Raw genomic sequence first — 40,709 nt, forward strand, 5'->3', positions numbered from 1 at the left:
CCCTCGTCAGCTCCGTCTTCGACCGCTCCGACGGCAACGCCTTCTTCGTCGAGGAGCTCGTCGCCTCCCACGCGAGCGGCTGCCGCACCGGACTCACCGAGTCGCTGCGCGACCTGCTGCTCGTCCGCGTCGAGGTACTGCCCGAGGCCGCCCAGCGGGTGGTGCGCATCGTCGCGGAGGGCGGCTCCACCGTCGAGTACGACCTGCTCCTCGCCGTCACCCGGCTCACCGAGGACGAACTGCTCGAAGCACTGCGCGCGGCCGTCAGCGCCAACATCCTCCTCGCCACCCCCGACGGCGACGGCTACCGCTTCCGGCACTCCCTGGTCCGCGAGGCCGTCAGCGACGACCTGCTGCCCGGCGAGCGCTCCCGGGTCAACCGCCGCTACGCGCAGGCCATGGAGGCCGACGACAGCCTCGTCCGCGCCGGGGAGCGGACCATCCGGATCGCCAGCTACTGGTTCTACGCCAACGACGCGGCCAAAGCCCTCCCGGCGGTCCTCGCGGCCTCCGTCGCCGCCCGCCACCGGCACGCCTACTCCGAGCAGCTCAGCCTGCTCGACCGGGCCATCGACCTGTGGGAGAGCGCCCCGGAGGAAGTGCGCCAGGCGCTGCGCCCGGCGGACTACACCGAGGTGTACCCGCCGTGCGGCTGCGATCCCGAAACCACCCCGCTGCGCCGCCTCGACCTGCTGGCCGAGGCCACCGTCGCGGCCCGCTTCGGCGGTGAACGCGAACGAGCCCTGAAGATGACCAAAATGGCGCTGCGGATGCTGGAGGACGAGGAGGACCCGCTGCGCGCCGCCTGGTTCTGGACGGAACGCTCCAAGCTGATCTCCAGCCTGGGCCGCGGCGACGGCTGGACCGAACTCAGCACCGCCCAGGAACTCGTCCAGGGGCTGCCCCCGTCCCACGTGCACGCCGAAGTGCTCTCCCGGGCGGCGGGCTGGGGCATGCTGCACAACCCCGGCCTCGACAACATGGCCGCCGCCGAACGCGCCGTCGAATACGCGCGGATGGTCGGCGCCCAGGAAGTCGAGCTGCACGCGCGGATCACCCTGGGCTCCCTGCTCACCGACGCGGGAGACGTGGAGGGCGGCCTCGCCCTCATGTACGAGGTCAAGGACCGGGCCACCGAACTCGGCCTGGTCATGCTCGCCGGTCGTGCGCATATCAACCTCACCTCTCAACTGGAGAACATGGGCCGCTCACAGGACGCGGTGGAGCTGGCGGAGGAGGGACTCCAACTCGTCGGCGCCTCCCGCCTCCTGGACTCCGAAGCCTGGGTCTGCGGCAACATGGCGGAGAGCCTGTACAGCCTGGGCCGCTGGGAGGAGGCCGCCGCCGCGGCCAAGCGGACCCTGCGCGTCAGCCAGAGCGCCGCTCCCCGCGGCTCCGCCTCGGCACGCCTGTCCTACCTCGCCCTGGCCCGCGGCGAACTGACCGAGGCCGCCCACCAGCTCGCCGCCGCCCACGACCACTTCGGCACCCACGACACCCAGCCCCAGCACCGCATCCCGCTGTACCGCCTGGCGGTCGGCGTGGCCGCGGGGGAGGGCCGGATAGCCGACGTCCGCACGGAGGTCTCCGAGGCGACGGCCCACGGCTTCCCGCTCGGCCACCACCGCTACGCCTGGCCGCTGCTGCTCGCCGCGGCCTCCGCCGAAGCCGACGCCCGCGGCCTCCCGGCCGCCGCCGAGGGCCACGCCGCCGCCGTGGCGGCCCTGCGCACGGCGGCGCTCGCCCTGGCCGCCCCGGTGCCGGTGTGGGCCGCCCACGCCGACTTCGTCCGCGCCGAACTGCTGCGCGCCGAGGACGCCGACACCCCGGCCGGCTGGACCGCGCTGGAGGCCGCGATCCGGCCGCTGGACCGCCCGTACCTGCTGGCCCGGGCCCGCCACCGGCTCGCCGAGTCCCTGCTGGCCACGGGCGGCGACCGGGAACGCGCCGCCACCCTGGTCCGCGCGGCCCACACGACCGCCGAGCGCCTGGGCTCACGCCGACTCCGCGAGGACCTGGCCCTGCTCGCCCGGCGCGGCCGCCTCCAGCTCACCGCCCCCGACGAGGCCGCCGCCCCGGCTCCCGCCGGGCCGGACGCGGACCCGGCGGAGAGCCTGGGCCTGACCAGCCGCGAACGCGACGTACTGCGCCTGGTCGCGGCGGGCCGCACCAACCGTCAGATAGCCGAGGAACTCTTCATCTCCCCGAAGACGGCCAGCGTCCACGTCTCGAACATCCTGGCCAAGCTCGGCGTCGCGGGCCGCGGCGAGGCCGCCGCCCTCGCCCACCGGCTCCGCCTTTTCACCACGCTCCCCTCCTGACCCCTCCTGACCCCTGACCCGTGACCTCCCCCTCTCCACGGAGCGTCCGCCCCGCCGCCCGCCGTCCCGCCCGACAGTGGCGGACCGGCGGGACCGGGTCACCGGACGGTCAGGCGCAGGACCCGGTCGTCCCCGGCCTCCGGCGTCCCCCGTCCGTCCGTCTCGCTCGTGACCAGCAGCAGCTTGTCCCCGCCCAGCGCGATCACCGTCCGCAGCCGCCCGTACGTCCCCTGCAGGAAGGCCTCCGGCTCCGCCAGGGGTTTCGCACCGTCCAGCGGGATCCGCCAGAGCCTGGCCCCCTTCAGCCCGGCCATCCAGATCGACCCCTGGGCGAAGGCGATCCCGCTCGGTGAGGCGTCGTCGGTCTTCCACTGGGCCACCGGATCGATGAACCCGGGCTTGCCCGCCCTGCCCTCGGCCTCCGGCCAGCCGTAGTTCCCGCCGGGCTGGATCAGATTCAGCTCGTCCCAGGTGTCCTGGCCGAACTCCGAGGCCCACAGCCGGTTCTCCTTGTCCCAGGCGAGCCCCTGCACATTGCGGTGGCCGGAGGAGTAGACGACGGAATCCGCCTCGGGATTGCCGTGCACCGGCTGCCCGTCCGGGGTCATCCGCAGGATCTTGCCGCCGAGGGACTTCTTGTCCTGCGCGAGGCCGGTCTCCCCGGTCTCGCCCGTCCCCGCGTAGAGCATCTTGTCCGGGCCGAAGGCGATCCGGCCGCCGTTGTGCACGTGACCCTTCGGGATGCCCCGGAACACCGTGTCCGGGGCTCCCAGTTGCTGACCGGACTGTCTCTGCTCGTCATACCTGAGCCGGGCGATCCGGTTGTCGGACTCCGTCGTGAAGTACACGTAGACCAGCCGGTCCGAGGCGTAGGAGGGGGACAGGGCCAGACCGAGCAGCCCGCCCTCGCCGCCCGGAGCCACCCCGGAGACCTTGCCGATCTCCGTCAGCTCGCCCGTCGTCGCCTTGACCCGGGTGATGGTCCCCTTGTCCCGTGAGGCGACCAGCAGGTCCCCGTCCGGCAGCACGGCCACGCCCCACGGAGACTGGAGCCCCTTGGCCACCTCGCCGGACACCGTCACCGCCCCCTTCGCGGGGGGCAGCGAGGCCGACGCCCCGGGGGCGGGCGACCCTCCCCCCGCCTGGCTCGCCGACCCCTGCCCCGGTGGCGCGGAACCCGCCGACGGCCCTGATCCGGGCCCGCCCGCCGGGCCGCACCCCGCCATCAGGACCGCCCCGCACCCCGCCAGCGCCACGGCCGCCCACACACCCCGCCCGGCCCCTGCCCGCCCGGCCCCCGCACGTACGGCCCCCGCCCGGACCGTTCCTGCCCGGACCGCTTCTGCCCGCACCGCTCCTGCGCCCATCGTCCCGCTCCCTTCCACCGATACCGCGGACCCTGCCGACCCAGCCGGTCCTGTCGATCCTGCCCTTCACAGGTCTCAACAGCCCCGGCCGTTCGCGAAGTTCCGCCCCCTCGTACACCCGATCGAGTGGGGATGAACGGACCCCGGACGGGGAAGGGGGCCGGTTTCAGTCCCAGGCACCCACCGCCACCGGCAGCCCCGCGACCTCCGCCAGGTCCCGAGCCGTCAGCCGCACCTCCGCCGCCCCCGCGTTCTCCGCCGCCCAGCACGCCCGCTCGGCCCCCGGCACCGGCACCACCTGCGGCCCCTGCGCCAGCACCCACGCCAGCGCCACCTGGGCCACCGTCGCCGGGTCCCCGCCCGGCCCCTCGTGCCGCCGCGCTATCCGCCGCAGCCCCGCCAGCAGCACCTGGTTCGCCGCCATCGCGTCCGCCGTGAACCGCGGGTGCCGGGCCCGCGCGTCCGCCTCCTCGAACCCCTGCCCCGGCGTCAGCGTCCCGGTCAGGAACCCGCTGCCCACCGGCATCGCGGCCAGCAGCCCCACCCCCCGGGTCCGGCACCACGGCAGCAGCTGCCAGGCCGCCTGCGGCGACCACATGGACAGCTCCGCCTGCACCGCGCTCACCGGGAACACCTGCTGGGCCCGCTCCAGGTGCCGCAGGGTCACCGTGTACTCCCGGTCCCCGCCCCGCCCCGCCCCGCCCCGGGACCCGCGCCCGCGCCGAGCGCGCAGTACCCCAGGGCGCGCACCTTCCCCGCGCCCACCAGCTCCGCCATCGCCCCCCAGGTCTCCTCCACCGGAACGTCCGGGTCCACCCGGTGCAGCTGGTAGAGGTCTATGACATCGGTCCGCAGCCGCCGCAACGAGGCGTCGCAGGCCCGTCGCACGTACCCCGGCCGCCCGTCGGCCACCACGTGCTGGTCACCCGTCCGCAGCCCGACCTTCGCCGACACGAAAGCATCGGCCCGGCGCTCCCTGAGCACCCGCCCCACCAGCAGCTCGTTGGTGTAGGGCCCGTAGATGTCCGCCGTGTCCAGGAGGTTCGCGCCCAGATCGAGCGCCGTGTGCATCGTCCGCAGGGATTCGGCGCTCTGGCGCCCCGAGGCGGCGTACCCCCAGCTCATCGGCATGCACCCGAGCCCGATGGCGCCCACCGTCAATGCCGACGCCCCGATCGACCTGCGCTCCACTCCCACGTCCCCCTCCCGCTCCGGCACTCAAACTAACGGCTCGCTCCGGATCCCTTCGCATAGCCTCGCGATCATGACTTCAACGAACCCGGACGTCTGGCTGCCCTTCCCCGCCGAAGAGATCGAGGGGCTGCCCGCCTCCCTGCGCTACCGGCACTGGGACGGCGAGGAGGAGTTCCCGGCGGATCCCGCCGACTGCGTCTTCTACGTCACCCCCTACATGAAGTCCCCGGCCGTCACCCTGCGCCCGCTCGCGCACATGCCGCGGCTGCGCGCCGTACAGACCCTGACCGCGGGCATCGACCACGTCCTCGGCGGCCTCGCCGACCTGCCGCCCGGCGTCAGCCTCTGCAACGCGCGGGGCGTCCACGAGACCAGCACCGCCGAACTCGCGCTCACCCTCACCCTCGCCTCCCTGCGCGGGATCCCCGGCATGGTCCGCGGCCAGGACCGGGAGGAATGGCGCTTCGGGTTCTACGACGCCCTCGCCGACAAGTCCGTGCTCATCGTCGGCTACGGGTCCATCGGCGCCGCCATCGAGGACCGGCTCGCGGCCTTCGAGTGCGGCCCCGTCACCCGCGTCGCCCGCTCGGCTCGCACCACCGCGCGCGGCCCCGTGCACGCGCTCGCCGATCTCCCCGGGCTGCTGCCCCGGGCCGACGTGGTGATCCTTTCCACCCCGCTCACCGAGGACACCCGGGGCCTGGCCGGAGCGGAGTTCCTCGCGCGGATGAAGGACGGCGCCCTGCTGGTCAACGTCGCCCGCGGGCCGGTCGTCGACACCAAGTCCCTGCTCGCGGAGGTGGAGTCGGGGCGGCTGCGCGCCGCGCTCGACGTCACCGATCCCGAACCGCTGCCCCAGGGGCATCCGCTCTGGCATGCTCCGAATGTCCTGATCACCCCCCATGTCGGGGGCAGCAGCTCGGCGTTCGAGCCGCGGGCCAAGCGACTTCTGGCCCGCCAGCTCACCGCCTACGCCGCTGGAGAGCCCCTCGCCAATACGGTGTTGGTCACGGACTGAACGCGGCGCGCGCACCGTCCGTAGCCACTCGACCGCACCCCGTGGCGACAACTCCCGCATGGTGACGGAGAGTAGAGAAACTATGTCCCTGAGTGACCAAAGTGGTGTATCGTCCGGACCAAGGGGCTGCGCCGAAAACATCCGGCGCTGGGAGTGATCGGACACTTTGGGGGGCGACGGGCGATGTACGGCCAATGGACGAAGGATCCGGCGCGGCACAGCCGCCGGAAGCGACGACGCTACGCACCGGAACCAGCCACCGAGGCGGACCGGTGAGCGCCCCCGGAGCCCTCCTGGCCCGGACCCCGGCGGCCGGTGGGGGCAAGGGCCTGGCGGCGCAGCTCCTCCTCGCCGTGATCAGCGCCGGTTACGCCGTAGGCGCCGCCGTCGGCTGGGGTTCCAAGGAAGCCGCCGCGTTCATGGGCGACTTCGGCCTCAGCGCCGCCGGATTACTCGCCGCGGTCTCCTGCTACCACTACGCATGGACCATCGGCCGCCGAGAACGGCCCGCCTGGCTGCTGTTCGCGTTCTCCTCGCTCATGGCCGCCGTCGGCAACCTCGTCTGGGGCTGGTACGAGGTTCTCCTCGGCCAGGAGGTCCCGAAGCCCTCCGTCGCCGACTTCGCCTTCCTCTGCTTCGCCCCGTCCGCCATCGTCGGACTCCTCGTCCTCGCCAAGCGCCCCGTCAACCGGGCCGGCTGGGTCTGCCTCGCACTCGACTCCTGGCTCATCGCCGGATCGCTGCTCACCCTCTCGTGGAGCCTGGCCCTCGCGCACGCCGCCCGCACCGCCCAGTCCGGTGCTCCCGGCAGCGTCGCCCGCGCCGCACTGTCCCTGGCCTACCCGCTGCTGGACATCGCGCTCGTCTCGATAGTGCTGGTCCTGCACTTCCGGCGCTCCGTGACCAACCGCTCGGCCGTCAACACCGCCATCGCGGCCCTCGCCCTCACCGTCCTCAGCGACGCCCTCTTCACCTCGCCGCTGCTGAGCGCCCGCTACCAGTCCGGGCAACTGCTCGACGCGGGCTGGTTCGCCGGTTCCCTGCTCCTGGCGTACGCGCCCTGGGGCGCCCGGCGCATCCACCCCGAGCCCGAGCCCCCCCGGCGGGCCCCGGCCGTACGCCGTCCACGCGGCCGGAAGGCGCGCCGCGGGGGCGCCGCCCACCGCGGCACCGTGCGCGGCGGCAGCGAGCTGCTCTCCGCGCACGCGCGCGAGGTCCGGCCCGTCAGCCGCCCCATCACCGGCTCGCTGCCCGCGCTGACCCCGTACCTCGCCGCCGCCGTGTGCACCCTCGGCATCCTCTACAACGTGATCGAGGGCCGGAAGGTCGACCGCATGGTCGTCTTCACCGGATGCACCGTCGTCCTCGCCCTCGTCATCCGCCAGGGCATCATGCTCCTCGACAACATCGCCCTGACCCAGGAACTGGCCCAGAAGGAGAACCACTTCCGCTCCCTGGTCCAGGGCTCCAGCGACGTCATCATGATCGCCGCACCCACCGGCATGCTGCGCTACGTCAGCCCCGCCGCCGCCGGGGTCTACGGCCGCGAGGCCGAGGAGCTGATCGGCACCGAGCTGTCCCACCTGATCCATCCCGAGGACCTCGGCCGGGTGGTCCACGAGGTGCGCCGCTTCCTGGCGGCGCCCTCCGCCGAGGAGCCCACCACCCGCATCGAATGCCGCTTCAAGTCCGGCGGCGGCGAGTGGCTCAACGTGGAGTCCACCGTCAACCGCCACCAGGGCGGACTCATCCTCAACAGCCGGGACGTCACCGAACGGGTCCGTCTCCAGGCCCAGCTCCAGCACAGCGCCGAGCACGACCCGCTGACCGACCTGCCCAACCGGGCCCTGTTCACCCGCCGGGTCCGCCAGGCCCTCACCGGCCGCCGGGCGGGGGACCACAGCACCGCCGTGCTCTTCATCGACCTCGACGGCTTCAAAGCGGTCAACGACACCATCGGCCACCAGGCGGGCGACGAACTCCTCGCCGAGGCCGCCCACCGCCTGCAGGACTCCGTCCGCGCCGGGGACACCGCCGCCCGGCTCGGCGGCGACGAGTTCGCCGCGCTGATCCTCGGCGACGGCAGCCGGGACCGGTCCGCCCGCGAGTACCAGGTGCACGAGATCGCCGACCGGCTGCGCACCACCCTCTCCCAGCCCTACCGGATCGCGGGCACCGAGGTCCGGGTCGCCGCCAGCATCGGGGTGGCCTTCGCCGACCCCGGCATCACCCCTTCGGACCTGATGCGCAACGCGGATCTCGCGATGTACCGGGCCAAGGCGGGCGGCAAGAACCGGGTGGAGCTCTACGCCCCCCAGATGCAGGCCGAAGTGGTCCGCAAGGCCGAGCTGGCCGGTCGGCTGCGCACCGCGCTCCACGAAGGCGAGTTCGCCCTGCTCCACCAGCCCGTGGTGTCCCTGGTGAGCGGCGAGGTCACCGCCATCGCCGCCCAGGCCCGCTGGCGCTCGGCCCAGGGGATCCTCTTCACCCCCGCCGAATTCCTCCGGGTGGCCGAGTGCAGCGAGGGCGCCGCCGGACCGGGCGGACCCGCCGGACCGCCCCCGTCGGCCGTCCCGGACGCCACCCGGACCGCCGAGCTGGGCCGATGGCTGCTGGCGGAGGCGGTGGACCAGGCCGCCGAACGCCACCGGGCCGGACACGCCGTACCGGTGGCCGTGCGGATGACCGCCCAACGGCTGCTGGACAAGTCGATGCCCGGCGGCTCCGTGGAGTCCTCGCTGACCCGGCACGGGCTGCCCCCGGGTGCGCTGGTGATCGAACTGGCGGACAGCGACCCCAGAGTGCCCTTCGACGAGCTGGAGCGGCGCCTGACGGCCTTGCGGCGGCTCGGCGTGCGGATCGCCCTCGACGGTTTCGGCAGCGGTTACGCGGCCATCAGCGCCCTGCGGCGCCTCCCGGTCGACGTACTCAAACTCGACCGGGGCCTCGTCGAAGGCGTCGTCGAGTCACCCAGACTGCACAAGATCACCGCAGGTCTGTTGCGGATCGCAAACGATCTGGGCATGCAGTCGGTGGCCGCCGGGGTGGATCTCCCCGAGCAGGTCATGGCCCTGCGGGCGATGGGCTGCACCCATGGCCAGGGAATGGCCTTCTCGGGACCTCTCGACGAGTACCGGCTGCGCCGCGCGCTCGTGCGCGGTACGTTCCCTGTACCGGGAGGCGCCGCTCTGCCCGCCTTGGCCGGTGGGCCTCCCGGGGTTCCGATGGCCGTTCGTAGGGGCTCACATAATGAGACGCCCGTCCCACCCGCTTGACATCCACCTCCCGCCGGAGGGAGGGTCAGTGTCATGCGCACCCGAATTCTCGTACGTGGAAAGCGCGTCGGCTGAAGCAGGGTCACTCATGTCCCCGCTTACTGCACCCGACGCGCTCCCCTCGCTTGCCTCCCGGCACGAGGGGTTTTTTGTTGCACTGGCACATCCCGAACCCTCGCAAAAACCCTCAGCTTCGAGAAGAGAATGCCGATGACCGAGCAGGCCACCGGGGCCCACCATCCGCAGCCGCGGGCCCGTAACGGCGGATCCCACACCGCCGCAGTTGAGCACGTCACGGGTGCGCAGTCCCTCATCCGCTCTCTCGAAGAGGTGGGGTGCGACACCGTCTTCGGGATCCCGGGCGGCGCCATCCTCCCCGCGTACGACCCGATGATGGACAGCAAGAAGGTCCGTCACATCCTGGTCCGCCACGAGCAGGGCGCCGGGCACGCCGCCACCGGGTACGCGCAGGCCACCGGCAAGGTCGGCGTGTGCATGGCCACCTCCGGCCCGGGCGCCACCAACCTCGTCACCCCGATCGCCGACGCGCACATGGACTCCGTGCCGCTCGTCGCGATCACCGGGCAGGTCTCCTCCAAGGCGATCGGCACCGACGCCTTCCAGGAGGCGGACATCGTCGGCATCACCATGCCGATCACGAAGCACAACTTCCTGGTCACCAGGGCCGAGGACATCCCGCGGACGATCGCCGAGGCGTTCCACATCGCCTCCACCGGCCGCCCCGGCCCGGTCCTGGTCGACATCGCCAAGGACGCCCTCCAGTCGAAGACCACCTTTAGCTGGCCGCCCACCCAGAACCTCCCCGGCTACCGGCCGGTCACCAAGCCGCACGCCAAGCAGATCCGCGAGGCCGCCAAGCTCATCTGCCAGGCCAAGCGCCCGGTCCTGTACGTCGGCGGCGGCATCATGAAGTCCGGCGCGAGCGCCGAGCTGAAGGTCCTCGCCGAGCTGACCGGCGTCCCGGTCACCACCACCCTGATGGCGCTCGGCTCCTTCCCCGACAGCCACCCGCTGCACGTGGGCATGCCCGGTATGCACGGCGCCGTCACCGCGGTCACCGCCCTGCAGAAGTCGGACCTGCTGATCGCCCTCGGCACCCGCTTCGACGACCGCGTCACCGGCAAGCTGGACAGCTTCGCCCCCTTCGCGAAGGTCATCCACGCGGACATCGACCCGGCCGAGATCGGCAAGAACCGCGTCGTCGACGTCCCGATCGTGGGCGACGCCCGCGAGGTCATCGCCGACCTGGTCCAGGCCGTCCAGGCCGAGCACACCGAGGGCCACGCGGGCGACTACAGCGCCTGGTGGAAGGACCTCAACCGCTGGCGCGACACCTACCCGCTGGGCTACGACCTGCCCGAGGACGGCATGCTCTCGCCGCAGCAGGTCATCGAGCGGATCGGTCAGCTGGCGCCCAAGAGCACCATCTACGCCGCGGGCGTGGGCCAGCACCAGATGTGGGCCTCGCACTTCGTCAACTACGAGGAGCCCCGCACCTGGCTGAACTCCGGCGGCGCCGGAACCATGGGCTACGCGGTCCCGGCCGCGATGGGCGCCAAGGTCGGCATGCCGGAGCGCACGGTCTGGGCGATCGACGGCGACGGCTGCTTCCAGATGACCAATCAGGAACTGGTCACCTGCGCGCTGAACAACATCCCGATCAAGGTCGCGATCATCAACAACGGTGCGCTGGGCATGGTCCGCCAGTGGCAGACCCTGTTCTACAACCAGCGGTACTCCAACACCGTCCTGCACGCCGACGAGACCGGCCAGGGCACCGCGGTCGGCTCCCAGCTCGGCGAGTCCAGCGCCCCCCGCAAGGGCACCCGCGTCCCGGACTTCGTCAAGCTGGCCGAGGCCATGGGCTGCGTGGCGCTGCGCTGCGAGGACCCGGCCGACCTGGACAGGGTCATCGCCGAGGCCAACGCGATCAACGACCGTACCGTGGTCGTCGACTTCATCGTCCACGAGGACGCGATGGTGTGGCCCATGGTCGCCGCAGGCACCTCCAACGACGAGGTCCAGGCCGCCCGGGGCGTCCGTCCCGACTTCGGCGACAACGAAGACGACTGAGCGAAGAGCGAAAGAGAGAACGACACACATGTCCAAGCACACGCTCTCCGTCCTGGTCGAGAACACGCCCGGCATCCTCGCCCGGATCGCCGCGCTGTTCTCCCGCCGCGGGTTCAACATCGACTCGCTGGCGGTCGGCGTCACGGAGCACCCCGACATCTCCCGCATCACCATCGTCGTCAACGTCGAGGCCCTGCCGCTCGAACAGGTGACCAAGCAGCTCAACAAGCTGGTCAACGTCCTCAAGATCGTCGAGCTGGAGCAGCACAGCGCCATCGAGCGCGAGCTGGTCCTGGTCAAGGTCCGCGCCGACAACGAGACCCGCTCGCAGATCGTCGAGATCGTCCAGCTGTTCCGTGCCAAGACGGTCGACGTCTCCCCGGACGCCGTCACCGTCGAGGCGACCGGCGGCACCGACAAGCTCGGCGCGATGCTGAAGATGCTGGAACCCTTCGGCATCAAGGAACTCGTGCAGTCCGGCACGATCGCCATAGGGCGCGGCGGCCGGTCCATCACGGACCGCAGCCTGCGCGCACTCGACCGCAGCGCCTGACCCGGCCTCCCGGCCCTCGCCCCGCGCAACGCCCGCGTTCGTATGGCGAGACCAAGAAACTCTGATTCCGTTCCCCGCCGTACGGTGGGTGCAACACCAGCGCACCAAGGAGATATCCCAGTGGCCGAGCTGTTCTACGAGAACGACGCCGACCTGTCCATCATCCAGGGCCGCAAGGTCGCGGTCATTGGCTACGGCAGCCAGGGCCACGCCCACGCGCTGTCCCTGCGCGACTCCGGCGTCGACGTCCGCGTCGGTCTCCAGGAGGGCTCCAAGTCCAAGGCCAAGGCCGAGGAGCAGGGCCTGAAGGTCGTCTCCGTTGCCGAGGCCTCGGCCTGGGCCGACGTCATCATGATCCTCACCCCGGACCCGATCCAGGCCGAGGTGTACGAGGCGTCCATCAAGGACAACCTCAAGGCCGGTGACGCGCTCTTCTTCGGCCACGGCTTCAACATCCGCTACGGCTTCATCCAGCCGCCCGCGGACGTCGACGTCGCCCTGGTCGCCCCGAAGGGCCCGGGCCACCTGGTCCGCCGCCAGTACGAAGAGGGCCGCGGGGTTCCGTGTATCGCGGCGGTCGAGCAGGACGCGACCGGCAAGGCCTTCGAGCTGGCCCTGTCCTACGCGGCCGGCATCGGCGGCACCCGCGCCGGCGTCATCAAGACCACCTTCACCGAGGAGACCGAGACCGACCTGTTCGGTGAGCAGGCCGTTCTCTGCGGTGGCGCCTCCGCCCTGGTCAAGGCCGGTTTCGAGACCCTGACCGAGGCCGGTTACCAGCCCGAGATCGCGTACTTCGAGTGCCTCCACGAGCTGAAGCTCATCGTGGACCTCATGTACGAGGGCGGCCTGGAGAAGATGCGCTGGTCGGTCTCCGAGACCGCCGAGTGGGGTGACTACATCACCGGCCCGCGCATCATCACCGACGCCACCAAGGCCGAGATGAAGAAGGTCCTCGCCGAGATCCAGGACGGCACCTTCGCCAACAACTGGATGGCGGAGTACAAGGCCGGTCTGCCGAAGTACAACGAGTACAAGAAGGCCGACGAGGAGCACCTCCTCGAGACCACCGGCAAGAAGCTGCGCAAGCTGATGAGCTGGGTCGACGCCGAGGACAAGTAGTCCGCCCGCGGCGGGGCCGGGACGCGCTGTCCCGGCCCCGCCGCACACCCGGGCCCCGTTGGAAGACGGCTTCCTGCACACCGCCTTGTCCACCCCGGCCAACCACGGACGGGTGATCCTTCCGGACAGGCGGATTAGCGGTGCCGCAACGCCACTACACTGCTCAACACAACGCGTCAGGCCCACAGTGTCGTGCGTCTTCCACGCGGCTACCCCCTCCACGCCTGCGGCCGTCGGGACGGCCGTCCGCACTGGACTTGTGAGGACCCACGTGAGCTCGAAACCTGTCGTACTCATCGCCGAAGAGCTGTCGCCTGCCACCGTCGAGGCTCTCGGCCCCGATTTCGAGATCCGGCACTGCAACGGCGCCGACCGCGCGGAGCTGCTGCCCGCCATCGTCGACGCCGACGCGATCCTGGTGCGCTCCGCCACCAAGGTCGACGCCGAGGCCATCGCCGTGGCCAAGAAGCTGCGGGTCGTCGCCCGCGCGGGCGTCGGTCTGGACAACGTCGACGTCTCCGCCGCCACCAAGGCGGGTGTGATGGTCGTCAACGCGCCGACCTCCAACATCGTCACCGCCGCCGAGCTGGCCTGCGGCCTCCTCGTCGCCACGGCGCGCCACATCCCGCAGGCCAACACCGCCCTGAAGAACGGCGAGTGGAAGCGGAACAAGTACACCGGCGTCGAGCTGAGCGAGAAGACCCTCGGTGTCGTCGGCCTCGGCCGCATCGGTGTCCTGGTCGCCCAGCGCATGTCGGCCTTCGGCATGAAGATCGTCGCCTACGACCCCTACGTACAGCCCGCGCGCGCCGCCCAGATGGGCGTCAAGATGCTGGCGCTGGACGAGCTGCTGGAGGTCGCCGACTTCATCACCGTGCACCTGCCCAAGACCCCGGAGACCCTCGGTCTCATCGGGGACGAGGCCCTGCACAAGGTGAAGCCCTCGGTGCGCATCGTCAACGCCGCCCGCGGCGGGATCGTGGACGAGGCCGCGCTGTACTCGGCCATCAAGGAGGGCCGGGTCGCCGGAGCCGGTCTCGACGTGTACGCGAAGGAGCCCTGCACGGACTCCCCGCTCTTCGAGCTGGACCAGGTCGTCTGCACCCCGCACCTCGGCGCGTCCACGGACGAGGCCCAGGAGAAGGCCGGCGTCTCGGTCGCCAAGTCGGTGCGCCTCGCGCTCGCCGGTGAACTCGTCCCCGACGCGGTCAACGTGCAGGGCGGGGTCATCGCCGAGGACGTGCGTCCGGGCCTCCCGCTCGCCGAGAAGCTCGGCCGGATCTTCACGGCCCTCGCGGGCGAGGTCGCGGTCCGCCTCGACGTCGAGGTCTGCGGCGAGATCACCCAGCACGACGTGAAGGTGCTCGAACTCTCCGCGCTCAAGGGTGTGTTCGAGGACGTCGTCGACGAGACGGTCTCCTACGTCAACGCCCCGCTGTTCGCGCAGGAGCGCGGTGTCGAGGTACGTCTGACCACCTCGTCGGAGTCCCCGGACCACCGCAACGTGGTCACGGTGCGCGGCACCCTGTCGGACGGTCAGGAAGTCTCGGTCTCCGGCACCCTCGCCGGTCCCAAGCACCTGCAGAAGATCGTCGGCATCGGCGAGTACGACGTGGACCTGTCGCTCGCCGACCACATGGTCGTCCTGCGCTACACCGACCGCCCGGGCGTGGTCGGCGCGGTCGGCCGACTCCTCGGCGAGGCCGGTCTGAACATCGCGGGCATGCAGGTCGCCCGGGCCGAAGAGGGCGGCGAGGCGCTCGGCGTGCTCACCGTCGACGCCGAGGTCCCGGTGGAGGTCCTCGCGGCCATCGCCGAGGACATCGGCGCGGTCTCGGCCCGCTCGGTCAACCTCGGCTGACCGGCGCTGCCGTACGAGGGGAGGGCCCGGGGGAGTTCCCCCGGGCCCTCCCTGTCTGCCGGGGCGCGTGTGCCCGGACCCCCGCGTACGCCGGGCCCGTGTGCCGGGATCCCCGCGTGCGCGTGGGGCCGTGCCGCTCTCAGGCCCGTAGGCGGGACGCCTTGAGGGCCATGTGGAGCAGCAGCCGGTCCTCGCCCGCGTCCAGGTCCAGGCCGGTCAGTTTCTCCACCCGGGCCAGCCGGTAGTACAGGGTCTGCCGGTGGATGCCCAGGGCCGCCGCCGCCCGGCCGGCCTGGCCCGCGCAGTCCAGGAACACCTCCGCGGTGCGGGCCAGTTCCGCGTGGGCGGGGGTCAGCAGGGCGCGGGCCGCCGGGTCGTCGCGGGCCAGTTCCGGGGCCGCCGCCAGGGCCGCCAGCATCCGGTACGGGCCGATCCCGGACCACTGGGCCACCGGGCCGAGCAGGGGCTGGGCCGCCGCCGCGCGGGCCGCGGCCACCGCCTGCTCCCAGGCCCCCGGCAGCCCGGCCAGCCCGGTGCGGGGGAGCCCGATCCCGGCCGTCGCGCTCCCGGGGGCGGGGGCTGGGGCGGGGGCCGGGGTCGCGCCGGGGGACGCGCTGTCCGGCGTACGGGGCGACGTAGCGGCAGGTCCGGCTCCCGGTCCGGCCAGCAGCCGGGTCGCCGCCGTGACCGCGGGGGCCGCCAGGTCCGCCGACCGCAGCCGCACCAGCACCGCCAGGGAGGCCCCGGGCAGCTCCTCGACCCCCTCGTCCCCGGCGCCGCGGGGCACCACGCACACCGCCGCCGCCCCCGGGACCGAGGGCGGGGCCTGCCCGCTCCAGGGCGTCACGCACACCACCGCGTGCGGCCCGTCCGCGTCCGGCCCCAGGGCCACCCGCAGCGCGGCCACCGCCATGTCCCGCTGCCAGCCCCGCCCGGCGGTGACCACCGCGCGGAACTCGCGGGTCAGGTCGGCCCCCGCCTTCGCCTCCTCCGCCATCAGTACGCCGATCCGCTCGGCTACCTCCATGGCCGCGTCCAGCTGCTCCGGCCCGGGCCCCGGCTCGGCGTCCAGCAGCCACACGTAGCCCTGGGCGATCCCCCGGTAGCGCACGGGCAGGCAGATCCGGCCGCGGAAGACCCCGGCCTCCGGCGCCGCGGGAATCCGTACGGGCCGCGTCGCCCGGGTGATCCCGAACCCCTCGAACCAGGACCGTACGGCCGCCGTCGACTGGCGGGTCAGGATCGAGCGGGTCCGTACGGGGTCCATCGCGAGGTCGTCATCGCTGTCGTGCGCGCCGAAGGCGATGAGGCGGAAGTCCCGGTTCTCCAGCGTCGCCGGAGCGCCGAGCAGCGCCGAGATCTCGTCCACCAGGTCCTGGTAATCGCCCTTCACGCGGACATTCTCCCACTCCCCGAGCTGCCTTTCAGACATATGTATGAGATCGGGGCCACGGATGCGTGACAGCTGTCGATGGCAGAGGATCGAGGCGATCTCTAGGTTTCACGGTGGTCCTACTTGCGACTCTTTGAACTCCCGCCACCCGTTGGAGGTGCCCGTGCTGGGTCCCGCGATCCTTGCCGCTTCGCGCAGCGACAAGATGCGCCGCATCGTTTCCGCCGCCCCGGTGACCAAGCCGGTGGTGAACCGGTTCATCCCGGGCGAGACGGTCGACCAGGTCATCCCGATCGTCGTGGATCTCACGCGGAAGGGCCTTGAGGTCACCCTCGACGTGGTCGGCGAGGACATCACCACCGCCGAGCAGTCGCACGCCGCCCGCGACGCCTACCTCCAGCTGATCGAGCGCCTCGCCGCGCTGGGCCTGGGCGAGTCGGTCGAGATGTCGGTCAAGCTCTCCATGTTCGGGCAGTCGCTGGAGGGCGGCCACGAGCTGGCCCTCGCCAACGTCCGCCCGGTCGTCGAGGCCGCCGCCGCGATCGGCACCACCGTCACGCTCGACGCCGAGGACCACACCACCCTCGACTCGATGTTCGCCATCCACGAGGAGCTGCGCCGCGACTTCCCGCAGACCGGCTGCGTGATCCAGGCGTACCTCTTCCGCACCGAGGCCGACGCCCGCCGTCTGGCCGCCGCCGGCAGCCGCGTCCGGATCGTGAAGGGCGCCTACAAGGAGCCCGCCGAGGTCGCCTACCAGAACAAGGCCGAGACCGACAAGGCGTACGTCCGCGTCCTGAAGACGCTGATGGAGGGCTCCGGCTACCCGATGATCGGGTCCCACGACCCGCGCCTGATCGCCATCGCCCAGGAGCTGGCCCGCCAGGCGGGGCGCAAGCTCGACGAGTACGAGTTCCAGATGCTGTACGGCATCCGCAGCGACGAGCACCTGCGCCTCGCCGCGGAGGGCCACCGGATGCGTGTCTACACCGCGTACGGGACGGACTGGTACGGGTACTTCATGCGCCGCCTCGCGGAGAAGCCCGCCAACCTCCTCTTCTTCGTCCGCTCGATGATCACCAAGAACTAGCCCAGAACTAGCTCAAGGAGTTACCAGCCCCATGGATGCTGTGACCCAGGTCCCCGCGCCGGTCAACGAGCCGGTCCACTCGTACGCCCCCGGCACCCCGGAGCGCGCGCGCCTCGAATTCCAGCTCAAGCAGCTGGCCGAGAACCCGATCGACCTGCCGATGACCATCAACGGCGAGAAGCGGATGGGCGGTGGCGACCGCTTCGACGTCGTCCAGCCGCACGACCACAAGTCGGCCATCGGTACGTACGCCAACGCCACGCGGGCCGACGCGCAGGACGCCGTCGACGCGGCCCTCGCCGCCGCTCCGGCCTGGCGCGCGATGGACTTCGACGACCGCGCCGCGATCATCCTGCGCGCCGCCGAGCTGCTGTCCGGCCCGTGGCGCGAGAAGCTGGCCGCTTCCACCATGCTCGGCCAGTCGAAGACCGCCCAGCAGGCCGAGATCGACACCCCGTGCGAGCTCGTCGACTTCTGGCGCTTCAACGTCCACTTCGCCCGCCAGATCCTGGCCGAGCAGCCGGGCGCGAACTCCGCCGGCGTGTGGAACCGCAGCGACCACCGCCCGCTCGAGGGCTTCGTCTACGCGATCACGCCGTTCAACTTCACGGCCATCGCCGGCAACCTGCCGACCGCCCCGGCCCTGATGGGCAACGTGGTCGTGTGGAAGCCGTCCCCGACGCAGACCCACTCCGCGGTCCTCCTCATGGAGCTGCTGGAGGCGGCCGGCCTGCCCAAGGGCGTCATCAACCTGGTGACGGGCGACGGCATCGCCGTCTCCGAGGTGGCGCTGACCCACCCCGAGCTGGCGGGCATCCACTTCACCGGTTCGACCAAGACCTTCCAGCACCTGTGGAAGACGGTCGGCACCAACATCGAGAAGTACAAGTCCTACCCGCGCCTGGTCGGCGAGACCGGCGGCAAGGACTTCGTCGTCGCGCACCCGTCGGCGGACCGCGGCATCCTGAAGACCGCCCTGACCCGCGGCTCCTTCGAGTTCCAGGGCCAGAAGTGCTCGGCGTCCTCGCGCGCCTACGTCCCGGCCTCGATCTGGAACGACGGCTTCAAGGAAGCCTTCGCCGCCGAGGTCGACGGCATCACCATGGGCGACGTCCGCGACCTGACGAACTTCATCGGCGCGGTCATCGACGAGCGCTCCTTCGCGAAGAACAAGGCCGCGATCGACCGGGCGAAGGCCGACCCGACCTGCGAGATCGTCGCGGGCGGCACGTACGACGACTCCGAGGGCTACTTCGTGCGCCCGACCGTCATCGCGTGCACCGACCCGGCGAACGAGGTCTTCACGACCGAGTACTTCGGCCCGATCCTCGCGATCCACGTCTACGAGGACGACGCCTTCGACGCGATGCTGGAGCAGATGGAGTCGGTGTCGGCGTACGCGCTGACCGGGGCCGTCATCGCCCAGGACCGCTACGCGGCGGCCGACGCGATGGAGAAGCTCCGCTTCGCCGCGGGCAACTTCTACATCAACGACAAGTCGACCGGCGCCGTCGTCGGCCAGCAGCCCTTCGGTGGCGGACGGGCGTCCGGCACCAACGACAAGGCGGGCGCGGCGACCAACCTGCAGCGCTGGACCTCGACCCGCTCCATCAAGGAGACCCTGGTGCCGCCGACCGAGTACGGCTACCCCCACATGGGCTGACCCACGCCCTCCTGAACCCCGCCCCCGCCCCGGTACCCCCAAGCCCGGAGCGGGGGCGGTCCCAGTTCCACCGCCGGTCACGGCACGAGTGCGGACGGTGGGCCGGGTCACCCCGATGGCCTCGGCGCGCATCAGGGGATCGCCGGGCTCAGACCTCGACCATGACCTGGTCCAGGGATTTGCGCAGGAGGTCCGGGACCTCGCAGTCGGGGGCGGGGTAGCCGACCGGGATGACCGCGAAGGCCTTCTCGTTCTCCGGGCGGCGCAGGACGTGGCCCAGGAAGCGCATCGGGCTCGGGGTGTGGACCAGGGCGGCCAGGCCGCTCAGGTGCAGGGCGGACAGCAGCATGCCCACCGCTATGCCGACCGACTCGTCGACGTAGTAGTGCTTGCGCTTGGCGCCGTCCGGGCCCAGCCAGTACCGCTGCTGGAAGACAACGATCAGGGCCGGGGCATCGGTGAGGTGGGTCTTGACGGCGTCGGTGCCCAGGGGGCGCAGGGCGGCGAGCCATTCGTCGCCGAGCCTGCCGTCGTAGGACACGAGTTCCTCCTGCTCGGCGGCGTCCCGGATCTGGCGGCGTACGTCGGGGTCCTTGACCAGGACGAAGGTCCACGGCTGCTGGTGCGCCCCGGACGGCGCGGTCGCGGCGCACGCGATCGCGTCCCGGACGGCCTGCTCCGGCACCGGGTCGGGGGAGAAGTGGCGTACGGTCCGCCGCTGGTCCATCCGCTCCCGCAACTCCGCGGCTCGCGCCAGGGATTCGGGGGCGGGCATCCGGTCGGGCCGGTAGGAGACGGGGCGATAGGGCTCGCCGTGGGTGGGGGTCCATTGCTGGGTCTGAGGCGACATGCGCCCGAGTCTGCCGATCACCGCCCCGGCCTGGCTAGCGCTGCGGCGCGCCCCCGGCGGAATCCGGCCGCGTGCCGCAGCCCTCCGTTGGTAGCGTCCGTGCATGGACATGTGGGACGCGACGGACGTACGGGCCCGGCTCGGCGCCCGGGCCCTGGTGCTCGCTCCGCCGCTGCCCGAGGCGGAGATCCGGGCCTTCGAGGGGGCGCACGGGATCCGGCTGCCCGCGGCGTACCGGGCCTTCGTCGCGGCGGTCGGCGACGGCCCCGCGGGGCCGCACCACGGGCTGCTGCCCCTCACCGCGCCCAGACCCGAGGCGGACGGGGAGTGGGCGGTGGACGACGAGTGGGAGCAGGACCGGCTCCCGGGCCGCCTCGCCGCGCCGTTCGAGCCCGCCGGGCGGGGCGGCCAGGGCACGCTGACCCTGGCCGAGGTGGGCTGCGGGGCGTTCTCCCGGCTGGTCCTGACCGGTCCGCGCGCGGGGGAGGTCTGGTGCTTCGACCCCGACTGGCACGGGTTCACCCCCGAGAGCCCGGACTTTCGCACCTGGTATGCGGCGTGGCTGGAGAAGGACGGGAGCACGGCATGAGCGACGGCACGGCCGCCACTGTGGGCACCGTCCTGCGGCACACCGCGCAGCTGACCGGCGGACGGCGGGCGGCGGTCCGGGAACTGCTCGACGGGGCCTTCGGCGGGGACTTCTCCGACCTCGACTTCGAGCACGCGCTCGGCGGAACGCACGCCCTGACGTACGAGGGGGACCGGCTGGTCGCGCACGGCAGCGTGGTCATGCGGCGGGTGGCGCACCGGGGCCGGTCCCTGCGGACCGGGTACGTCGAGGCCGTGGCCGTGCGGCCGGACCGGCGCCGGCGCGGTCTGGGCACGGCGGTCGTGGCCGCGCTGGAGCGGGTGATCGAGGGGGCCTACGTCCTGGGCGCGCTCTCGGCCTCCGCCGAGGGCGCCGCGCTGTACGCGGGGCGCGGCTGGCGGGCGTGGCCCGGTGAGATCGGGGTCCTCGGCCCCGGCGGCCCCGAGCGGCTCGCGCAGGAGGAGGGGTCGACGTACGTGTGGGTACCGGGCGGCGGGGTCCTCCCCGGTGAGGGCCCCGCCGGGCGGCTCGACTTCGACTGGCGCGAAGGCGACGTGCTCTAGTAGTGCCGCGTCAGCCGGTGATGCTGGGGGCGCCCGTCTCGATGTGGCCCGTGTACCGGCGCGACCAGGTGCCGTCGGAGTCCGCCAGGACGGTGAAGTCGTACCAGCCGTTGGCGTACGCCACCACGTTGAAGTAGTCCTCGCGGGAGGAGTTCGCGGGCACCGTGTAGGTCCAGGGACCGTCCGTGCGGTAGGCGTTGGAGCGGATCGTGAAGGTGACCGCCGCCGCGGAGGTGTTGGTCAGCTTGAAGTAGAGCGCGGTCTTGCCGGTGCCCGGCTCGGTCGCGAAGCGGGCCGCGACCTCGATCGCCTTGCCCGCCTTCGTGGTGTCGCCGGTGAAGCGGCGCAGGAAGCGGTTGGGGCCGACCATGGAGAGGTCGTACTTGCCGGAGCCGCTGCCGAGGCCGATGTTGAAGTAGTCGCTCGCGGTGGCGCCCGGGTCGACGGTGTACTCCCAGGACGCGGTGTCGCGGTACTGGTGGGGGCGGATCGAGAAGTGCGCCGCGCTCTTCGCCTGGGCGCCCTGGTTGGTCATCGAGAACCAGGCCAGGACCTTGCCCGCGGCGCCGAACTCGAACCGGTCGAGGTTGCCGTTGACCTGGTAGGGGAGGGCGCGCGCCGGGCGGGTGCCCGGCTCCTGGACCGGCAGCGCGTTGTCCTGCGGTGCCGGGTTGGTCAGCGGGGCGCAGGTCGACTGCCCGATCACCTTGCCGGTGGACGGGAGGCCGCCGGGGACCCCGTACACCGGGCGGGCGAAGTCGAAGACGCCGGTCAGGTCACCGGTCACCCTGCGGCGCCAGGCGCTGATGTTCGGGCAGGTGGCGGGCGTACCGAGGGCCGTCGTCCAGGTCTCCATGAAGCGGAGCACCGAGGTGTGGTCGAAGACCTCGGAGCTGACCCAGCCGCCGCGGGTCCAGGGCGACATCACGATCATCGGGACGCGGAAGCCGAGGCCGATGGGGGTGCCGTCGATGTACTCGCCAGGGGTGCCGGGCGGGGCTATGGGCGGCGGGACGTGGTCGAAGAAGCCGTCGTTCTCGTCGTAGTTGAGGAAGAGGACGGTCGAGTCGAAGACCTCGGGGCTGGCGGACAGTGCCCGGTAGACCAGGTCCACGAAGTGCGCGCCGTCGGCGGGCGGGGCGTACGGGTGCTCGGAGAACGCCTCGTTGGCCACGACCCACGAGACCTGCGGCAGGGTGCCCGCGACGACGTCGGCGCGGATGGCGGCGGCGATGTCGTCCGGGGTGGAGCCGGTGACCTTGGGCACCGAGCCCATGCCGCGGTCCCACAGCGGGTTGCCGGGGGCCGCGTCGGTGAACTTCTTGAAGTACGCGAGACCGTTGTCGCCGTAGTTGTCCTGGGCGTTCTGGTAGACCTTCCAGCTCATCCCGGCCCGCTGGAGGCCTTCCGCGTACGTCTCCCAGGTCAGCCCGGACTCGTCGCCGCCGTCCTTGCTGCCCGCGTCGACCTTGCCGCTCCACAGGAAGGTGCGGTTGGGGCCGGTGGCGCTCAGGGTGGAGCAGAAGTAGGCGTCGCAGATCGTGTAGTTGTCGGCGAGGCCGTAGTGGAAGGGGATGTCGCCGCGGTCGAGGTAGCCGAGGGTGCGGGTGTTGCCGACGCCGGTGACGAAGTTGTCCATCCGGCCCTTGTTCCAGGCCGCGTGCTGCGAGGACCAGCTGTGCGGCAGGTCGCCGTTGCACTGGGCGAGGGTCTCGCCGTCGACACCGCCCACCGCGGGGGTGGAGCTGAGCTTCCACGGGTACTGGCGGCCGCCCCAGTTGGGCTGGTTGAACATGCCCCAGCCGCCGGGGATGTTGCCCGCGGCGCGGTCGCCGAAGCCTCGGACGCCCTTCAGCTTGCCGAAGTAGTGGTCGAAGCTGCGGTTCTCCTGCATCAGGATCACCACGTGCTTCACATCGGTGATCGTGCCGGTCGCGGCGGCCGCGGCCGCCGAGGCCGTCGGCGGGGGCAGGGCAGCCCCCGCCATCAGCCCCGCGCCGATACCCACGAACCCTCTGCGGCTGATCGGTGTCACTGGCCACCCACTTCCAACTCCGGTGCCCTGTCGGCACGTCAGCCGCAAGAGTGGCGGCGCGCGGCCCAAAGGTCTACAGCCGTGCGGTAAGAGTTCGGTGAACTTCAGGTGGGGAGATTCAGCCATCGATCCTGACGAGCATCTTGCCCATATTGTCTCCTCGGAGCATGCCCAGGAAGGCCTCCACGGTCTGCTCGAAGCCCTGCACAACGGTGGTGTCGGTACCGATCCGGCCACTGCGGAGGTGCGGTACGAGGAAGTCCTCCAGCTCGTCCTGCAGATTGGTGTGATTTCGAACCAATACCCCTTCCAGGCGGAGCGACTTGTGTACGACCTCGAAGAGGTTGCGGGGCGCGGCGGGCGACCGGTCGCCGTTGTACATCGAGATCGCGCCCACCCAGGCGATCCGGCCGTACTCGCGCAGGACCTCGATGGCCCCCTCCAGGTGCTCGCCTCCCACGTTGTCGACGTACACGTCGATGCCGTCCGGGGCCGCCGCGGCGAGCTGCTCGCCGACCGGGCCGTCGTGGTAGTCGAAGGCCGCGTCGAAGCCCAGGGCCCCGGTCAGGTGGGCCACCTTGGCGGCGGAGCCCGCGCTGCCGATGATCCGGCGCGCGCCGAGCAGCCGGGCGATGTGCCCGGTGGCGGTGCCGACCCCGCCCGCGGCGGCCGAGACGAAGAGGTCCTCGCCGGCGCGCAGCCGGGCCGTGCGGGTCAGGGCGGCGTAGGCGGTCAGGCCGGTGCCGCCCAGGATGCTCAGGTAGGACTCCAGCGGGATGCCCTCGTGGCCGCGCAGGACCCGGGTGCCGGCCACGCCCCGGGTGACGAGTGCGTGCGTGCGCCAGCCCTCCCGGTGGAAGACCAGGTCGCCCTCGCGCAGCCCCGGGTCGCGGGAGGCGGTCACCCGGCCGACCGAGCGGCCCTCCAGCGGGGTGCCCAGCGCGAAGCCGTCGTCGCCGCCGTCCATCATCCCGCGGTGGTACGGGTCGACGGAGAGCAGCAGGTTCTCGACCAGGGCGGTTCCGGGGGTGGGGGAGGGGACGGGGGTACGGGCGAGGCGGAAGTCGGCGGCGGTGGGGAAGCCGGTGGGGCGGGCGCTCTGGTGGACGGCGTATGCGGTCTGCGTGGTCATGATCACGAGGCTAGGAAGGAATCCCGGGGTCGGGCAGGGGGTTGCGTTCATGGATGGTAGCCATCCATGAACGACGCTCATGGAACGAGGTGAGAGGCCCGTGGAGCTGCTGCCCCAGGAGCTTCGGGTACTGGTCGCGGTCGCCGCGGCGGGCGGGTTCTCGGCCGCCGCCGAGACCCTCGGACTGACCCAGTCCGCCGTCTCCCACTCCGTGCGCGGCAGTGAGGCCAAGCTCGGCGTGGTCCTCTTCGAGCGCGGGCGTACGGGCGCCAGGGCCACCCCCGCCGGAGAGCGCGCCGCCGCCCACGCGCGCCGCATCCTGCGGCTGTACGAGGTGATGGGCGCCGAGGCGCGCGGCGCCGGGCAGCGCACCGGAGCGGGAGGCGTCGCGCGGGACACCGTCGCGGGCCCGCTGCGCGTCACCGCCTTCCGCAGCGCCGCCCTGCACCTGCTGCCGCCCGCCCTGGAACGGCTGACCGCCCTGCACCCCGGCATCCGCCCCGAGGTCCGGGTGGTGCGCGAACTGGGCGCGGGCAGCGCCGGGGAGGTGGCCGCGGGCCGGGCCGACCTGGGCATCGCGACCCTGGGCGGGCCCGGCGAGGTACCGGCGGGGCTGCCCGGGCTGCTGACGGGGCTGCTCGTGGAGGAGGCGTACTCCCTGGTCCACCCGGCCGGGCACCCGAGCCCCCGGGAGCTGCCCCTGCTGGACTGGGACGAGAACTGCGGCTCCTGCACCCGGGACTGGTGGCGCGCCCAGGACTGGATCCCGGGCCCCACGGTCCGCGCGGAGGACGACGCGATGGTCCTGACCATGGTCGGCCGGGGGCTGGGCATGGCGATCCTGCCGGACCTCTCGCTGCGGGAGGCCACGGAGGCCGTGGAGATCACCGGTCTCGGCCCGCGCGGGCCGGTGCGGCGCGTGGGGTACGTCACCACGCCGGAATCCGCCGCAACCTTGGCCGTGAGGGCTCTGATCAGGGAACTCAGGGCCGAGAAGGCCTGAAATGGGGGCCGGGGCGGGCCCTGGGGAGGCCCTTCCGGGGGCTTCGCCGTCTCAGATAGTAGGAAGTCCGAGTAATCGCGGAGACATACGGGGCGAGCTGCCCTAGCTTGGTAGGAGCCGAACGTCTCGCTGATCCAGCGAATGGCGGTCGAGAGCGCGTGCCCCGAGACAGGCAACCCCTGTGGCGCGCAGCTCCCCGCCTCTTCCGGCGCCTTGGAGACCCCCTCTCTTCTCAAGGAGTCGAATCACCATGTCCGAGACCTCTGCCGTCCGCCGCGTCCGTCACGCCTCCCGCCCCGCCGACGCCGACCGCAAGAACGCCGCCGCAGCCCTCCAGCGGGCCCTCGACCGCCGCGACAACGGCGGCTCCACCGGCCACTGACCCGCCCCCACCTGCACGGGAGCATCCACCGCCCACGACACGTCCCGTCCACATACTGGACGGTACGTGTCGAGGGCTGGGACTGGGAGTACGGTTCCGACATGGCGACCAGCATCAATCTCGCAGTGATCCCCGGTGACGGAATCGGTCAGGAAGTCGTGGCTCAGGGCCTCAAGGTCCTCACCGCGGTCCTGCCCCAGGACGTGAAGCTGGAGACCAAGGAATACGACCTCGGAGCCCAGCGCTGGCACCGCACCGGTGAGACCCTCCCGGACGCGGACCTGGCGGCGCTGAAGCAGCACGACGCGATCCTGCTGGGCGCCATCGGCGACCCGTCGGTCCCGTCGGGCGTCCTGGAGCGCGGGCTGCTGCTCAAGCTCCGCTTCGCCTTCGACCACTTCATCAACCTGCGGCCGTCGAAGCTGTTCCCGAACACCGCCACCCCGCTGGCGGGCCGTCCGGACATCGACTTCATCGTCGTCCGCGAGGGCACCGAAGGCCCGTACACGGGCAACGGCGGTTCGCTGCGCACCGGTACGCCCGCCGAGGTGGCCACCGAGGTCAGCGTCAACACGGCCTACGGCGTGGAGCGCGTGGTGCGCGACGCCTACGACCGCGCCAACGCCCGCCCCCGCAAGAAGCTGACGCTGGTCCACAAGAACAACGTCCTCGTCTTCGCCGGCCACCTGTGGAAGAACATCTTCGACGCGGTCGGCACGGAATACCCCGAGGTCACCACCGACTACCTGCACGTCGACGCCGCGACGATCTTCTTCGTCACCCAGCCCGAGCGCTTCGACGTGATCGTCACGGACAACCTCTTCGGTGACATCCTCACCGACCTGGCCGCCGCCGTGACCGGCGGAATCGGCCTGGCCGCCTCCGGGAACATCAACCCGACCGGCGCCTTCCCGTCCATGTTCGAGCCGGTCCACGGCTCGGCCCCGGACATCGCGGGCACCGGCAAGGCCGACCCGACCGCGACGATCCTCTCCGTCGCCCTCCTCCTGCGCCACCTCGGTTACGAGGCCCAGGCCGCCCGCGTCGAGGAAGCGGTCCAGGCCGACCTGACCGGGCGCGACGGCACCTTCCGCTCCACGGACGAGATCGGCGACGCTCTCGCCGCACGAGTAGCCGGCTGACCCGGCAGCTCCACTTCCAGGAAGCCGCCGGGTCGCACACCGCACCCGGCGGCTTTTCCTGTACGGCCCCGGGTGCCACCATCTCCCCTGGGCCGCTGTCCCCTGTTCCTCCGAGGCCGCTCCGCGCGCGATAATCGAACGCGAGGCCGCGGAATACGGGGAAGCTCGGACGTCCTAGTACGCCGTGAGCGCGGTCCGCCCTACGAAACCGGTGTAAGGACAAGCACTCATGACGACACCCACGATCGAGCTGAAGCCCTCCTCGACCCCCCTGTCCGACGCGGAGCGCGAGGCGGTCCTGGCCAGCCCCGGCTTCGGCCGCCACTTCACCGATCACATGGTCACGATCAAGTGGACCGAAGGCCGCGGGTGGCACGACGCCGAGCTGGTCCCGTACGCGCCGCTGTCGATCGACCCCGCGAACATGACCCTGCACTACGCGCAGACCATCTTCGAGGGCCTCAAGGCGTACCAGCAGCCCGACGGCACCGTCTCCACCTTCCGCCCGCTGGCCAACGCGGAGCGGTTCCAGAAGTCGGCCCGCCGCATGGCGATGCCGGAGCTGCCCACCGACCTCTTCATCGCCGCCTGCGACGCGCTGATCAAGCAGGACCGCGCCTGGGTGCCGGACTCCGGTGAAGCCTCCCTGTACCTGCGCCCCTTCATGTTCGCCAGCGAGGTCGGCCTGGGCGTCCGCCCGGCCAACGAGTTCCTCTTCATGGTCATCGCCTCCCCGGCGGGCGCGTACTTCCCCCGCGGGGTCCAGCCGGTCTCCGTCTGGCTGTCCGAGGAGTACGTCCGCGCGGTCAAGGGCGGCACCGGCGCGGCCAAGACCGGCGGCAACTACGCGGCCTCCCTCGTGGCCCAGGCGCAGGCCGCCGAGCACGGCTGCGACCAGGTGGTCTGGCTGGACGCCGTCGAGCACCGCTGGATCGAGGAGATGGGCGGGATGAACCTGTACTTCGTGTACGCGGAGAAGGACGGAACGCAGCGCATCGTCACCCCGGAACTGACCGGCTCGCTGCTTCCCGGCATCACCCGCGACTCCCTCCTCACCATCGCCCGCGACCTCGGCTACACCGCCGAGGAGGGCCGGATCAGCACCGAGGACTGGAAGCGCGACAACGAGAACGGCACCCTGACCGAGGTCTTCGCCTGCGGCACCGCCGCCGTGATCACCCCGGTCGGCTCGGTCAAGTCCGAGCGCGCCGCCTGGGTCCAGGGCGACGGCGAGTCCGGCGAGGTCACCATGAAGCTCCGCAAGGCGCTGCTGGACCTCCAGACCGGCCGCTCCGCCGACACCCACGGCTGGATGCACCCGCTCGGCTAGTGCCGCGACGGGGCGAGCGTTGCCTGACGCGGCACCAGGAGCACCCGCTCCCGTACGTACGACGGCCCGCGCTCCCGGATCCGGGGGCGCGGGCCGTTCGTATTGCCGTCGGAGGATCAGGCGGTGACCGGCTCCTCGGCGGCGGTCGGCTCCTCGGCGGGGGCCGGGGTCCGCGCGTGCCCGGTGCGGGCGGTCAGCGCCGCGTAGACGAGGCCTCCGGCCAGCCCGGAGAAGATGAAGGAGCAGTCCACCCCGCCGGTCAGGGCGAGCAGGGGGCCCTCGTAGAACGGGGTGCTCACGGCGAGCAGACCGACACCCGCGCCGATCACCCAGGAGGCGGTGGCGCTCAGGTTCCAGCCGGCGCGGTACCAGTAGATTCCGCCCACCGCACGGCGGTTGAAGACCTGGAGCGCGTCGGCGTCGTACTGCCCCCGGCACCGGACGAAGCCGATCAGGGTGATCACGGCCCACGGGGTGCCGATCGCGGTCAGCACGAGCACGAAGGAGGTCATCGCGGACTGCACGTTCCACTCGAAGGAGCCGACGAAGACGAAGGCGGTGGCGACGGCGGCGGCGATCACGGTGGCCTTGGTCCGAGTGGCCTTGGGGATGATCGCGTCGAGGTCCAGGCCCATGGAGTACAGCATCAGCCCCGCGTTGCCCACCGAGCCGGCCGCGGCGGCGGCGAGCAGCGGGACCAGGTACCAGAAGGGCGACGCGGCCACGAGCGGCCCGGCGTAGTCGTCGGCGCCGGCCTTGGCGGCGAGCGCGGTGTAGGTGCCGAACAGCTGCGGTATCAGCAGGCCGATCAGCAGCCCGAAGCCGGTGGCCCAGAGCACCTTGCGGGGGCTGTGCCTGCGCGGGGAGACGTAGCGGGTGTAGTCGCCGAGCAGGGTGATGAAGGCGACGGGGCCGCTGAGTCCTGCGGCGACGGCGGCGAGCAGCCAGGTCGGCCAGAAGGAGCCGAGGAGGTACGAGGTCTCCGCCGCCGTGGTGGTGAAGTCGGGGGCGTAGGCGTAGAGGCCGATCGCCAGCAGGACCACCATGCCGATGGAGAGGATCTTGCTCATGCGCAGCAGGAGGCGGTAGCCGAAGACGGCCCCGACGACGGTGCACGCGGCGAGCACGCCGTACATCGCGGCCCGCGAGACGCCGGTGTCCGGCAGTCCGGTGAGCCGGGAGAGGGCGCCCACCATCACGTCGCCGCCGATCCACAGCGTCAGGGCGGTGTAGCCGAGCGAGAGCAGCAGGCCCACGATCGAGCCGACGAGACGGCCGCGGACACCGAACTGGGCGCCGCTGGAGGTGGAGAGGTTGGTCGCCGTGCGCAGCGAGACCAGCGCCAGCGGCGCGGTGACGGCGATTCCGGCGATGGTGCCGGTCACGATGGCGGTGACCGACGGCCACAGACCCAGTCCGAAGGACGGGGGCAGCCAGCCGAAGACGATCACACCGAGGCAGAGATTGGATCCGAGGAGGATCGAGATCAGGTCACGGGGACCGCTCGTTCGCTCCTCCTCCGGGATGGTGTCGACTCCGCGCTGTTCGATGGGCATGGGGGACTCCCTTGGCAGGGCGGGGGGGTGGCGATGCAATGTTTGAGCGACACTCAATGTGACCCAAGCCCTGCCCTCAGGTCAATGCTTCATTGCGGGGAAATGAAGAGTTAGAGTGATGCTCTAACCCATCGACTCAAAAGGTGGTGGATCGGCGTGCGGCTGACCCCTACGGAGCGAGACCGGCTGCTGCTCCGCAGCGCTGCGGAACTGGCCAGGGCCCGACGGGCCCGCGGACTCAAGCTCAATGTCCCGGAGGCCACCGCGCTCGTGGCGGACACGGTCTGCGAGGCCGCCCGCGACGGCAAGCGGCTGGCGGAGGCCATCGAGGAGGCCCGCTCCGTGCTGGGCCCCGATGACGTGCTGCCCGGCGTCAGCGACGTGGTCACCGAGGTGCACGTGGAGGCCGTCTTCGACGACGGATCCCGCCTCGCGGTGGTCTCGTCCCCGATCCGGGGCGCCGTCGGCCTGGGCGAGAACGCCCCGGGCGCGGTCGTGCCGGGCCCCGGAGCGCCCCAGCCGGAGCCCACCGTCCACCTGCACGTGCGCAACACCGCCTCCGTGCCGGTCAGCGTGACCTCCCACTTCCACTTCTTCGAGGCGAACCCGCGGCTGGACTTCGACCGCGCCGCCGCCTACGGCATGCGGCTGTGCGTCCCGGCGGGCTCCTCCGTCCGCTTCGACCCGGGCGGCGAGGCCGAGGTCGGCCTGGTCGCGATCGGCGGCGAGCGGATCGCCATCGGGTTCGCCGGGCTGGTGGACGGCCCGCTCGACGCCCCGGGCGCCAAGGCCGAGGCCCTGCGCCGCGCGGCCGCCTGCGGCTACCTCGGAACCGATGCCACGGACGGAGAGCAGGACCGATGAGCAAGCAGACCCCGCACAGCGACCACTGCGCCCCCGGCAGCCGTCACATCGACCCCCACGAGTACGCCTCCGTCTTCGGACCGCGCGCCGGCGACCGGGTCCGCCTCGGGGACTCCGGCCTGACCGTCCGCGTGGAGTACGACGCGCAGAAGCCCGGGGACGAGTTCCTCGCCGGGTTCGGCAAGACGGCCCGCGACGGCCTGCACCTGAAGGCCGCCGCCGTCCGCGACACCTGCGACGTGGTGATCAGCAACGTGCTGGTCATCGACGCGGTCCTCGGCATCCGCAAGGTCTCCATCGGCATCCGCGAGGGCCGTATCCACGCGATCGGCCGCGCGGGCAACCCGGACACCCTCGACGGGGTCGACGTGGTCGTCGGTACCGGCACCTCCATCGTCTCCGGCGAGGGCCTGATCGCCACCGCGGGCGCCGTGGACACCCATGTGCACCTGCTCTCGCCGCGGATCATGGAGGCCTCGCTCGCCGCGGGCGTCACCACGATCATCGGCCAGGAGTTCGGCCCGGTCTGGGGCGTCGGCGTCAACTCGCCGTGGGCGCTGAAGCACGCCTTCAACGCCTTCGACGCCTGGCCCGTCAACATCGGCTTCCTGGCCCGCGGTTCCTCCTCCGACCCGGCCCCGCTGATCGAGGCCCTCGCCGAGGGCGGCGCGTCCGGATTCAAGGTCCACGAGGACATGGGCGCCCACACCCGCGCCCTGGACACCGCCCTTCGGGTGGCCGAGGAGTACGACGTACAGGTCGCCCTGCACAGCGACGGCCTCAACGAGTGCCTCTCCGTCGAGGACACCCTTCGGGTCCTGGACGGCCGCACCATCCACGCCTTCCACATCGAGGGCTGCGGCGGCGGACACGTCCCCAACGTCCTCAAGATGGCCGGCGTACCCAACGTCATCGGCTCCTCCACCAACCCCACCCTCCCCTTCGGCCGGGACGCGGTCGCCGAGCACTACGGCATGATCGTCTCGGTCCACGACCTCAAGCCGGACCTCCCGGGCGACGCGGCCATGGCCCGCGACCGGATCCGCGCGGGCACGATGGGAGCCGAGGACGTCCTGCACGACCTGGGCGCCATCGGCATCACCTCCTCCGACGCCCAGGGCATGGGCCGCGCGGGCGAGACCATCCGCCGCACCTTCGCCATGGCCGCCAAGATGAAGGGCGAACTGGGCCCCCTGGACGGCGACGGCGAGGGCGACGACAACGCCCGCGTCCTGCGCTACATGGCCAAGCTCACCATCAACCCGGCCATCGCCCACGGCCTGTCGCACGAGATCGGCTCCATCGAGGTCGGCAAGCTCGCCGACATCGTGCTGTGGCGCCCGCAGTTCTTCGGCGCCAAGCCGCAGCTCGTCCTCAAATCGGGCTTCCCGGCCTACGGCGTCACCGGCGACCCCAACGCGGCCACCGACACCTGCGAACCCCTCGTGCTCGGACCGCAGTTCGGCTCGTACGGCGCCACCGCGGCCGACATCTCCGTCGCCTTCGTCGCGGCGGCCGCCGTCCAGAACGGCGACCAGATGCCCACCCGCCGGCGCCGGGTCGCCGTCCGCGGCACGCGCGGCATCGGTCCCAAGGACCTCCTCCTCAATTCCCGGGTGGGCGCGGTCGACGTGGACGCGCGCAGCGGACTGGTCAGCCTCGACGGTGACCCGCTGCGCTCGGAGGCGGCCGATTCGGTCTCCCTGAACCGCCTCTACTTCCTCTGACCCGCCCCGCCCTGCCCCGTCCCGCTCCGCCCTGACCCGCTCCGCCCTCCCCGCCTCGTCCCGCAGCCCGGAAGGACCCCGCGCCATGACCGCACAGCCCGCCTCCGACGGTTTCCGCATGCCCCCCGAGTGGGCTCCCCACGAGCGCACCTGGATGGCCTGGCCCAGCCCCAACCCGACCTTCACCAACGAGCGGGAGCTGGCCGAGGCCCGCGAGGCCTGGGGCGCCGTGGCCCGCGCCGTGCGCGGCTTCGAGCCTGTCACCCTGGTCGTCGCCCCCGGCGACGCCGACAGTGCCCGCGCCGTCGTCGGTGAGGACGTCGAGCTGGTGGAGCGCGAGCTGGACGATGCCTGGATGCGGGACATCGGGCCGACCTTCGTCACGAACGACGCGGGTGAACTGGCCGCTGTGGACTGGACCTTCAACGGCTGGGGAGCCCAGGAGTGGGCCCGCTGGGAGCACGACTCGAAGATCGCCCGCCACGTCTCCGACCTGGCGGGCACCCGGACGTACAGCACCGCCCTCGTCAACGAGGGCGGCGCGATCCACGTCGACGGCGAGGGTACGGTCCTGCTCACCGACACCGTCCAGCTCGGCGCGGGCCGCAACCCCGGCTGGACCCGCGAGCAGGTCGAGCGGGAGATCCACGCCCACCTCGGCACCACCAAGGCGATCTGGCTGCCCTACGGCCTCGCCGGTGACTACGGCACCTACGGCACCCAGGGCCACGTGGACATCGTCGCCGCGTTCGCCCGCCCCGGGGTGGTGCTGGTGCACGCCCAGCCCGACCCCGCGCACCCCGACCACGAGCGCTGCAAACTGATCGCGGCCCTGCTGCGGGGGCAGACCGACGCCAAGGGGCGGCGGCTGGAGGTCGTCGAGGTACCGGCGCCGACCGTGCTGGAAGAGGACGGGGAGTGGGTCGACTACTCCTACATCAACCACTACCTGTGCAACGGCGGCGTGGTGCTCTGCTCCTTCGACGACCCACGTGACGAGGAAGCCGCCGAGATCTTCCGCGGTCTGTTCCCCGAACGGACCGTGCGCCTGGTTGACGCGCGTACGATTTTCGCCGGGGGTGGCGGTATCCACTGCATCACCCAGCAGCAGCCGAAGGTGTGACCTGCGGCGGACGGTAAGGAGTGGCCCATGGCGGCCGGTGAGGTACGCGCCCGGAAGAACGCGCCCCCGCGCGAGGACGTGCTCGTCGCCGCCATGGCCACGATCGCCGAACGCGGTCTGGACGGCCTGACCATGGCCGGTCTGGGCCGCCAGGTCGGCATGAGCAGCGGTCACCTCCTCTACTACTTCCACAGCAAGGACGAACTCCTCCTGCAGACCCTGGAGTGGAGCGAGTCCGACCTCGGCGACCAGCGCCGGGGCCTGCTCTCGCGCCGCGGCCCGGCCCGCGAACGGCTCCAGGCGTACGTCGACCTGTACGTGCCCGTCGGCGCCCGGGACCCGCACTGGACCCTGTGGCTGGAGGTCTGGAACCGCTCGCAGAACGCGGGCCCCGAGGAGCGCGACCGGCAGGCCGCCATCGAGGGGGCGTGGCACCGCGACCTGGTGGCGCTGCTCGCCGAGGGCATCTCGCGCGGGGAGTTCCGCCGGGTGGACCCCGACCGGTTCGGGACCCGGCTGCGGTCCCTGCTGGACGGGTTCAGCATCCAGCTGGCGGTGGGCCTGCCCGGGACCGGGCGGCCCGACATCCTGGCGCACGTCGCGGAGTTCCTCGACGAGACCCTCGTGGTCCCCCGGCCGGCGGCAGCCTGAGACCGCCGCCCAGGACGGCCCGCGACCGGATCCTGAGACGGACCGCTCGCGGGGCGGGACGTGTGGCAGACTGCGGGCGTGCTTGCTCAGCCCATGATTATCGGCAGCAGCGCGCCGGTCCGCAGTGACCGCTGAGGCGTGGAAGAACTTCACGCAGGCGGCATCGTGCCCCAGACCCGCGCGCAGACCTCTCGCACCCCGCGAGAGGTTTTTTCGTTTCCCGGCTCCATTCCTGCCGGGAGCGGACCGCGCGCGATGATGGGGGCAAGTGGATCCCGGGCATCCGGAGCCACTCATCCGACAGGAGTCAGATCAGCATGACGACGACGACAGAGGCGACAGCGGCGAGCGCGGTCCTCGACGACAGCTTCCATGTCTTCGACACCACCCTGCGCGACGGAGCCCAGCGCGAGGGCATCAACCTCACGGTCGCGGACAAGCTGACGATCGCCCGGCACCTCGACGACTTCGGCGTGGGCTTCATCGAAGGCGGCTGGCCGGGCGCCAACCCGCGCGACACCGAGTTCTTCGCGCGCGCCCGCACCGAGATCGACTTCAAGCACGCCCAACTGGTCGCCTTCGGCGCGACCCGCCGCGCGGGCGGCGCCGCGGCCACGGACCCCCAGGTGCGCGCCCTGCTGGAGTCCGGCGCCCCGGTGATCACCCTGGTGGCCAAGTCCCACGACCGGCACGTCGAGCTGGCGCTGCGCACCACGCTGGACGAGAACCTCGAGATGGTCCGCGACACCGTCTCCTACCTGCGCGAGCAGGGCAGACGCGTATTCGTGGACTGCGAGCACTTCTTCGACGGCTACCGCGCCAACCCCGCCTACGCGAAGGCCGTCGTACGGGCCGCCCACGAGGCGGGCGCCGACGTGGTCGTCCTGTGCGACACCAACGGCGGCATGCTGCCCGCCCAGGTGACCGCCACCGTCGCCACCGTCCTCGCCGACACCGGGGCCCGCCTGGGCATCCACGCCCAGGACGACACCGGCTGCGCGGTCGCCAACACCCTCGCCGCCGTGGACGCGGGCGCCACGCACGTGCAGTGCACGGCCAACGGCTACGGCGAGCGCGTCGGCAACGCCAACCTCTTCCCGGTCGTGGCCGCACTGGAGATCAAGTACGGCCGTACGGTGCTCCCCGCGGGCGCGCTGGCCGAGATGACCCGGATCTCGCACGCCATCGCCGAGGTCGTCAACCTCACCCCCTCCACCCACCAGCCGTACGTCGGCGTCTCCGCCTTCGCGCACAAGGCGGGCCTGCACGCCTCCGCGATCAAGGTGGACCCGGACCTCTACCAGCACATCGACCCCGAGCGCGTCGGCAACACCATGCGGATGCTGGTCTCCGACATGGCCGGGCGCGCCTCGATCGAGCTGAAGGGCAAGGAGCTGGGCGTCGACCTCGGCGGGGACCGCGCGCTGATCTCCCGGGTGGTCGAGCGGGTCAAGGAGCGCGAGCTGGCGGGCTACACCTTCGAGGCCGCCGACGCCTCCTTCGAGCTGCTGCTGCGGGCCGAGGTCGAGGGCCGGGCGCGCAAGTACTTCCGTACGGAGTCCTGGCGCGCCATCGTCGAGGACCGCCCCGACGGCACGCACGCCAACGAGGCGACCGTGAAGCTGTGGGCCAAGGGCGAGCGCATCGTCGCCACGGCGGAGGGCAACGGCCCGGTCAACGCCCTGGACCGGGCCCTGCGGGTGGCGCTGGAGCGCTTCTACCCGCAGCTGGCCAAGTTCGAGCTGATCGACTACAAGGTCCGCATCCTGGAGGGCAAGCACGGTACGGACTCCACGACCCGCGTGCTGATCGCCACGACCGACGGCCACCGGGAGTGGTCCACGGTGGGTGTCGGCACCAATGTGATCGCGGCCTCCTGGCAGGCCCTGGAGGACGCCTTCACCTACGGCCTCCTGCGCGCGGGTGTCGAACCGGCCGAATAGCGGTCCCGCACGGCAGGCCGGGGGCCCGGCGGCGGGCCCCCGGCCTTATGTCCAGCTCACACGGGAAATGACCGGTTCAGGTACCGTCGGAGCCATGAGGACCAGGCTCGTTTCCGTACTCTCCGGTCTGCTGCTGGCCCTGTCCGCGACCGCCCTCGTGGCCGCGCCGCAGGCCCTGGCCGCCACCGGACCGGCCACCGTGGCGCAGGCCCTCAAGAAGGGCCCGGTCTACGTCGACCCGCGCGCCGAGGCGCAGTTGCCGAAGGACCAGGCGGACGCCCTGGCCAAGAAGATCAAGGACGCGGGCAAGCCGGTGTTCGTCGCGGTGCTTCCCGCGAGCGCCGAGTTCCCAGCCGACAGCGTGCTGCGCACGGTCCGTACGGAGACCGGGGTCACCGGGCTCTACGCGATCCGCCTCGGCGACGGCTTCAACGCCGCCGCCGATCGCACGGTGATGCCGGTCGGCGCCGTCCGCAACCTCACCGACGCCGTCAAGGCGGGTGGCGCGGTCGACGCGGGCACCCAGCTCAACAACTTCGTCGACCAGGCCCTCTCCCAGGCCAAGGGCCGCGCCCCGGCCTCCTGGGGCGCCTCCGGGTCGGACGACGGCGTCGGTTCCGGGGCCCTGATCGGCCTCGGCGCGGTGGCGCTGGTGGGCGGCGGCAGCGCGTACGCGCTGGTGCGCCGCAACCGGAAGAGGAAGGAAGAGGAGGAGCGCGAGGCGATCCGCAAGCTCTCGGTGGTCGTCGACGAGGACATCACGGCCTTCGGCGAGGAGCTGGACCGGCTGGACTTCCACCCCGGGGAGCCCGGCGCGGACGACGCCATGCGCAAGGACTACGAGCAGGGCCTGGACTCGTACGAGAAGGCCAAGCAGATCATGGCCGCGGTCCAGCACCCGGCGGAGGTGCGGGGCGTCACCCAGGCGCTGGAGGACGGCCGGTACGCGCTGGCCTCGCTCGACGCGCGCCGTCGGGGCGAGCCCGTCCCGGAGCGCCGTTCGCCCTGCTTCCTCGACCCGCGCCACGGTCCCAGTACCGAGGACGCCCCGTGGGCCCCGGCGGGCGGGGCTCCGCGCACCGTCCCGGTCTGCGCGGCGGACGCGGTGCGGCTGCGCGACGGCATGGACCCGGCGGTCCGCACGGTCGACACCGAGCACGGCCCGCGGCCGTACTACGACGCGGGCCCGGCGTACGGTCCCTGGGCGGGCGGGTACTTCGGCGGCGGGATGCTGCCCGGGCTGCTGATGGGCACGATGCTCGGCTCGATGATGATGTCCGGCCCGGCCTACGCCTCCGACATGGGCGGCGGCTTCGACGGCGGCGACGTCTCCGGGGCCGACTTCAACCCCTCCGACTTCGGCGGCGGCGACTTCGGTGGCGGCGGCGGTTTCGGCGACGGCGGCGGTTTCGGCGGCGGGGACTTCTAGTGCCGTGTCAGGCAGTGTCTGCCCGACGGGGCGAACGTTGCCCGACGCGGCACCAGTCCCGGCCGCCCGGGCCGCGGCCGTCGCTGCCCGCCCGCATCAGGCCTGCTTGATGGCGGAGACGTCGAAGGTCAGCTTGACCTTGTCGCTGACCATGACGCCCCCGGCCTCCAGGGCCGCGTTCCAGGTCAGACCCCAGTCGGAGCGCAGGATCTCGGCCGCGCCCTCGAAGCCCACGCGCTCGTTGCCGTAGACGTCGGTGGCCGATCCGTTGAACTCCAGGTCGATGGAGAGCGGGCGGGTGACGTCCTTGATGGTCAGCTCGCCGGTGACGCGGTACGTGTCGCCGCCGAGCTGGGCCGCCCCGGTGGAGCGGAAGGTCATCAGGGGGAAGGCCTCGGCGTCGAAGAAGTCGCCGGAGCGCAGGTGGCCGTCGCGGTCGCCGATGCCGGTGTCGACGGAGGCGATCTTCACGTCGATGGAGGCGGTGGAGCGCGAGGGGTCCGCGCCGTCGAGGTGCAGGGTGCCCTCGTGGTCGGCGAAGGTGCCGCGGACGTTGGTCACCATGGCGTGGCGGACGGTGAAGCCGATGCTGCTGTGGGCCGCGTCGATGACGTAGTCACCGGTGAGCGCGGCGAGCGCGGGGTCCACGTCGAGGGTGGCGACGGCGCCGCCTTCCGGGGCCTGCGCGCTCTGGTTGCGGCGGGTGAAGATACCCATGACTCACTCCTCGGTCGGCGGGCCCGGCGGGAGCCCATTGGTTTAACCTTCAACGAGAATGACGCTAGACTCATTCTGTTCAAATTTCAACTTCCATGACGGGTGTTGCGCAGGTTTGTGAGAACTCCACAAAGGACGAAGGTCCCAACTGGTGGAGTCCTCGCATGCCCGGTGCCTTCTGTCCGGGCCGTACAGCGGATCGGGCCGGAGACTGTGTGGAACCAACGGAGGGTTTTCGACGGCCGGGTTCGTAAGGTCAGTACATGACCGTTGTGGACCAGACTTCGAGCGAGCCGACGGACGCCCGCGGGCGCGTGGCCGAGCTGCACGCTCTGCGTGAGCAGGCGCGGCGCGGACCCAGTGACCGGGCGACCGAGGCGCAGCACGCCAAGGGCAAGCTGACCGCCCGCGAGCGGATCGCGCTCCTCCTCGACGAAGGGTCCTTCAAGGAGGTCGAGCAGCTCCGGCGCCACCGCGCGACCGGGTTCGGCCTGGAGGCCAAGAAGCCCTACACCGACGGTGTCATCACGGGCTGGGGCACGGTCGAGGGCCGGACGGTCTTCGTCTACGCGCACGACTTCCGCATCTTCGGCGGCGCGCTGGGCGAGGCCCACGCCACCAAGATCCACAAGATCATGGACATGGCCATCTCGGCCGGAGCCCCGCTGGTCTCGCTGAACGACGGCGCGGGCGCCCGTATCCAGGAGGGCGTCTCCGCGCTCGCCGGGTACGGCGGGATCTTCCAGCGCAACACCAAGGCCTCGGGCGTCATCCCGCAGATCTCGGTGATGCTCGGCCCGTGCGCGGGCGGGGCGGCGTACTCCCCGGCCCTGACCGACTTCGTCTTCATGGTCCGGGACACCTCGCAGATGTTCATCACCGGGCCCGACGTGGTCCGCGCGGTGACCGGCGAGGAGATCACCCAGAACGGCCTCGGCGGCGCGGACGTGCACGCCGAGACCTCGGGCGTCGCGCACTTCGCGTACGACGACGAGGAGACCTGCATCTCCGAGGTCCGCTACCTGATCTCGATGCTGCCCTCCAACAACCGGGAGAACCCCCCGGTCCACGAGAGCACCGACCCGGCCGACCGCCGCTCGGACGTCCTGCTCGACCTGGTCCCCGCCGACGGCAACCGCCCGTACGACATGCTCAAGGTCATCGAGGAACTCGTCGACGAGGGCGACGTCCTGGAGATCCACGAGCGCTGGGCCCGCAACATCATCTGCGCCCTGGCCCGGATGGACGGCCAGGTCGTCGGCATCGTCGCCAACCAGCCCGGCCACCTCGCCGGAGTCCTGGACATCCACGCCTCCGAGAAGGCCGCGCGGTTCGTCCAGCTCTGCGACGCCTTCAACATCCCGATCATCACCCTCCTGGACGTCCCCGGCTTCCTGCCCGGTGTCGACCAGGAGCACGGCGGGATCATCCGCCACGGCGCGAAGCTGCTGTACGCGTACTGCAACGCCACCGTCCCGCGGATCTCGCTGATCCTGCGCAAGGCCTACGGCGGCGCCTACATCGTCATGGACTCGCAGTCCATCGGCGCGGACATCACCTACGCCTGGCCGACGAACGAGATCGCCGTGATGGGCGCCGAGGGCGCCGCCAACGTCATCTTCCGCAAGCAGATCGCCGAGGCCGAGGACCCCGAGGCCATGCGCGCGCGCATGGTCAAGGAGTACAAGTCCGAGCTGATGCACCCGTACTACGCGGCCGAACGCGGCCTCGTCGACGACGTCATCGACCCCGCGGACACCCGCGAGGTCCTCGTCAGCGCCCTCGCGATGCTCCGCAACAAGCACGCCGACCTGCCGTCGCGCAAGCACGGCAACCCGCCTCAGTAGAAGCGAAGGAGACCTGCCACTCATGAGCCTCACCACCGACACCCTGCTGCGCGTCGAGAAGGGCCACGCCGAGCCCGAGGAGCTGGCCGCGATCACCGCGATCCTCCTCGCCCGCGCCGCCGCGACCCCCGAGGCCGGACCGGTCCACCGCATCGGCTCCGCCGCGGGCTGGCGCCGTCTGGAGCGCACCCCGGGCTTCCGCGCCCCGCACAGCTGGCAGGGCTAGCGGCACAGCACGTCCGGGCCCGCGCCGGTTCCAGCCACCCGGCGCTCCCGGTGGGCAGCACGTGAAAGGCCCCCGCACTCTTGCCTTGGGTTCTAGTGGTTGTCGCAACACCCCAGTTCAGGGGATGCGATGGACTTCCGGATCCGTGAGGTGCGGAGCCCTCAGGGGCGAAAGAAGCTCGCTGAGGAACGGGCTGGATACTTCCAGCTCATGCAGCAGGGCTTGAGCAACAAGGAAGCGTGCCGGATCGTCGGGATCAACCCGAAGACCGGCAGACGCTGGCGCAACGGACGCAATGCGTCCGGCGGGAACAAGGCGGCACCACCGATTCATGCGGTGGTGCCGCCGTCCGCGTCGTCGAGGTACTTGTGCGAAGCGGACCGGATCCACATCGCCGACCGGCTGCGGGAGAAGGCCACGGTCCGCGCCATCGCCGCCGAGCTGGGCCGCAGCCCCTCCACGGTCAGCCGGGAGATCCGCCGCAACCGCACCGACGGGACCCGCGGCACGTGGCACTACCGCCCGTATGCGGCCCAGGCCCGCGCGGACGCCCGCCGGCCCCGCCCCAAGACCCGCAAGATCCACGACATTCCCGAGCTGCGGGACGCCGTCCAGGCGATGCTGGACGAGAAGTGGAGCCCGGAGCAGA

At 71.8% G+C, this 40,709-nt stretch carries 31 protein-coding genes and 1 pseudogene (1 of these 32 running past the window's edge); 24 read left to right on the forward strand and 8 right to left on the reverse strand.

Going from position 1 to position 40,709, the window contains the following annotated elements; translation table 11 throughout:
- Positions 1–2,321 carry the 3' portion of a helix-turn-helix transcriptional regulator gene (locus QMF80_RS01385; protein WP_283448764.1) on the forward strand. The gene continues 715 nt to the left of window position 1, outside the view, so 2,321 of the gene's 3,036 nt are visible here — the last part of the coding sequence; the start codon falls outside the window, past its left edge; its stop codon occupies positions 2,319–2,321.
- Positions 2,322–2,419: 98 nt separating this feature from the next.
- Here the strand turns inward: QMF80_RS01385 and QMF80_RS01390 are convergent, their stop codons facing one another.
- Both QMF80_RS01390 and QMF80_RS01395 read right to left on the reverse strand, forming a co-directional pair.
- Entirely contained in the window at positions 2,420–3,547 is a 1,128-nt protein-coding gene (locus QMF80_RS01390; RefSeq protein WP_283448835.1) for a PQQ-dependent sugar dehydrogenase, read from the reverse strand.
- A gap of 307 nt (positions 3,548–3,854) precedes the next feature.
- Positions 3,855–4,879, reverse strand: a pseudogene (locus QMF80_RS01395) (aldo/keto reductase).
- Between the two features lie 73 nt (positions 4,880–4,952).
- Between QMF80_RS01395 and QMF80_RS01400 the strand changes: the two are divergent.
- The 6 genes from QMF80_RS01400 to serA all read left to right on the forward strand — a co-directional run bounded on the left by QMF80_RS01400 (position 4,953) and on the right by serA (position 14,805).
- A complete protein-coding gene (locus tag QMF80_RS01400; protein ID WP_283448766.1) occupies positions 4,953–5,900 on the forward strand; it encodes a 2-hydroxyacid dehydrogenase in 948 nt (315 codons plus the stop codon).
- 272 nt (positions 5,901–6,172) lie between these two features.
- A complete protein-coding gene (locus QMF80_RS01405; RefSeq protein ID WP_283448768.1) occupies positions 6,173–9,175 on the forward strand; it encodes a putative bifunctional diguanylate cyclase/phosphodiesterase in 3,003 nt (1,000 codons plus the stop codon).
- A 204-nt stretch (positions 9,176–9,379) separates the two neighbouring features.
- Positions 9,380–11,269, forward strand: a complete 1,890-nt coding sequence (locus QMF80_RS01410; RefSeq protein ID WP_283448769.1) for an acetolactate synthase large subunit — start codon at positions 9,380–9,382, stop codon at positions 11,267–11,269.
- A gap of 28 nt (positions 11,270–11,297) precedes the next feature.
- Positions 11,298–11,822, forward strand: a complete 525-nt coding sequence (gene ilvN / locus QMF80_RS01415) for an acetolactate synthase small subunit (protein WP_283448771.1) — start codon at positions 11,298–11,300, stop codon at positions 11,820–11,822.
- Between the two features lie 120 nt (positions 11,823–11,942).
- Positions 11,943–12,944: a ketol-acid reductoisomerase gene (gene ilvC / locus QMF80_RS01420; RefSeq protein WP_283448773.1), complete on the forward strand. Its 1,002-nt coding sequence runs from the start codon at positions 11,943–11,945 to the stop codon at positions 12,942–12,944.
- Between the two features lie 271 nt (positions 12,945–13,215).
- Positions 13,216–14,805, forward strand: coding sequence for a phosphoglycerate dehydrogenase (gene serA, locus QMF80_RS01425; RefSeq protein WP_283448775.1), 1,590 nt, complete (start codon positions 13,216–13,218; stop codon positions 14,803–14,805).
- A 139-nt stretch (positions 14,806–14,944) separates the two neighbouring features.
- Here the strand turns inward: serA and QMF80_RS01430 are convergent, their stop codons facing one another.
- On the reverse strand, positions 14,945–16,198 hold the full coding sequence (locus tag QMF80_RS01430; RefSeq protein WP_283448776.1) for a PucR family transcriptional regulator: 1,254 nt from the start codon (positions 16,196–16,198) through the stop codon (positions 14,945–14,947).
- A gap of 163 nt (positions 16,199–16,361) precedes the next feature.
- Between QMF80_RS01430 and QMF80_RS01435 the strand changes: the two genes are divergently transcribed.
- Positions 16,362–17,288 carry a proline dehydrogenase family protein gene (locus QMF80_RS01435; RefSeq protein ID WP_283448777.1) on the forward strand — a complete coding sequence of 309 codons (927 nt, stop codon included), beginning with the start codon at positions 16,362–16,364 and terminating at the stop codon, positions 17,286–17,288.
- A gap of 31 nt (positions 17,289–17,319) precedes the next feature.
- Positions 17,320–18,951 carry an L-glutamate gamma-semialdehyde dehydrogenase gene (gene pruA, locus QMF80_RS01440; RefSeq protein WP_283448778.1) on the forward strand — a complete coding sequence of 544 codons (1,632 nt, stop codon included), beginning with the start codon at positions 17,320–17,322 and terminating at the stop codon, positions 18,949–18,951.
- 148 nt (positions 18,952–19,099) lie between these two features.
- Here pruA and QMF80_RS01445 read toward each other — a convergent pair whose 3' ends face one another.
- Complete coding sequence (locus QMF80_RS01445) at positions 19,100–19,801, reverse strand: nitroreductase family protein (protein WP_283448780.1); 702 nt, start codon at positions 19,799–19,801, stop codon at positions 19,100–19,102.
- A gap of 103 nt (positions 19,802–19,904) precedes the next feature.
- Here QMF80_RS01445 and QMF80_RS01450 point away from each other — a divergent pair, with 103 nt between their 5' ends.
- Positions 19,905–20,390, forward strand: coding sequence for an SMI1/KNR4 family protein (locus QMF80_RS01450; RefSeq protein WP_283448781.1), 486 nt, complete (start codon positions 19,905–19,907; stop codon positions 20,388–20,390).
- On the forward strand, positions 20,387–20,953 hold the full coding sequence (locus QMF80_RS01455) for a GNAT family N-acetyltransferase (protein WP_283448783.1): 567 nt from the start codon (positions 20,387–20,389) through the stop codon (positions 20,951–20,953). The genes QMF80_RS01450 and QMF80_RS01455 overlap by 4 nt, the downstream gene beginning before the upstream one ends.
- 10 nt (positions 20,954–20,963) lie before the next feature.
- Here QMF80_RS01455 and QMF80_RS01460 read toward each other — a convergent pair whose 3' ends face one another.
- Together QMF80_RS01460 and QMF80_RS01465 are read right to left on the reverse strand one after the other, a co-directional pair.
- Complete coding sequence (locus QMF80_RS01460; protein WP_283448784.1) at positions 20,964–22,988, reverse strand: phosphocholine-specific phospholipase C; 2,025 nt, start codon at positions 22,986–22,988, stop codon at positions 20,964–20,966.
- A gap of 118 nt (positions 22,989–23,106) precedes the next feature.
- Complete coding sequence (locus tag QMF80_RS01465; RefSeq protein WP_283448785.1) at positions 23,107–24,120, reverse strand: NADP-dependent oxidoreductase; 1,014 nt, start codon at positions 24,118–24,120, stop codon at positions 23,107–23,109.
- 100 nt (positions 24,121–24,220) lie between these two features.
- On the opposite strand from QMF80_RS01465, the gene QMF80_RS01470 reads away from it, so the two are divergent.
- The 4 genes from QMF80_RS01470 to QMF80_RS01485 all read left to right on the forward strand — a co-directional run bounded on the left by QMF80_RS01470 (position 24,221) and on the right by QMF80_RS01485 (position 27,977).
- On the forward strand, positions 24,221–25,123 hold the full coding sequence (locus QMF80_RS01470) for a LysR family transcriptional regulator (RefSeq protein WP_502962731.1): 903 nt from the start codon (positions 24,221–24,223) through the stop codon (positions 25,121–25,123).
- Between the two features lie 250 nt (positions 25,124–25,373).
- Entirely contained in the window at positions 25,374–25,505 is a 132-nt protein-coding gene (locus QMF80_RS01475) for a hypothetical protein (RefSeq protein WP_283448787.1), read from the forward strand.
- A gap of 101 nt (positions 25,506–25,606) precedes the next feature.
- Positions 25,607–26,647, forward strand: a complete 1,041-nt coding sequence (locus tag QMF80_RS01480; protein WP_283448789.1) for a 3-isopropylmalate dehydrogenase — start codon at positions 25,607–25,609, stop codon at positions 26,645–26,647.
- Positions 26,648–26,876: 229 nt separating this feature from the next.
- Complete coding sequence (locus QMF80_RS01485; protein WP_283448791.1) at positions 26,877–27,977, forward strand: branched-chain amino acid aminotransferase; 1,101 nt, start codon at positions 26,877–26,879, stop codon at positions 27,975–27,977.
- Positions 27,978–28,093: 116 nt separating this feature from the next.
- Here QMF80_RS01485 and QMF80_RS01490 read toward each other — a convergent pair whose 3' ends face one another.
- Complete coding sequence (locus QMF80_RS01490; protein ID WP_283448792.1) at positions 28,094–29,533, reverse strand: cytosine permease; 1,440 nt, start codon at positions 29,531–29,533, stop codon at positions 28,094–28,096.
- Positions 29,534–29,689: 156 nt separating this feature from the next.
- Here QMF80_RS01490 and ureA point away from each other — a divergent pair, with 156 nt between their 5' ends.
- The 6 genes from ureA to QMF80_RS01520 all read left to right on the forward strand — a co-directional run bounded on the left by ureA (position 29,690) and on the right by QMF80_RS01520 (position 37,270).
- Positions 29,690–30,397 carry an urease subunit gamma gene (ureA, locus tag QMF80_RS01495; RefSeq protein WP_283448794.1) on the forward strand — a complete coding sequence of 236 codons (708 nt, stop codon included), beginning with the start codon at positions 29,690–29,692 and terminating at the stop codon, positions 30,395–30,397.
- Positions 30,394–32,124, forward strand: coding sequence for an urease subunit alpha (locus QMF80_RS01500; RefSeq protein WP_283448796.1), 1,731 nt, complete (start codon positions 30,394–30,396; stop codon positions 32,122–32,124). The genes ureA and QMF80_RS01500 overlap by 4 nt, the downstream gene beginning before the upstream one ends.
- Before the next feature lie 85 nt (positions 32,125–32,209).
- On the forward strand, positions 32,210–33,247 hold the full coding sequence (locus QMF80_RS01505; protein ID WP_283448797.1) for an agmatine deiminase family protein: 1,038 nt from the start codon (positions 32,210–32,212) through the stop codon (positions 33,245–33,247).
- A gap of 27 nt (positions 33,248–33,274) precedes the next feature.
- The gene (locus QMF80_RS01510) at positions 33,275–33,898 is read left to right on the forward strand and encodes a TetR family transcriptional regulator C-terminal domain-containing protein (RefSeq protein ID WP_283448798.1); all 624 of its coding nucleotides are present in this window, start codon (positions 33,275–33,277) and stop codon (positions 33,896–33,898) included.
- Between the two features lie 317 nt (positions 33,899–34,215).
- Positions 34,216–35,841, forward strand: coding sequence for a citramalate synthase (cimA, locus tag QMF80_RS01515; RefSeq protein ID WP_283448800.1), 1,626 nt, complete (start codon positions 34,216–34,218; stop codon positions 35,839–35,841).
- A 94-nt stretch (positions 35,842–35,935) separates the two neighbouring features.
- Positions 35,936–37,270 (forward strand): hypothetical protein, encoded by a 1,335-nt coding sequence (locus tag QMF80_RS01520; RefSeq protein WP_283448802.1) that lies wholly within the window; start codon positions 35,936–35,938, stop codon positions 37,268–37,270.
- A gap of 96 nt (positions 37,271–37,366) precedes the next feature.
- On the opposite strand, the gene QMF80_RS01525 is transcribed toward QMF80_RS01520, so the two are convergent.
- Positions 37,367–37,987: a YceI family protein gene (locus QMF80_RS01525; RefSeq protein ID WP_283448804.1), complete on the reverse strand. Its 621-nt coding sequence runs from the start codon at positions 37,985–37,987 to the stop codon at positions 37,367–37,369.
- Positions 37,988–38,250: 263 nt separating this feature from the next.
- On the opposite strand from QMF80_RS01525, the gene QMF80_RS01530 reads away from it, so the two are divergent.
- From QMF80_RS01530 to QMF80_RS01540, 3 genes are all read left to right on the forward strand, one after another.
- Entirely contained in the window at positions 38,251–39,834 is a 1,584-nt protein-coding gene (locus QMF80_RS01530) for an acyl-CoA carboxylase subunit beta (protein ID WP_283448806.1), read from the forward strand.
- A gap of 22 nt (positions 39,835–39,856) precedes the next feature.
- Complete coding sequence (locus QMF80_RS01535) at positions 39,857–40,060, forward strand: acyl-CoA carboxylase subunit epsilon (RefSeq protein ID WP_283448808.1); 204 nt, start codon at positions 39,857–39,859, stop codon at positions 40,058–40,060.
- A 129-nt stretch (positions 40,061–40,189) separates the two neighbouring features.
- Positions 40,190–40,709: helix-turn-helix domain-containing protein (locus QMF80_RS01540; protein ID WP_283448810.1), on the forward strand; the 520-nt coding region annotated here is incomplete at its 3' end.

It is taken from the genome of Streptomyces sp. G-G2 (assembly GCF_030063135.1).
Lineage (GTDB): Bacteria > Actinomycetota > Actinomycetes > Streptomycetales > Streptomycetaceae > Streptomyces.

What these genes read in the sequence shown, in the direction of transcription:
- QMF80_RS01400 (WP_283448766.1), top strand. Translation starts at nt 4,953, where the DNA reads ATGACTTCAACGAACCCGGACGTCTGGCTGCCCTTCCCCGCCGAAGAG.
- QMF80_RS01465 (WP_283448785.1), bottom strand. Translation starts at nt 24,120, where the DNA reads ATGACCACGCAGACCGCATACGCCGTCCACCAGAGCGCCCGCCCCACC.
- QMF80_RS01525 (WP_283448804.1), bottom strand. Translation starts at nt 37,987, where the DNA reads ATGGGTATCTTCACCCGCCGCAACCAGAGCGCGCAGGCCCCGGAAGGC.
- QMF80_RS01535 (WP_283448808.1), top strand. Translation starts at nt 39,857, where the DNA reads ATGAGCCTCACCACCGACACCCTGCTGCGCGTCGAGAAGGGCCACGCC.
- QMF80_RS01450 (WP_283448781.1), top strand. Translation starts at nt 19,905, where the DNA reads ATGGACATGTGGGACGCGACGGACGTACGGGCCCGGCTCGGCGCCCGG.
- QMF80_RS01530 (WP_283448806.1), top strand. Translation starts at nt 38,251, where the DNA reads ATGACCGTTGTGGACCAGACTTCGAGCGAGCCGACGGACGCCCGCGGG.
- QMF80_RS01510 (WP_283448798.1), top strand. Translation starts at nt 33,275, where the DNA reads ATGGCGGCCGGTGAGGTACGCGCCCGGAAGAACGCGCCCCCGCGCGAG.
- pruA (WP_283448778.1), top strand. Translation starts at nt 17,320, where the DNA reads ATGGATGCTGTGACCCAGGTCCCCGCGCCGGTCAACGAGCCGGTCCAC.
- cimA (WP_283448800.1), top strand. Translation starts at nt 34,216, where the DNA reads ATGACGACGACGACAGAGGCGACAGCGGCGAGCGCGGTCCTCGACGAC.
- QMF80_RS01485 (WP_283448791.1), top strand. Translation starts at nt 26,877, where the DNA reads ATGACGACACCCACGATCGAGCTGAAGCCCTCCTCGACCCCCCTGTCC.
- QMF80_RS01505 (WP_283448797.1), top strand. Translation starts at nt 32,210, where the DNA reads ATGACCGCACAGCCCGCCTCCGACGGTTTCCGCATGCCCCCCGAGTGG.
- QMF80_RS01410 (WP_283448769.1), top strand. Translation starts at nt 9,380, where the DNA reads ATGCCGATGACCGAGCAGGCCACCGGGGCCCACCATCCGCAGCCGCGG.
- QMF80_RS01520 (WP_283448802.1), top strand. Translation starts at nt 35,936, where the DNA reads ATGAGGACCAGGCTCGTTTCCGTACTCTCCGGTCTGCTGCTGGCCCTG.
- QMF80_RS01475 (WP_283448787.1), top strand. Translation starts at nt 25,374, where the DNA reads ATGTCCGAGACCTCTGCCGTCCGCCGCGTCCGTCACGCCTCCCGCCCC.
- QMF80_RS01445 (WP_283448780.1), bottom strand. Translation starts at nt 19,801, where the DNA reads ATGTCGCCTCAGACCCAGCAATGGACCCCCACCCACGGCGAGCCCTAT.
- QMF80_RS01390 (WP_283448835.1), bottom strand. Translation starts at nt 3,547, where the DNA reads ATGGCGGGGTGCGGCCCGGCGGGCGGGCCCGGATCAGGGCCGTCGGCG.
- QMF80_RS01480 (WP_283448789.1), top strand. Translation starts at nt 25,607, where the DNA reads ATGGCGACCAGCATCAATCTCGCAGTGATCCCCGGTGACGGAATCGGT.
- ilvN (WP_283448771.1), top strand. Translation starts at nt 11,298, where the DNA reads ATGTCCAAGCACACGCTCTCCGTCCTGGTCGAGAACACGCCCGGCATC.
- QMF80_RS01490 (WP_283448792.1), bottom strand. Translation starts at nt 29,533, where the DNA reads ATGCCCATCGAACAGCGCGGAGTCGACACCATCCCGGAGGAGGAGCGA.
- QMF80_RS01500 (WP_283448796.1), top strand. Translation starts at nt 30,394, where the DNA reads ATGAGCAAGCAGACCCCGCACAGCGACCACTGCGCCCCCGGCAGCCGT.
- QMF80_RS01455 (WP_283448783.1), top strand. Translation starts at nt 20,387, where the DNA reads ATGAGCGACGGCACGGCCGCCACTGTGGGCACCGTCCTGCGGCACACC.